Here is a 57,671-nt window from a genome sequence, read left to right on the forward strand (position 1 = left end):
TTGTGCCGGTGTAGCTCAGTTGGTAGAGCAACTGACTTGTAATCAGTAGGTCGAGGGTTCAACTCCTTTCGCCGGCACCATTTTTCCATATAGTAAAATAAATTCTGGTGGGGTAGCGAAGTGGCTAAACGCGGCGGACTGTAAATCCGCTCCCTCAGGGTTCGGCGGTTCGAATCCGTCCCCCACCACCATTTTTATAGGGGCATAGTTCAACGGTAGAATAGAGGTCTCCAAAACCTTTGGTGTGGGTTCGATTCCTACTGCCCCTGCCAATTTAAAAAAATATAGTAATGTGGCGGTTGTGGCGAAGTGGTTAACGCATCGGGTTGTGGTCCCGACATTCGAGGGTTCGATTCCCTTCAGTCGCCCCATATTTCATTTTACTACATCGTAGTAGAATTATTTTTGTATAATGGCGGCTGTGGCGAAGTGGTTAACGCATCGGGTTGTGGTCCCGACATTCGAGGGTTCGATTCCCTTCAGTCGCCCCATTATTTTTATAAAAAACACCATTATTTATTAATGGGGTATAGCCAAGCGGTAAGGCAACGGACTTTGACTCCGTCATTCGTTGGTTCGAATCCAGCTACCCCAGTATAAGGCGGAAGTAGTTCAGTGGTAGAATACAACCTTGCCAAGGTTGGGGTCGCGGGTTCGAATCCCGTCTTCCGCTCCATTATATATTATTATGTAGGCGGCATAGCCAAGCGGTAAGGCACGGGTCTGCAACACCCTTACCACCGGTTCGATTCCGGTTGCCGCCTCCATTTTTTGCCCGAGTGGTGGAATGGCAGACACGTCGCACTCAAAATGCGATGCTCTCTGGGCATGCCGGTTCAAGTCCGGCCTCGGGTATACTTCGAGTAATAAAAGAACGATGAGAAAGAGATCTTGTAAACATTAATTTATAATGTTTATAAGGCTTTTTTTTTGCTTAAAAGTATAGGTTTGGATGTAAATTAAAACAAAGTGTGAAAGTGAAGAAAGCGATTTCTGGAAAAACGTCTCGTTCAAACATTGCTTCTTGTATAAACAAAAGAATTAAAAAAATCCCCACTCTAGAAAAGAGTGGGGCAGATGAGATTCAATTGAAGACCGAAGTCTCTACAATTGGTTTCAAATTCCATTGCGATCCCCATAGTTGGTTATTGGTCATTGGTCACAATGTAAAAGGTGAAAGTTTATTGGTTATCTAAAAGAAATAATTGAACCTCACCTGGTTGTAAAGGGAGTCTCACCCTTTACAACGATTAAAGAAAGTAGGCTTCTCCATTAAAGTTTATTTCAATTTGGTAGTTTTTGGCATTGATTTTATTGGATAGCGCATGAGCTTTTTTCTCGAGTAATAACGCCTTTTGACGATATTCTTCTGGGTCGAATAGTGCGATGCGATACATTGGGGCACTTTCAGTGCCATATCCGTACATCGGTTCCTCTGTTTCTGAAGTGGAAAGTTGTTTGCATGTTTCAGCTTCGGCTCTTAATTGAGTCGCACGTTCAATCGCCTCTACAATTGGTAAGTGTTCATTTTCAAACTCGATGGTATGATCAATATTGGCTCGGTAAATTAAAGCATCTAATTTTCTACTATCTAAACGCACTTGTTTTAAATCTTCTTCTACATCGTGTAAAGTTCTTGATTGTTCTGGAAAAGGTTCTGTCTTTGTTTTAGTGACGAATGCAACACGCATTAATTCATCTTCTAATTCGTGTAATTGTTTACGTAAAATACTTTTTAATTTAATCGCTTCTGCTAAATAGATCATGCGATTACACCTCCACGGTTTGATTGGCGTATAAAAGATGTGCTTTACTTTTACCGCCATGGATTTGAAAGAAAAATTGTCTTGCAGCATCTAAGCGTTGCTGACATTCTTCTTCGTTCAGTTTGCTTGAGAAATAAAATAATTGAATGGCTTCTGTTGTCGTTTCATCGACTTGCTCTGCAAGTGGCTGTTGTAATGCTCGTTCCTCCAGTACATATTTAGTTTGAAGATTTTTGACTAAATGAACAGGGCATCCGAATTGTAATGCGTATAATAAATTAATATCTTCCGCGCTATTCGTTAAGGAATACCAATTTTCTTTTTGAATATTTTGAAGAACATCATAAAAAGTAGAAGGTTGAAAGTTTGCAAATGATGTCTCTTGTAAGTCCACGTCTTCTAATTCAAAAAATAATTGTTCTTGAAATAGACGAAGTCGTCCACGTAACATTTGAGGCGAATGGCCGACTTGTATTTTGGTATAATGGATGAGCCCGATTCGTTCAAATTGAGATAAAGCATCCGTCCGAATGACTTTCACAATGATCACCTCAGTTATCTAATAATTATTTAAGTATAGGGGGAAGTGTTATGAATGTCCAACAATTACAACAGCAAATTAGAGATTATGCAGCTTATATCGGCATTGACAAAATTGGTTTTGCTTCTGCCGATCCGTTTGTCGAATTAAAACAACGCTTAATTCGACATCGTGAGCTCGGATACGAATCAGGTTTTGAAGAAAAGGATTTAGATAAACGAACAACCCCTACTTTATTACTGCCTGGAGCCCAAAGCATTATTGCCATCGCAGTAGCATATCCTTCCAAGATGAATGATAGTCCGAAGAGTGCTCGCGGTGAGCGTCGAGGACTCTTTTGTCGAGCATCTTGGGGCACTGACTATCATCTTGTTTTAAAAGACATGTTGACAGAATTAGAAGCGTTTATTTTAACGCTTGTTCCTGAAGCAAAGTTAAAATCGATGGTAGATACGGGTGAGTTATCAGACCGTGCAGTGTCAGAACGAGCCGGCATCGGTTGGTCGGGTAAAAATACGATGATCATTACAGAAGAATTCGGCTCTTACGTTTATTTAGGAGAGATGATTACAAATATCCCCTTTATACCGGATACGCCAATGGAAGACCAATGTGGTGAATGTCGCTTATGTATGGACGTTTGTCCGACTGGTGCTCTCGTTCAACCGGGACAGTTGAATGCACAACGATGTATTGCTTTTTTAACTCAGACGAAAAATCCTGTCCCTCTTGAATTTCGAGATAAAATAGGGAATCGAATTTACGGATGTGACACATGTCAAACGGTTTGTCCGAAAAATCGCAAAAAATATAATCAACATCAAAAAGCATTTGAGCCAGATGGAGAGCTCGTGAAGCCTTTATTAAAACCTTTGCTACGATTGTCCAATCGTCAATTTAAAGAGCGTTTTGGTCATATGTCAGGGTCATGGAGAGGGAAAAATCCGATTCAACGAAATGCTTTAATTGCACTCGCTCATTTTAAAGATGAAACAGCTCTTCCTGATATTCATCGTATTTTACAAGAAGATGTGCGTCCTATGATGCGTGGGACAGCAGCGTGGGCTACGGCTAAAATATTGCATGATTCAAGTATTGCAATATTAGAGAGTTGCTTGCAAAATGAAGAAGAGGAAAGTGTTCGACTAGAAATTGAGGCGGCACTCACTCAATTTAAAGAGAAAGAAGAGAATGCAAATGGCTAATCATATCGTCTTATATCAACCGCTCATCCCAGCGAATACGGGAAATATATCGCGCACATGTGCAGGAACGCGCACCACTTTACATCTCATTCGTCCACTAGGATTTTCGACAGAAGATAAAGCATTAAAACGAGCTGGCTTAGACTATTGGGATCATGTGGATATTATGTATCATAATCATTTAGATGAGGTGTTTCATAATTACCCACACGCTCATTTTTATTACATTACAAAATTTGGCCAACATACGTATACAGATTGTGATTATACCATGGAAGGAGACCATTTTTTTATTTTTGGTCAGGAGACGAAAGGGCTTCCAGATTCATTATTACAACAGCATCCTGAACGTTGTTTACGTATTCCGATGGATGATACGCATATTCGTGCGTTGAACTTATCCAATACAGCAGCGCTTGTCTTGTATGAGGCGTTACGTCAACAAGGCTGGCCCCAATTAACATAAAAAAAGTGCCCCACTCTTTATTCGAGTAGGGCACTTTTTGAAATTAGCGAACGTTATTCGCTTTGTTTTCGTAACCACCTGTGAAGATAGCTGATAAAAATGCGAAGCAAACAGCTGCAATAAGAATAAGATTCATCGACTTAACCTCCTATATAATAATCTTCTTTTAATTATACAGGATGGAAGCATAAATGAACATCTTTGAAAAAGATTTCTCAAAAAGAATGACGAATTGGTAAATAGATTATAAAAAATAATATATTAATACTTTAGTATGATATAATTGTATTAATTATGAAAGGAGATGATGGACATGTTTGGCAGAAAAAAATTCATCGCTGAAGAAGAGCGACTGCAAAATGAAATAAGAGCGCTAGAAGATCAATTAAATCGGGAACGGCAAAGTGCAGCTAATCAAATTCAAGAAGTGAAATCACAAATGATGCGTGCGATTGAGCAATATAAGAATGACTTACATAATCAAAAATCAGACGATCGAGCACTCTATCCATTAGAAGAAAAACTTCAAGCATTGGTACAAGAGTATCCAGCAGCTACATCTAAAGTAGAGCAAATTTTTACATATAGTGATGAATTAAAAAATGATACTACTATTTTAGTAGAGGGCGCGAGTTCAGGTGTGCAAGAGGTGAGCCGAACAGCGGAGATGATGAAAAATTTAGGGACGCAAATTGATTCTTCTGTACAAAGCATTGCTAATTTAAGCGCACGTTCAGAAGAGATTCAATCCATTGTTGGTGTCATTGAAGATATCGCGGCACAAACAAATTTACTCGCGTTGAATGCATCGATCGAAGCGGCGAGGGCAGGAGAGTCTGGAAAAGGTTTCGCAGTAGTTGCTCAAGAAGTTCGAAAGCTGGCGGAAAGCACATCTGATAGTACAGCGAATATTCAAACCTTAACGAATTCATTGCGTGAAGAAATCGAAGAAGCGTTAAAAGCGACGAAGCGCAGTTCAGAAATGATCGAACAAAGCGTGAAAGCAAACTTGACAACAGCGGAGAAAATTGAAGATATTTTGCGGAAGGTTGAAGCAGGGGAAGCGAATATCGCCTCAATTCGTCAATTGTCTGAAGAACAACAACGCAATATGGAAATACTCGAACGACAAGCCCGCAGTTTAACGGACACATTGAATCAAATTGACTTTGTTGACCAAAGTGCACAATATGTCGATTTATTTGAACATACTGTAGAAAAAGCAGTTCAAGCAATCCGATAATTAAAAAAGAGTTGTACGCAATTAATGCGACAACTCTTTTTTAATTGAAATTTTTTCTTTAGTGATGGGATGAATAAAATTCAATTCATTTGCGACTAAAGCATATGGTTCATCTTGCTTTTCTCCTCCGTACATTTCATCTCCGACAATTGGGTGGCCAATTGAGCTAAAATGGACACGGATTTGATGCGTGCGTCCTGTGTGAAGTTGGACGCGTACGACAGAATAGTGTTGGGTTACTTCAATCGCTTCGTAAGTTGTACGACTCGCTTTACCTGTTTCTGATGTGTGACGTTTCGTTTGATGGTGGCGATCGCGACCGATTGCTTGTCTAATCGTACCGCGTTTTTTCAACAAGCGCCCTTCTACAACGGCTTCATAAAAACGCTCTACTTCACCACGTTCAAACATCCGATCGAGAAGGTTTTTCGCGATTGGATGTTTGGCGATTAAGACGAGTCCGGCTGTTTCGTAATCGAGACGATGAACATGTTCCACATAAGGATGTGGCGCTGTCATTGCTTGCACATGATTCATTAATGTATCGTGTTCACCGACTTCATTCGGATGGACTTTAAGAAAAGCAGGTTTCCAAACACCAAGAAGATGTTCATCCTCGTAGAGTCTTTCATGCTCTACATGTGTAAGTGCGTATGAACTTTGCGCTTGGAGCGTGATGTGGACTGTTTCTCCTTGATGGACTAACTCGTGGAAAGGGACGGGTTCATCATGATGTGTGAAAGCTTGATCCATCCGCAGTTGGTGGCGTAACTTTTTTCCGAGTTGCCAATCTTCTTGAAGTAATTCATCGACCGACTGAGTTTTTAAAAAAGTATATGGAATAATCATTGGATATACGGTATTAAGAAGTTTTCAATTTGGCTAGCGTCGTGGTAACCTGCAATGCGATCTACTTCTTGACCATCTTCGAATACCATCAATGTCGGCCATCCTTCTAACGCATACTGATTTTTACCTTCTTCGAATTCCATCAAGTTCAGTTGGCCGAAGTGCGGGACGTTCACATCGTTCATTACCTTCATCAATTCAGGCGTCATTTGTTGACAATATTGACAAGTAGGATGGAAGAAATAAGCAATTGTCGTTTCTCCCGTTTCAATGTCTTTTTGTAATTTTTCAGGTGTTGTAATATGTTGATAGTTTTCATCGTTAAGTAACGCGATTGTTTCGGCATGGAGTTTTTCTTTACCATATGGGTTACCCTCACTTTTCTTTTCTGCAGATTGATTTGATAAAAAAGCGATGACAGCAAACAAGGCGATGATGACGACACCACTGATTACTAATTTTTTCAATACATTCATTCCTTTCTATTGTTTATTCATTTTTATGAGGCGAATGCTTAAAATGAAAATAAGGCTAAACGCGATGAGTGAAAGAGCTGGAATCGTGACGAATCCAAAATAGTTAACATATTGTGCTGTACAAGGAACGCCATCTCCACAGCTCGGTGCGTTATCTCTCAAAATCGATAATTTTTGAAGCGCATAATGATACGCAGCGAGCGCTGTACCAAGTCCAGAGAAGATAGCGGTTGTGATGGCGACTCGTTTATCCTTTTGTGCGATTGCGACACCGATGATGATGACGAGCGGATACATTAAAATACGCTGATACCAACAATATGTACAAGGGACGAATCCGAGTACTTCAGAATAGTACAGCGAGCCAATTGTCGCGAGCATAGCAAGAATCCACATGCTGAGTAAAGTGTTCTCACTCTTTTTATTCATTTCCAGTCACCTCGATTAGTATAGGGATTTCGTAAATTATTGTCCACAAAAAATAACTATACAGGAGTAATATTAAGAAGTGATGAAAATTTGAGGAATCTTTGAAATTCATATAACTTATGCAAAATATAGAAAAACACAAGTTTATGTGAACATAAACTTGTGTCATTTTTACTCGACGGATGTCGGGATCATTTCTTGTATTTTCTTCGCTTCCACAAATGAAATATGATGACCTTCTACTTCGAGAGCAGAAAACACATATTGCTGCTCGATAATTTTTTCATTCGGTGCAGCTTCAAAATGTTGAGACATAAACCAACCACCAATCGTATCGATATCTTCATTTTCAATTTGAATATTTAAAATATCATTGACAACATCGAGTAAAACTTTTGAGTCGAAAATATAGTGTGAATCTGTGATTTTTCGAATTTCAGGCACTTCATGCACATCAAACTCATCTTGGATTTCTCCTACGATTTCTTCTAAAATATCTTCAATCGTGACGAGCCCACTCGTACCACCGTATTCATCGACAAGAATTGACATGTGTATTCGTTCGCGTTGAATTTTTAAAAGCAAGTCGCCAATAGGCATCGTTTCAATCGCATGGATAATTGGCTGCATATACTCAGTGACGCAATGATCGCCCGTTGTTGGGTCCTTTATATAGGCAGAGAGCAAATGTTTAATGTTGACGAGGCCAATCACATTATCTTTGTCCCCTTCAATGACAGGGTAGCGAGTGAACTGTTCGACACCGATGACTTCAAATACATCGCTCAATGTAAAGGTATGATCGATCGTCATCATTTCGGTACGAGGTGTCATAATCTCTTTTGCAATACGATCGTCAAACTCAAATATTTTATTGACGAATTTATATTCCGCTTGATTGATTTCTCCACTCTTGTAGCTATCTGATAAAATCATGCGTAACTCTTCTTCTGTATGGCTCTTTTCTTGATCGTTCATCGAATTGAATCCGAACGCTTTCACAAGTAAACGTGCAGAACCATTCAACATTTTGATGAGCGGATACATTAAGAGATAAAAAAGGCGTAGCGGTTTAGCGAACAATAAGGTAATTTGCTCAGCTTTTTGAATCGCGATTGACTTCGGTGCAAGTTCACCGATAACGACATGCGCGAAAGTGACGACAGAAAAAGCGATGATGAAAGAGAGCGTTGTCTCTGTGCTACTTGATAATTGCAGTCGTTCAAATAGAGGAACGAGCAATTGGCGCACAGTAGGTTCTCCCAGCATACCGAGCCCGAGCGCTGTCATTGTTATACCGAGTTGGCAAGCAGATAAATATTCATCCAACTGATCGGTAATTTTCTTTGCGATGACGGCTTTTTGATTTCCTTCATCTATTAATTGTTCTAACCGTGTAGAACGCACTTTTACGATGGCAAATTCAGCAGCTACGAAAAATGCAGTTAAAATGATTAAGACAGCAAATGCTGTCAATCGTATCGGAATGTCCAAATAGTGGCTTCACTTATGCGAATATTCGGAATAAATGAAGCTCCCACCTCCTATAAAATAAAAAATGTTAGTTACATCTTATAGTAGTAGAAAAGAAGCTAAATTACAATAAAATACACTTTTAGTTATCGTATACATGGAAAAGCATGAGCTCATGAATCATTTTTTCACATTGTTCAACGTGATTCGGCTTTTCAGACTGCCAGATGATGGATCCATCTTGTTCATAATTGGCAAAATATTTTTTTCCTTTATATAAAAAAGAAACGATCCACCCTGGTAATTCGCTGTTTGGAAACATTCTTTCGTATTTAAAGTGCTGTAACATATAATCTCCTCCTTTAATCTTGTATCTATTATACGAAAGATGTAGCATATATTGCTATGAGGAAGAATTAACCTTTGTTATACTTAAGCATGTTACGAGAAAAAGGGTGAGCATATGAATTTTTTATGGACTGTACTTTTCATGGCAATCGTCGGCGCTCTCATCGGAGCTTTTACGAATCATATTGCGATTTTAATGTTATTTCGCCCACATGAAGCGAAGTACATAGGGTCGTGGCGCTTGCCATTTACACCAGGTTTAATCCCGAAACGTCGGGCGGAACTCGCGACACAATTAGGTCGAACGGTAAATGACTATTTATTGACACCAGAAACATTTAAAGAGAAGTTATTAACTCAAGAGACACGACAAGTTGTAAGTGATACGATTGAACAACAAGCTGTGCGCCATATTTTTCAATCTGAAAAGACGTTAGTAGAATGGTTGCGACTTGTAGAAGGTGAAAAATTCATTCCGATTGTCGAGCAAGAAGTGACGACGTATGCGAGCAAGCAATTGTATCAATTCAAAGACTATTTATACGGGGGAACGATTGAACAAGTCGTCCCAGCGAAATGGCTTATGCAATTTGATGAGAAAGTAGAAAATGTGCCAAACTGGATTTTGCAACGTGGGGAAACTTTCGTTCACTCTGATGAAGGAGCGCTCTTATTTCGCAAATTACTGAACAACTTTTTAGAATCGAAAGGAACATTCGGTAATATGTTGCAAATGATGGTGGGTGATTCGAATACGGTCGTTGAAAAGTTTCAAAAAGAAGCGCTGAAATTTTTAAGCGCTGCTGAAACGGAACAATTGTTGCGCGGAATTATTGCAAAAGAATGGGATATGCTGAAACAAAAGCCTGTTCAAGAGTTGTTGCAAAACATCGATTGGTCACAAATTGAAAAAGATATGAATGCTTTTATTTTGCGTAAAATGGATGTTCAAGAGCGCTTAAATCATCCGCTCTCTTATTACTGGCCTACCGGTTCGACTTGGTTTAAAGAGGAAGTGTTGACGAAATTGGTCGATGCACTTTTCAAAATCGGAGAAGAGAAATTGGAAATTGGATTGCGAGCATTGAAAATCGATGAAATGGTAGAGAAGCAAGTGAATGACTTTCCGATTGAAACATTGGAAGGGCTCGTCATTCAAATTGCGACACGCGAATTAAAAATGATTACCGTGCTCGGTGGAGTGCTCGGTGGTGTCATCGGGATCGTACAAGGACTGATCGTATTTTTCACCACATAATGGAGAGGAGTCATGAACATGACAGTAAATATTTATGACGATATTAATCGTTTAGAAATGGGCTTTAAACAAACAGAACAATTCGAGGCACTCGTTGCAGCAGTAGAGGTAGTGAAAGCAGATGAAGATGCACAACGTCTTTTCGTCGCATTCCGAGATATGCAAATGGAACTTCAACAACAACAAGCGATGGGCGTCGATATGACGGAAGAACAATTAACAGAAGCGCAACAAGTTGCCGAACAAGCGCAAACGAATGAGAAAATTATGGCAATGCTTCAAGCAGAAATGCAGTTGAGCGAAGTGCTTAATGAAGTGAATCGTATTTTAGTGAAACCGATTCAAGATTTATATAACGGACTATAATAAGAAGAGGCGGACGCTTAGGCGTTCGTCTTTTTTGTTTGCCGATAGCATCCTTTTTTGTTTGCCGATAGCATCCTTTTTCGTTTCACGATATAGTAGAGGTACATATTGGAGAAAGAAGGACAGTTATGAAAAATATTTATTTTGAAGAGCCAGTTACGGAGGAGTACGTCCGTTTATATACGCATTTAGCAAATTTATTTTTTGAAGAGTCAAAAGTTCGCCAACCGATGACTGGAGATTATCAAGTGTCTCTTAATATAGAGGAACAAGATGGACATTATGTTGGAAAGGCGATATTGCAAACGGAAGACGGTCAGTATGAAACGACGTATGAAGAAAAGATTGAACTACAGTGGTTATCTGAGAAGCATCAAGTAAAGCGTGTAAAGTCGCGTCTCTTTTTGCAATTGCTTGAGGAAGAGACAGGCATGATGCAAAGTTGGGGTGTACTTACAGGGATTCGTCCGATGAAATTGTATCATCAATTGATGCAAAAGCTTGGAAATCGTGAGGAAGTGCATGAACTCTTGCGCAAACAATATCGTATTAGTGAAGACAAAATCGAACTTCTTGCAGAAATAGAGCGCGTTCAATTGCGGGCTTTGCCAGACTTGTATGAACTAAAAAAAGAAGTGAGCATCTATATCGGCATTCCATTTTGTCCGACAAAATGTGCATACTGCACCTTCCCAGCCTATGCGATTCATCGCAAAAATAATCGTGTTGACAATTTTTTAGATGCGCTTCATTTAGAGGTAGAAGCGATGGGTAAATGGTTGACAGAAAACGATATCCGTATCACATCGATTTATTTTGGCGGTGGTACACCGACATCGATTGAAGCGCATGAAATGGATGCCTTGTATGAAAAAGTATATAACAGTTTCCCAAATATGGACAAAGTGCGAGAAGTGACAGTGGAAGCGGGAAGACCCGACACGATTACAGAAGAAAAATTAGCGGTATTAAACAAATGGAAAATCGACCGTATTAGTGTCAATCCACAGTCCTTTACAAATGCAACATTGAAAGCGATTGGCCGTCACCATTCAGTAGAAGAAACGATTGAAAAGTTTCACCTCGCACGCGAACACGGCATGAATAACATTAATATGGACTTAATAATCGGTTTGCCAAATGAAGATGAAACACATTACGCCCACTCTTTAGCGGAAACAGAAAAGTTAATGCCAGAATCTGTGACGATGCATACTTTGTCGTTTAAACGAGCGAGCCACATGTCGCAAAACAAAGAGAAGTACAAAGTCGCTGATCGCAAAACGACAGAGCGAATGATGCAAATGGGCGTCAATTGGGCGAAAGAACACGAATACATCCCATACTACATGTATCGCCAAAAAAATATTTTGGGGAATTTAGAAAATGTAGGGTATAGCAAGTTTGGAGAGGAAAGTTTGTACAATATCGTCATTATGGAAGAAGCGCAAACAATCATCGGTCTCGGAAGCGGAGCGACGAGTAAGTTCATGAAGCACGGCAGCAGAAAATTACAGCAATATATGAATCCGAAAGATCCTGCGAGCTACGCACTGACGATTGATCAATCAATTGAAGACAAAATGAATTGGTTGAATAAAATCGTTAAATAAAAGTGATAACGATGTATAATAAAAGAGAATAATAGCGTTTGAAAGGGGAATGAGCAATGGAAGAAGTAGTACATGTTCAATATGAGGGGAATATCGCAACAGTGACGATGAATCGTCCAGAGGCGATGAACGCAGTCAATATTCAAATGATGGAAGAATTGGAAGAGGTATTTCGCGATTTAAAAGAGCGCACGGATATTCAAATTGTATTGCTTAAAGGAGAAGGGCGAGCATTTAGCGCGGGGGGCGACATTAAGCAAATGCTGTCGAACGAATTGACAGATCGTATGGATGAAGTGATGGATATCGTCGGAAACATGGCGACACATATGTATCAATCACCTCAAATTATGGTTTCGTATATTCAAGGGGCAGCAGCAGGAATCGGTTTAAGTATGGCGCTTGCAAGTGATTATATCGTCGCAGAACGAGCAGGAAAAATTGCGATGAACTTTATCGGAATTGGTCTCGTACCTGACGGAGGCGGTCACTTTTTCTTAAAAGAAAGATTAGGTACTGAGCGAGCAAAGCAACTTATTTGGCGCGGTAAAGTGATGGATGTAGAAGAAGCATACCGATTAGGTTTAGTCGATGAAATTATAGAAAATGGCGATACGGCAAGCTTTGAAACATTTATAAAAAAATTACAACAAGCTCCTTTAAAAAGCATGCAAGAAACAAAATATATTTTGCGTAGCGCAAATTATGAACAATTAGAACAAATGCTACAAAAAGAAAAAGTCGGTCAGCTGAAAATGAAAGATACAGCAGATTATCGTGAAGGAATTGAAGCATTCGTTGAAAAACGAGCGCCAAAGTTTCAGGGAAAATGAACATATCTCTTTACTATTGAGAATTTAGTCCGATATAAGTAGTAGAGAAAAAACATGCGGAGGTGTCACGATGAACATACGAGTTTCAGGCTCAGCTGTTGCGACTCCGATGAATAACCAATCCTCTTCGGAAGAAACAGTAGTCGAACAAGTGCGAGAATCACAAGAAATTGCACAAATGAAAAGTGAAATACAAGACCAAATGACGAAAGAACAAGCGAAGCAAATGGCAGATAGTATGAATCATTTTTTAGAAACCGTGGATACGCAATTGCGTTTTAAATACCACGATCAACTTAATGAGTATTATGTCACAATTGTAGATTCTAAAACAGACAAAGTAGTTCGAGAAATACCATCGAAAAAATTGATGGATATTCATGCGGCGATGCGTGAGTATATCGGTTTGTTAGTAGACCAAAAAATTTAAGTATGAGGTGTTGAAAAAATGAGAATTAGCGGTTTAGCTTCTGGGATTGATACAGAGTCAATCATCAATGATATGATGCGTGCACATCGATTACCTTTAGATAAAATTACGCAAAAAAAACAATATTTAGAATGGCAATTGGACGATTACCGTTCAATTAACCGCGATCTTCGTAAGCGTTCGGATGATTTATTCGACTCGATGCTACGTTCATCGGCAGCATTCAATAAAAAAACAGTGAACATTTCAAATCCAGATGCGATCAGCATTAAAGGAGATAATGCTGCGAATAACTTCGCAGGAACGATTCAAGTGACGCAACTTGCAAAACAAGCTTCTATGCAAAGTGGAGGTAAAATTGAAGCGTCAGGCAAACAAAAATTATCAGAACTTGGGTTTGTATCAGAAGGCGGAACGAGTTCTATTACAGTAGCAACTCCAGATGGTAAGGAAAAAACGGTTCAATTAAAAGGAACGATGTCATTAGATGACGCGATGAGTGCAATTACACGTGAAACAGGTGCGATGGCATTTTATGATGAACATTCTGGAAAAATCGCATTAACAGCGAAAGAAACAGGAGAAGGTAACATCACTGTATCGGGAGACTTTGCTGAAGCAGTAGGGTTGCCACAAGGCGAAGGCGAAAACGAAAACTCTATCGCAGGACAAAACGCAAAGTTCGTTTTCAATGGCTTAGAGACAGAACGCACGTCGAATACATTCGATATTAGCGGCTTCGAAATTACATTGAAACAAGTGACAGATCAACCCGTTACATTTACATCTGCACCAGATACGGATGCAGTAATTGAAAACATCGAAAAATTTGTCAACGATTATAACGAATTAATTAGTGGTTTAAACAGTAAAGTACGTGAACCGAAGTATCGTAGTTTCCACCCACTTTCGTCCGAAGAGAAAGAGTCGATGAAAGATCGTGAAATCGAATTGTGGGAAGAAAAAGCGAAAAGTGGTACATTGCGTAACGATCCAACGTTAACGAACATGTTATCAAATATGCGTCTTGCGATGACTTCTTCTATTAAAATTGGCGAAGGGGAGAATGAACGCTCAATTTCATTACGTGATATCGGAATTACAACTTCTTTAGCGTGGTCAGAAAATGGTAAACTCGAAATTAATAAAGAAAAATTACGTGAAGCAATTATGGAAGACCCGAGCGCAGTGCGCGAATTGTTCGCACAAAGCACGACAAACAGTGCAGACGGTAAAGGTGGAATCGCAATACAATACCGTAAAGCGATGGACGACGCACGCTCGACGATTTCACAACGAGCAGGTACGGCAGGTGCAGGTAATGATTCATTCACTCTCGGTCGTTCAATGAAAGCGATGAACCAACAAATTGAACGCTTTGAAGAGAAATTAAAAGCGACAGAAGAACGATACTGGAAACAATTCTCCGCGATGGAGAAAGCGATTCAACGTGCGAACGAACAATCTGCACAATTAATGAACTCATTAGGCGGTATGTAACGCTTCATGAATATAGACAAGAAAAGGGGACAAGTTTCATGTCGATGAATAATCCATACGCTGCATATAAAAACAATGCTGTGAACACATCTACACCAGGTGAATTAACATTGATGCTTTACAATGGTGCACTCAAGTTTATTGAGCAAGCGAAGCGAGCAATCGATGAAAAAAATATTTCGGAGAAAAATACAGCGATTCAAAAAGCACAAGCGATTGTAACGGAGTTAATGATTACATTAGATCGATCTGTGCCGATTGCTGAAAATATGCTTATCTTATATGATTATGTGAATAATCGTTTGATTGAAGCGAACATTCATAATAGCATCGAACGTTTAGAGGAAGCGGCTGAAATTATGACGGAATTTCGCGATACTTGGAAAGAGGTCATTCAAATTCAACGCAAAAAGCAATATGCGAATGTGGATGAAGTATGATTAGAGCTGAAATGAAAGAGTGGCATACACTCACGGAAAATATGATTCGCCTTTTGGAAATCGTAGAAGAAGAGAAGCGAGATCTTGTCATTGAACAAGTGGAGCTCTCTTTAGCGAAGCGGGAAGAACTGCAAAGTTGTATTCAACAACCTTTTACAGAAGAGGAAATTGAGTTTGGTAAAAAACTTATTTTAGCGGACCAACAATTAAATAAAAAGTTGAATGTTTATATGTCAGCAATTAAAAAAGATTTGTCCAATACACAAGTGAAAAAAGATACGATGCATAATTACATGAACCCTTATGATAAAGTAGCACGTGATGGGACGTATTATGATACGAAACAATAAACGAAAGCAATAAATAGGTATTACCTATTTATTGCTTTTTATAATTGTAAAAGGTCGATTACGAATGTAAACTTTGTTATAATGAATGTAGTGATATCGCTCACTTGAAATGAAAATATAGAACTCTCATCTATTTTTGCTATTTTCAAAAAATAAATGAGTGCAAATGACGAGGAGGAATAGTTTTATGTTTGATTACAATATCCGTGGAGAGAACATCGAAGTGACTCCAGCAATTCGCGAGTACGTTGAAAAGAAAGTATCGAAGTTAGAGCGTTACTTTACTGAGGGTATTACAGCAACTGCACATGTAAACTTAAAAGTGTATAACGACAAACAAACTAAAGTGGAAATTACAATTCCGATGAAAGATTTAACATTGCGCGCTGAAGAGCGTCACGATGACATGTACGCAGCGATCGATTTAATCGTCGATAAATTAGAGCGTCAAATTCGTAAATATAAAACACGTGTCAATCGTAAAGCACGTGAAAAAGGTGGAGTGGAAGCGTTATTCGCATCACTCGAACCATCAAAAGACGAAGAGGAGTCATCAGATTCAGATATTCAAATCGTTCGCACAAAACGTTTTGATTTGAAGCCGATGGACAGTGAAGAAGCCGTTCTTCAAATGAACATGCTCGGTCATAATTTCTTCGTCTACACAGATGCAGAAACAGATAGCACAAACATCGTTTACAAACGTAAAGATGGAAAATATGCTTTAATCGAAACAAATTAAAGCAAGGTCCAAACTGTCCTCGAAGAACTTTGTTCGAGGACAGTTTTTTCAGTTCTTTGCAAGAAGATATTTAGAATGTATTGCTCTTTCTGAGAGGTTAGTATTTTTTAAAATGGAATTATTTTTCTAGCTCGATATTTGCGCCTATGTTTTCACAATGTTAAAATAAAGAGTGATATGAATGAGGATGTGACGAAAAGTGTTAGGCTTATTAAATAAAATTTTTGATCCGAATAAAAAAGATTTAAAACGTTTAGGGAAAGTAGCAGATCAAGTTGAAGCATTGCAACCTAAGATGGAAGCGATGTCTGAACAAGAACTACAAAGTATGACCGCTCAATTTAAAGAGCGCTTGGCGAACGGGGAGACGTTGGACGATATTCAAGCAGAAGCATTTGCTGTTGTTCGTGAAGCGGCGAAACGCGTATTAGGGTTGCATCCATTCCGTGTTCAAATACTCGGTGCTGCAGCTTTACATGAAGGGAATATCGCAGAAATGAAAACAGGTGAAGGGAAGACATTGACGTCTACTTTAGCTGTTTATTTAAACGCGCTCACGGGCAAAGGGGTTCATGTCGTTACGGTGAACGAATACTTAGCGAGTCGTGACGCCGAAGAGATGGGTATGCTATACAATTATCTCGGTTTGACAGTCGGTTTGAACTTAAACAGTATGTCGAAAGAAGAGAAAGCGGAAGCGTATCAATGTGATATTACGTACAGTACGAACAATGAGTTAGGCTTCGACTATTTACGTGATAATATGGTGCTTTACAAAGAACATAAAGTACAGCGCCCACTTCATTATGCCGTCATTGACGAAGTGGACTCTATTTTAATCGACGAAGCGCGTACACCGCTCATCATTTCTGGACAAGCGGCAAAATCAGCAGACTTGTATCAATTAGTGAATCGTTTCGTCATCACGTTGAAAAAAGAAGAAGATTACACATACGATGAAACGACAAAAGGTGTCACATTAACAGAGGCTGGAATCGAAAAGGCAGAACAAGCATTCAATATTGAAAATTTATTCGATCTTGAACATGTTACGCTCAACCATACGATTAACCAATCTTTAAAAGCGCATGTCAGTATGCAAGCGGATGTAGATTATGTCGTTCAAGATGGTAAAGTCGTCATCGTCGACTCTTTCACAGGTCGTCTTATGGAAGGTCGTCGCTATAGCGATGGCTTACACCAAGCGATCGAAGCAAAAGAAGGACTCGAAATTCAAAATGAGTCGATGACGCTTGCGACAATTACGTTCCAAAACTACTTCCGTATGTACGAGAAACTTTCAGGTATGACAGGTACTGCCAAGACGGAAGAGGAAGAATTCCGCAACATTTACAATATGAATGTCGTTGAAATTCCAACGAATCGTGAAATCGCGCGAGAGGATCGCCCGGATTTAATTTATTCAACGATGGAAGGAAAGTTCAAAGCAGCAGCGGAAGAAATTAAAGAACGTCATGAAAAAGGACAACCTGTATTAGTCGGTACAGTAGCGATCGAGACAAGTGAGATTATCTCAGCTTTCTTAAAAAAATGGAAAGTTCCGCACAATGTATTAAACGCGAAAAATCATGAAAAAGAAGCGGAAATTATTTTAAATGCTGGTCAAAAAGGCGCGGTTACAATCGCGACGAACATGGCTGGTCGTGGTACGGACATTAAACTCGGCGAAGGTGTCAAAGAATTAGGTGGACTCGCTGTCATCGGTACAGAACGTCATGAATCACGTCGTATTGATAACCAGTTACGAGGTCGTTCGGGTCGTCAAGGAGATCCAGGAGTTACTCAATTTTATTTATCCTTAGAAGATGATTTAATGCGTCGTTTTGGATCAGAACAAATGAAGAATATGATGACCAAACTCGGCATGGATGACTCGACACCAATTCAGTCGAAAATGGTATCACGCTCTGTTGAATCTGCACAAAAGCGTGTAGAAGGAAACAACTTCGATTCACGTAAGCGTCTTTTACAGTATGACGATGTATTACGTCAACAACGTGAAATCATTTATGCTGAACGTAACGAAGTACTCGAACTTGAAAACGTACGCCCGATATTAGAAGGCATGATTGAACGTGTTGTAACACAAACAGTTCACTCTGCATTTGAAGGTGAAGAGAACGAGTATAACGCGCAAGGTTTGCTTGATTATGTCCATGCGAACTTATTGCCAGAAGGCACTTTAACGAAGTCGGATTTAGAAGGTAAAACAGCGGAAGAGCTAGTTGAATTCATCTTGAAGCAGGTTGAATTGCGCTATGATGAAAAAGAAGAAGAGCTCGGCGAAGAACAAATGCGCGAATTTGAAAAAGTTGTTCTCTTACGTGCGATTGATACGAAATGGATGGATCATATTGATGCGATGGATCAATTGCGTTCAGGTATTCATTTACGTGCATACGGTCAAACAGATCCGCTCCGTGAATATCAATCAGAAGGTTTTGCGATGTTCGAGATGATGGTGCATGCAATTGCACAAGATGCTTCGAAATATGTGATGAAAGCAGAAATTCGTAACAACCTCGAGCGTGAAGAAGTAGCAAAAGGTCAAGCGGTCAATCCGAAAGAAGACGGAGAAGGTCCTAAGCAGAAGCCTGTTCGCCGAACTTCAACAGTGAAGCGCAACGACCCTTGTCCATGTGGCAGCGGCAAAAAATATAAAAACTGTCACGGCAAAAATTAATTTTACAATTTCAGGAGGAACATGATGATTCAATTATCAGATATACGTAATGAGCTCGACAATACAGCTAGTGAAATAGCGGACTTCAGGGGGTCTCTTTGACTTAGAAAACAAAGAGCCACGCATTCAAGAACTAGATGAAATTATGGTCGATCCCTCTTTTTGGGATAATCAAGAGGCAGCCCAAAAAATCATTTCGGAATCGAATGCTTTAAAAGCAGTCGTCGATTCTTATAAAGAACTTGTGGAAACACAGGAAGAACTTGAAATGACTCATGAACTTTTGAAAGAAGAGATGGATGAAGAACTGTTTGAAGAATTGGTGGCGGATATGAAAGCATTCCGCAAAAAGCTCGATAATTTTGAGCTTCAAATGTTATTGAGTGACGAATTTGATCAATATAGTGCTGTGCTCGAGATCCATTCTGGAGCAGGAGGCACGGAGTCTCAAGACTGGGCATCGATGCTGTTACGCATGTATACACGTTGGGCAGAGCAACATAATTATAAGGTGGAGACACTGGACTATCAAGCGGGGGATGAGGCAGGCGTCAAGTCTGTCACTCTCTCGATTAAAGGACATAATGCGTATGGCTATTTAAAAGCTGAAAAAGGAGTTCATCGCCTCGTACGTATTTCACCTTTCGATTCTTCAGGGCGTCGTCACACATCGTTTTCATCAATTGAAGTGATGCCAGAATTTGACGGTGATATCGATGTCGAGATTCGTTCAGAAGATTTGAAAATCGATACGTACCGCTCTAGTGGAGCGGGAGGACAGCATGTCAACACGACAGATTCAGCTGTCCGAATTACACATATTCCAACAGGCGCGGTCGTCACGTGTCAGACAGAGCGCTCTCAAATTAAAAACCGTGAACGTGCGATGAATTTATTAAAAGCGAAATTGTACCAAATTCAGCGTGAAGAAGAACGTGCGCGTCTCGACGAAATTCGAGGAGAACAGAAAGAGATTGGCTGGGGAAGCCAAATTCGTTCATACGTCTTTCATCCATACAATATGGTGAAAGATCACCGTACGAATGAAGAGAGTGGAAATGTACAGGCGGTGATGGATGGAGATATCGATCCATTCATTAACGCGTATTTACGTTCTCAAATCTCTTAATGTTTAGTTTATATTCATCTGGGTATACTCATTAATGACAATCACATGACGATTCAGTATACTTTTTGGATAAGTTGAAGATACTTTAATCTATATGTGATGTAACATTTGGTATAATGAACAATGAATTTCATATATTAAAAGGAGGATGCAAAGTGAAAAACAAATTACTTGCAGTCTTATTCGGAACAACATTAGTATTAGGAGCTTGTGGAGGTGGCGATTCGGATGGAGATAAAAAACCTGAAGAAAACGCTGGTGGAGCAGAACAAACAGCATCAATCAACGTGGATGATGCACCAGTAAGCACGGCATCATGTGTTTCATGCCATGGTGGAAGCTTTGAAGGAAAAAGCTCAAACCCTTCACTAGTAGGAGTAGGTTCTAAATACTCTGAAGATGAAATTTTAGACATCATTGAAAATGGTAAAGGTTCAATGCCAGGTGGAATGATGAAAGGCGAAGACGCTCAGAAAATGGCAGCTTGGTTAGCTGAACAAAAATAATAAAAGATTCATGATATTTTATACCTTTCTTAACATTGGTTAATACTAATGTTAAGAAAGGTTTTTTAAATTTTTACAATAAATGCGCGTTATGTCGCTTAAAATTCTTGTATTGTAAATGAAATATAACTGTAATGTAGTATTGAATTATTTCGTGTTACAATATGATTTGGATAGAACAGACAGAAAGCTTATAACAAAAGCAAAAACAGGTGGTTTGAATAAAATGATAGTGATGGAAGATGTATATAAAAAGTACTCAAATGGTGTCGTCGCTTCCAACGGAATTAATGTTGAAATTCCGACAGGTGAATTCGTATATGTCGTCGGCCCAAGTGGCGCTGGAAAATCGACTTTCATCAAGATGATGTACTGTGAGGAACGTCCTACAAAAGGAAATGTAATCATCGACGGAGTCAATTTATCTAAATTGAAAAAGAGAGAAATTCCTTTGCTAAGAAGAAAGATAGGAGTAGTATTCCAAGATTTTAAGCTTTTACCGAAGCTCAATGTTTTTGAAAATGTTGCCTTTGCGTTAGAAGTAATCGAAGAATCCCCTAGTCAAATTCGTAAAAAAGTGAATGAAGTATTACAATTAGTCGGTTTGACAGCGAAAGCAAGAATGTTCCCACATGAATTATCGGGTGGAGAACAACAGCGTGTTTCTATTGCACGTTCTATTGTGAACATGCCAAAGGTTGTCATTGCAGATGAACCAACTGGAAACTTAGATCCCGAGACGTCATGGGAAATTATGAATATTTTTGAACGAATTAATAAGCGTGGTACAACCATTGTAATGGCTACGCATAATAAAGAAATTGTAAATACAATTCGCCATCGCGTCATTGCGATAGAAGGCGGTTTAATTACGAAAGATGAATACGGAGGCGATTACGGTTATGAAGCCTAGAACATTTGGACGTCACATACGTGAAAGTTTCAAAAGCTTAGGACGAAATGGCTGGATGACATTCGCTTCTGCCAGTGCAGTAACCGTTACGTTATTTTTAGTCGGCGTCTTTGCAATCATTATGATGAATTTAGGCGTGCTCGCTAACAATATTGAAGAGAATGTCGAAATAAAATTGACCGTTGATCCAGCAGCCAATGAAGAAGCAGTTGAGCAACTCACTGCAGAAATAAAAGCGATTAAAGAAATAGGGACGATTGAACATGCCACGAAAGAAGAAGAGTTGAATCATTTAGTTTCTACATACGGTGATGAATTTAATTTATTTAAAATGAGCAACCCACTAGGAGATGCCTTCTATATTCGTACGACGGATCCGCTAGATACACCGAAAGTATCGAAAAAATTAGAGAAATTAAATTATGTATCGGATGTTGTATATGGCGAAGGAACGGTTGAAAAGTTATTTAATGTTGTCCAAATTAGTCGAAATGTAGGGCTGATCCTTATTATCGGCTTATTATTTACGGCGATGTTCCTCATTTCGAACACGATTAAGTTAACAATTAACGCTCGTGGTACAGAAATCGAAATTATGAAACTTGTCGGTGCGACGAACTCATTCGTCCGAATCCCATTCGTGTTAGAAGGAATTTGGCTCGGAATATTAGGAGCGATCATTCCGATGACGGTGTTATCTATCGCCTATCATCGCTTATACGCATGGCTTAGTCCGCAGTTAAAAAACGAGATTTTACAATTGCTTAGTCCGTCACCATTTTTATTCCAATTGAATGGTTTATTATTATTACTTGGCGTTTTAATCGGAGTTTGGGGAAGTTTTATGTCAGTTCGTAAGTTTTTAAAAGTGTAAAGTATTGAGAGGAGTCATGAGAAGTTGAATAAGAAAAATTGGTTACATACAGGTGCGATTGCTCTGTTATTAGCAACAGTTCCTTTAGGCGCAGCAGATGTTTCAGCGGCTTCATTGAAGGAACTTCAACAACAGAAAAAAGAAGCAGATAGTAAAAAAAGTAACTTACAACAAGATATTCATCAAAAGAAATCAGCCATCACGACGAATCAATCTAAAATCGATGATATTTTAAGCAAAATAAAAGAATTAAATCAACAAATTGACAAGACAAATCAAGAAATGAATACAGTTCGTACAAATATCGAGAATACGAAAAAAGAAATAGATAAATTACGCAAATCTATTGAAGATTTAGAGCAAAAGATTGAAGAACGTGATGTCGTGTTACGTGAACGTGCGCGCACACTTCAAACACGCGGTACATCGGTGAGTTATGTCGAAGTATTACTCGGAGCGAGTAGCTTTGCCGATTTCATTGATCGTTTTTCAACAGTAACGACTTTAGTAGAAGCTGACCGCAACATTATGCGTCAACAACAAGCGGATATTGAACAGTTAGAAGAAGAGAAAGAACTCGTAGAAAGTAAATTAACGAAATTAGAAAAACAAGAAGCAGAATTAAAAGATTTAAAAGCAAAATTAGATGGTCAAAAACAACAACAAAATAAACTAGTTGATCAATTAGAAGCAGAACAACAAAAGCTCTCTGAAGAAAAAACAGAGCTTGAAGAAGAATTCCATGAAGTATTTGAAGTAAGTAAAGAATTAGAAGGTCAAATCGTTGCCGAACAGCGTCGACTTGCTGAAGTAGCACGTAAACTTGAAGCTGAACGAAAAGCAGCTCTCGCGGCACAGCAACAACAAAACAGCTCAAATAGTGGAGGTGGAAGTACTTCTTCAGGAGGAGGTAGTTCTACACCTAATATTCCAGCAGTCTCTGCGGGTACTTGGACAAAACCAGCAAGTGGTCGTTACACCTCTGGTTTCGGATGGAGAAAGCATCCAATCCAAGGGATTATGAAACAACACCGTGGAATCGATATTGCAAACTCAGTAGGAACACCTGTCGTTGCAGCATCTGATGGTGTCGTCTCTAAAGCGGGATGGATGGCTGGATTCGGGAATGTCATCATGATTACACATTCTATCAACGGTCAAATTTATACGACGGTTTACGCTCACTTGTCAGGTATTAATGTTAGTTCTGGCCAACAAGTAGGCAAAGGACAACGTATCGGAGCGATGGGCAATACTGGGAATTCATCTGGTTCTCACTTACACTTTGAAGTACATGTCGGTACATTCTCAGGAAGTGGCCCAAGTGCAGTAAATCCATTGCGTTTCATTTCATTATAATTTAAAAAGCTAGAAGAAATTGCTTAGGCGATTTCTTCTAGCTTTTTTTAAGGAATCGGGCAACATTATTCAAATTTTCATCAAAATACGATAAGCTAAATAAAGCATGAAGAAGAGGTGAACGAAGCGTGAAACGTCAAACCGTCTTATCACTCCTATTTATTACAATTATCGTAGCAATGCTTGTCTATACGGTGAAAGAAAGTTTAAATGACCTTGCAGACATTGAGCCGTATCATGGGGAAGCGGTCGTCGATAATGAACGAGTAGAAGGAGCTGTTGGATTACAAAAAGGAGATATCGCCCCGAATATCCAATTGAAATCATTACAAGGGGATGTCATCTCATTACATGACTATCGTGGTCAATATGTCATCCTAAATTTCTGGGCGTCTTGGTGTGGACCGTGTCGTGTTGAAATGCCCCACATGGAGAGCTATTATCGCGAATACAAAGAACAACATGAAGTTGAATTGCTAGCGGTTAATTTAACGAGCGATGAGCGAAAAGGACGACAAGGAATTGAATCATTCGTCGATAAAAATCGTCTTACTTTTCCTGTTTTATTAGATCAAGAAGGGTATACGAAAAAAGAGTATCATATTTTGCAAATTCCGACGACGTATATTTTAGATCGCGAAGGTGTCATCGCATACAAAATTATGGGACCGCTTGATGAAAAGAAATTAATTGAATTAATGGAACAATTACAAGAACAGTAGACTCTTTTTGGGTCTACTTTTTTTCTCAAAAATTTCAATTTAGGAGTTCATTTGATACAATGATAAACAAATAGAAATCGAAATGATGGAGTTGTAAAGAATGACACATATAATCGAAAGTATCCAATATTTTATAATGAATCCGATTTGGGTTTTCGCCTTAATCAGTTTAGTTTTAGTAGGTTATGTTCGTGTGAAACGCGAAAGAAGCCAATTTTATACTCGCATCGACAAAGGACTGGAGGAAATGAAAGAAGGAATGTTTAAAGGGATAGGTGTAGGTGTGTTAGCGTCTATCTTATTTATAGGTATTGGGATTCTTGTAAGCCCTCTCTATTTGCTTTTTCTGACAGGCGCTCTCCTTATTCTTTTGTTTTTCTTTAATTTCATTTTTTTATCATCGATTTATCCGTTAATTGTAGCTTTTTTTGGGACTTTTTTGTTTCTTCAATCGAATGAATCTATAGAGATTTTCGGAATGACTTTGGATCAATCGATGAGTATGAATGAACTGGCAGTTTCTTTACTGTTCATCGGAGCTATTTTATTGATGGGAGAGTCCATTTTATTACTCCATTTGAAGAAGCGGAGTCCTTCTCCTTATTTAAAGAAAACAGCGAGAGGAAGATATGTTGGAGCATTTCGTATGAAGCAGTTGTGGGTCGTTCCTTTACTATTCGTCATACCTGGAGATTGGGTGGACGGGCTTCCTTATTGGCCACAACTTGCATATGGAGAGACGAGTTTTTCATTTATCCTTTTTCCTTATGTAATTGGTTTCCAACGTCAATGGTTATCAACGTATCCGAATGAAGGTTTACAAATAGAACGTAAGCGATTAATTCAACTTAGCCTCATCGCCTTCATTTTAGGTGTTATTAGTTTGATGTATATGGACATTGCGATTTACGCTTTAGCGATGGTCGGATTGTTTGCGGTGATTCGTTCTTTCGTTGCTTTAATGAAAGAACGTAAGGACGAAGCATTCGTTAAACCTTTAAATGAAGGCTTACCGATTGTCGGCGTCCTTCCAAATAGCCCAGCGGAACAAATGGGGTTGAAAATAGGTGAGGTGATTCGTTCTGTTAATCAACAAATTGTGTATGATGAAAAAGGATTTTATGAAGCGGTACAAAAAAATGCGGCACATTGCCGTTTACAAGTGTTAGGACGCAATCAAGAAATACGTCTAGAACAAACTGTGTTATTTGAACAAGATCATTTTAAGTTAGGTTTATTATTTATGACGGAAAAAGCGACATCTGGAAAGTAGGAAGTACAATGGATTCTTTTGAAACGAAATTATTACTCGCCTTATTTTTACCTGGCATACTCGTCGTTTTTTTTACTCGTGTTACGTTTCATCATTACGTCGGGCTTATTTTAACGCTCGCTTTAATTGCAGCGAGTGTTTATGCCGGATATACGCATAGTTTTTGGCTTTATGTTGCGGATGCATTCTCTTTAACAGTCGGTTATTGGTATGCAAGTCGCATGGTGCACGAAGCGAAGCAGTGAACTTTTTGATTTTTCCTACGTCATAATGTTGAATGTAGAAAGAACGAAGGTGTGGACATGCTGGAACAATGGTTTGATGTTGAATATGTGATAGAATTAGCTGAAAAATATAAAGCGCTCGGTCCATTTGTCGGAATATTGCTTCCGATGATCGAATCGTTTTTACCTTTTTTACCGCTGTTCGTCTTCGTCTTTGCAAATGCAGGGGCGTACGGATTGTTGAAAGGTTTTGTTTTATCGTGGATGGGTACAGTGATTGGAAGTTATGCGGTTTTTTTACTCGTTCGCAAATATGGACGCAATAAAATGTTAAAACGTTTAACGACACACTCGAAAGTGGAAAAGCTCATTTTTTGGGTAGAACGCAACGGTTTTGGGCCTTTATTTTTACTTATTTGTTTTCCTTTCACTCCGTCAGCCCTCGTGAACTTTGTAGCGGGTTTGTCTGATTTGAAACGGACTCATTACTTATTCATTTTAATGATGGGGAAATTTGTGATGATTTTTACGATTAGTTTTATCGGATATGATTTACGCGCTTTATTTACACAACCTTTACGTACAGCATTGCTTGGACTATTTATCGCCCTCCTTTGGTTTGTCGGAAAGCGTGTAGAAGCGCATTTAAATGCAAAAGTCGAAAAAGATTTTAATGAGTTAACGAAGAAATGAACATCATCATGAGCTTACTCTCGCGTATAATGAGGGTAAGCTTTTTTGAAAGGGGAGAATGCAATGATTCGCATTATTACAGGACGAGCAGGTGTCGGAAAGACAACGCTCATCCAAAAAGAAATTGCAGAAACATTAAAAGCATCACCTATCGGAGAACCAATTATTGTCATCGTGCCGGATCAACAATCGTACTCGATGGAGTATGATTTAACGACAAAGTATGACCTAGGGGGACTCATTCGTGCAGAAGTGTTGACATTCAAACGCCTCGCCTGGCGTATCCTTCAACAAGAAGGGGGCATTACTCGTCAAGAAATTGATCAGTACGGTTATTCGATGTTACTTCGAAGCATATTAGAAGAAGAGCGAGAACGTCTTCAACTGTTTCAAAATGTCGCAACACGTCAAGGGTTTATTGATCAGCTGACGAGAATGCTTCAAGAATTTGAACGTTATCGTATCGATCATGAAGCACTCGCTCGTTTAGAAGAAGAGATGGTCGCCAAAAAGATGAATGAAACGCTCATTCGAAAAATAAAAGATTTACGTTTAATTGCTGAACGTGTAGAAGGGCATATCGGTACACAATATGTCGATAGTGAACGTTATTTACGTATGCTTGCTGAAGCGATTCCGCATAGTGCACATTTGAAAAATGCCACGATTTATATCGATGGATTTGAAGATTTTACAGAACGTGAAATGGAAATTATTGAAGGGCTCGTATTAAATAGTCAATCTGTTACATTCTCCGTCCAAGTGGATTTAGCGAAAGAATATAGCGATGTCTTTTTACAAGGAAGAAAAATGTATGACAAACTTCAGTTGTTACTAGAGCGCAATCATTTGAATATTGAAGATCAAGTGACATTAACAGATATGCATCGCACAAATAAAAGAACTTTGCGACATGTGGAGAAAATGTTTGATACGCATCATGTCACGCCAATTGAAGCGGATGATTCACTCACAATTATTGAAGCGGAAGACCAACAGGCTGAGATTGATGCAGTTGCTCGAGAGATCATACGTCAAGTGAAGGAAGGGAAGCGTTACCGAGATATAGCGATTATGTATCGCCAATCTGAATTGTATGACGATTTATTGAGGCAGCGCTTATCCCATTATGGCATCCCATTTTTCTTAAGTATGAAAAAGCCGATGCTCCATCACCCTTTAATCGAATTAACTCGCTCTGTGCTGGATATTGTAAAATCCAATTGGGCATACGAACCGATGATGCGCGCTTTAAAAACAGAACTCTTTTATCCTGTCGATGAACCGCTAGAACGTTGGCGCATGTCGGGAGAACAATTTGAAAACTTCGTATTGATGCGAGGGATTGTCGGAAAGCGCTGGTTTGATGAAGAGCGATGGACGTATATTCAATACCGCGGATTAGAATCAATCGGTCGTAAGCAAACGGATGAAGAATTGCAAAAAGAAGCACTCATTCAAGAGATGCGAGACCGAATGTGTACACCTCTTGCAATATTTGAAGCGAAGGTGAAAGGAAAACAAAGAGGGCGCGTCATCATTACGGCTTTATTTGAATTGATGGAACAATTGAATGTTTTCGAGCATTTAATGCGTTTGAGAGAAGTGGAAATGGAAAATGGTTCTCTTGAAAAAGCATCGGAGCACGAACAAGCATGGCGTAAATGGGTACATGTATTAGAGCAATTCGATATGATGTTTGGCGAACGTGAGATGACGATTCGAGAAGCGATTCCCATTTTAGATGAGGGGCTTGAAACGTTGACATTTAGTCAAATTCCACCAGCGGTCGATCAAGTGACGATTACGGCATTTGAAACGTCGAGTATTTCGAACCCTGATTTGTTGTATGTCATTGGGGTAAATGATGGTGTCATCCCTGCTCGTATGGATTATGAAGGTTTGCTTTCAGATCGAGAACGTGAATTTTTTGAATCGGTCGGTTACCCATTAGCATTATCGACGACAGAACAGTTAGAGCGAGAAACGTATTATTTATATCGCGCTTTAACAGCTGCACGGGAAAAAGTGACCATTACTTACGCAGTAGCAGATGATGAAGGAAAAGCACTTTTACCGTCCATGTTTATTGAACAATTAAAACAAATGGTTCACGACATTCCCGTTCAATATGTCGTGAACGATGTGAGTGAATTGCAGGAAGAAGCGGAAAAATATGTCGTGACATTGTCGACATCCCTTACGTATTTCATCCAGCAATGGCGTGTTGCTGAGTATGACGTTCAAAAAATGCCGATGTTTTGGCGCTATGTTTACGAACAGTTAAAAAAAGACCCGTTTATTCATGTCATTTTGCGAAGAATGATGGAGCGTACGGTATCTCGAAATAAAGAGAAGTATTTACATCCGGACATGACGAAACAATTGTACGGAGAAAAATTTGTCTCGAGTGTTTCGAGAATTGAATCTTTTTATAATTGTCCATTTCAACATTTTGCAAGTTATGGTTTGCAGTTAAAGGAGCGAACGCAATTTACATTAGAGCCCCCTCAACTCGGAGACTTATTCCATGCTGCATTAAAATATGTTCATGAAGAAATCAAACGTCGTCAACTCGCATGGCATGAAATTGATCATGCTTTAAGTGCAGAATTAGCCCATGAAGCGTTACAACAGCTCGCTCCTTATTTCGTACATCAAATTTTATTGTCAAGTTCTCGATATACGTACATTATGCGTAAACTTACTTCACTCGTTGAGCAAACAGTCGGTACATTAGGCACACAAGCAAGACGTTCGATGTTCCAACCTGTGAAAGTAGAAGCGGGATTCGGCCCAGGAGAAGGTTATGATATGCCACCACTTCTCATTCGTCTACAACATGATGTTGAAATGGAGTTACGAGGTCGAATTGATCGCATTGACGCATTAGAAAAAGAAGATAAAACGTACATCCGCATTGTCGATTATAAATCGTCAGCACAACAACTCGATTTGAGTGCGGTCTATTATGGACTATCTTTACAAATGTTGACGTATTTAGAAGCGGCTGTCGTTCATGCACCGATTTGGTATGAAAAAGAAGTGCATCCTGCAGGGATGCTTTACTTCCACGTGCATAATCCACTCATTAAAGCAGATGACTTAAAAGAAGATCAAATAACAGCTGAAAAAATTGCAAGTTATCAAATGAAAGGATACGTAACAAATGAGTTGTCGGTCCTTCAAGCGATGGATGAAGTATTGAAAGAGAAGGGAGCAAAGTCACAAGTCGTTCCCGCTCAATTGACGCAAGCAGGAAAGTTAAGCGCGCATTCAAAAGTGTTAACGGAAGACGATATGTACGTGTTGATGAATCATGTTTCTAAAAAGCATGAACAAGCGGGCAATCAAATGATTGAAGGAGACACTCGTGTTTATCCTTACATGTACGACGGTAAAAAACCATGTACATTTTGTAATTATCGATCTGTTTGTCAATACGATGAAACCGATCCAGCGTATGACAGAAGAGATTTGACGAAGTTAAATGAGAAAGTGGCGTTAGAAAGAATGAGAGGGGAGCGATTAAAGTGATTCCAGAAAAACCACAAACGACGACGTTTACAGATGCTCAATGGGAAGCGATTTGGCATACGGGAAGTGATGTGCTCGTAGCTGCTGCTGCAGGGAGTGGTAAGACGAGAGTTCTCATCACTCGACTCATTGAAAAGGTAATTGCAAAAAAAAATCCGATCGATGTGGACGAGTTGCTCGTTGTGACTTTTACAAATGCTGCAGCTGCAGAGATGCGTCAACGGATGGCAAGCGCTTTAGAAGAAGAGTTACAGCGTCAACCGAACAATGAACGTCTGCGCAAACAATTAACATTGCTTAATAAAGCACATATTTCGACCATGCATTCATTTTGTTTACATGTTGTGAAACAATATGCATACATGCTTGATATCGACCCTGCTTTTCGCATCGCCGATACGATGGAAGCTGCTTTATTACGCGAAGATGTGTTAAGTGAAGTGCTTGAACAATTGTACAGTGAAGAAGAAACCGTTCAATTGACGTATGCGCTCGTCGATAGCTTTTCGTCGGATCGTTCAGATATTGATATTGAAACGTTGATTGAACAATTGTATAACTACGCGGCCGTTGACCCAGATCCTGTTGGATGGCTTCGCACATTGCCTATCTTATACGCGATAGGAGAAGAAGTGACGATTGAACAGCTACCAATCACTTCAATCGTCTTTGATTCTCTCGATGCTACATTACAGGAAGTGAATATGCAATATGAAGCGATACGGAATCTCGCTGAACAACCAGATGGACCGAATGCCTTTTTAAAAACAGTCGAAGCGGATGAGAAGATTGTAGGTGCTTTCGCTGAAGCGCTTAAAAGACGCGATTGGCAAGCGATGTACGAGAGTGTGACGAGCGTTCAATTTCCACGTGCAACATCTATCAAAAAAGATAGTTGTGATCCCCATCTTGCAGAGATGGTAAAACAACTGCGAAAAGAAGCAAAAGAAACAATTGAAGCATTACGAAATCGCTACTTTGTAAGACCTCCAGCACGCTTAGTAGAAGAAATGCGACAGATGCATCCTTTAATTGAACATCTCGCTGCTGTAACGGAACGCTTTTATGAAGCGTATCAAGAAGCAAAACGGGAACGTGCGATTGTCGATTTTGCTGACTTAGAACATTATGCATATGCAATTTTAACAACGGAAGAAAACGGCATGCGTAAACCGTCTGAAATTGCAGAGCTGTATCAAGAAAAATTTGAAGAAGTACTCGTCGATGAATATCAAGATACGAACTTATTACAAGAAGCGATCATTCAACTCGTGAAGCGCAATAGCGAAGGCCATGGTAATTTATTTATGGTTGGGGACGTGAAGCAGTCGATTTATCGTTTCCGTCTCGCTGAACCGCAATTGTTTTTACAAAAATATGCACGCTTTACAAAAGAATCGAAAGACGGTCACGGAACGAAAATAGATTTAAATGCGAACTTCCGCAGTCGCCCAGAAATTTTGCAAGCGACAAATTTCATTTTTTCTCAACTGATGGGCGCAGATGTAGGAGAGATTGTGTATGATGACGATGCATCATTAAAATATGGTGCACGTTATGAAGCGCTTCATGCTCCTGTAAACCTCCATCTCATTACGGATTCGGAAGAAGAACAAATGATTGATGTATTAAAGGAAGAAATGAAACCAGAACATTTAGAAGCTCGCGCTATTATTCAACAAATTGAAAAGCTTATGAGAGAGGGTGCGGAAGTAACGGACGCCTTTACAGATGAAAAGCGCCCGATGGAATATCGAGATATCGTCATTTTATTCCGCTCGATGACTTGGGCGAATACTTTCGCTGAAGAATTTAAACGAGCGAATATCCCTTTATATGTTGAGTTACGGGACGGTTATTTTGATGCGATTGAAGTGCAAGTGATGATGAGCATACTGCAAGTCGTCGACAACAGTTATCAAGATATTCCACTTGCAAGCACATTACGAGCACCATTTTTTGATTTTACGAACGATGAGTTAAGTGATATTCGGAAGACGGTACGTTCGGATACATTTTTTGAAGCGGTGCAACAATATACGCAAGAAGGACATGCGAAGTCTGAAGCTTTATTAGAAAAGTTGAACCGCTTTTTCTATTTACTCAAACGATGGAAAAATATTGCGCAACACGGTTCGGTGACAGAATTAATTGCTGCGATTTTAGAAGACACGTATTATTACGAATATGTTGGAGCTTTACCGAATGGAAAACAGCGCCAAGCGAATATTCGCGCTTTGCAAAATAGGGCACGTTCTTATGAACAAACGTCGTATCGTGGATTATTCCGATTTTTACGTTTCATTGAACGAATGAGAAGCCGTGGCGAAGATTTGAGTGTGGCAAAACATGTGACAGATCGCGATAATGTCGTTCGTTTAATGACGATTCACGCATCGAAAGGGCTGGAATTTCCATACGTTTTCGTCGCAGGTCTAGGAAGAACCTTTAACGAACGCGATTTACGAGAAAAATATTTATTCGATCAACAGTATGGCATCGCGGTAAAAGCGATTGACCCGAAATTACGCGCGATTTATACGTCATTACCATTCAACGCTTTAACGGAAAAGAAAAAATTGGAATTGCGTGCAGAAGAAATGCGTATTTTGTATGTCGCGATGACACGAGCGAAAGAACATCTTCATTTAGTAGGCTCAGTGAAAAATTTCGAAACAGCAACGTATAGCTGGCAACAAGTAGCGCAACTATCAGAGGAACAATTGTTACCTTCTTACGTTCGATCGAATGCTTCCAACTATTTAGATTGGCTTGGACCTGCACTCGTTCGTCATGAACAGTTTCCTTTGGAAGAAAGAATATGCACGCCTTTAATCAATGATTCACAATGGCAGTTTACAATGTGGGAAGCACATACGCTCCTTCCAAGAGAGCAAGAAGACCGAATGGCTGAAACATCACAAGAAGAAGCGGTAGAAGTTCCATCTGATTTTAACGACTGGTTAAATCAAGAATATGTTGCGGTTGCTGCAACGGAAACACCATCTAAACAATCTGTTACTGGATTGAAACGTTTAACGATGCTGGAACAGTTCGATGAGGAGCAATTATTCCGTCAACAACCGTCAGAAGAACAAAAAGAATGGACATATGAACGCCCATCCTTTATGCAGGAAGAGCGCAAGTTGTCAGGTGCTGAAAAAGGAACGGCTGTCCACGCTTTAATGGAACATCTCAATTTCCAAGAGACGTACGATGCTGAAAAATTACAGTCCTTTATCGCTCATCTCGTACACCGTCAATTGTTGACAACAGAAGAGGCACAAGCACTAAATGTTGATTCTCTTGTGAAACAATTGCCAGTCATTCAACAAAAATTATCACTCGCTCGTACAATTTGGAATGAAGTCCCATTTACGTATTCCTATGAAGTCAACGGAGAAGCGACATTATTGCAAGGGATTATTGACTGTTTATACGAAGATGAACAGGGAGAGCTTCACATCGTCGATTATAAAACAGATCGTGTAATGTATAATCGCACATGGGAAGAAGCGCGAGCAGAATTAATGAAACGGTACACATTCCAACTACAGACGTACAAATCGAGTGTAGAACAAATTACGAAACGGCCTGTCGCTCATTGTTTTATTTTTTCTTTTGATTTAAATGAATGGATTAAGCTTGTATAATAAATCATATAGATGCTCCCTGTTCTAGGGAGCATTGTTTTTTAAAAAAGGGGGAAATCATTTGAATACAGAACAACCGGTTGTCAATCAGCAACTTATGCAACCGTCAAAGCGAATTATGACATTAGATGTGCTAAGAGGATTAGCGCTATTCGGTATTTTAATTGCGAATATGTTGCATTTTCAATCGCCTTATATTTATATCGATCCACATACATTTTATAATTCACCTATCGATGCGTTAACATTTAAATGGATCGATATTTTAGTGGAAGGTAGTTTTTATCCGATTTTCGCCATGCTATTCGGGTACGGTATTAACATGCAATATGAAAAAGGACTTGCCCAAAATCGTTCAACGGTCGGCCTTATGTTACGTCGCTTTTCTTTATTGATGGTATTCGGACTCATTCATGCGATTTTCATTTGGTCAGGAGATATTTTATTTACGTATGCGATTTACGGTTTCCTTATGATTTTAATCGTCCGTATTCCGAAGCGTATTTTACTCATTTTATCTGTAGCGCTTTTCACGGTAACGAACGTGTTATTATATGCCGTTACTTATTTAATTGCACAGACGTCTGGTGCGATGGAAGAGTTTGTCGATATTCAACAAATTGAACTCGCCATTACCGCGTATGCGCATGGCACGTATTTAGAAGCATTGCAATTCCGCGTGGGAGAATGGCTCATTTACGGATTATTAAATTCCGTATTTGCCGGATTTTTAATCGTTCCTCTCATGATGTTCGGTGTTGTTTTTTCGAAATGGAAATTAATCGAACGTGGAGCAACGTTGTGGAAAGTATGGCTCGTTTTCATTCTTATATTTGGACCGCTCGGCTTTTATTTCAAAGCATTACCTTACTTGAAAGAACCACGTATTGACTATGGTATTTTACAAACGGCTTTTGGCGGACCGTTCGTCGGTTTGTTTTATATGGGACTTGTCGTTTTACTCATGGCAACACCGCTTCAAAAAATATTACAGTTTCTCGCCCCTGTCGGAAAAATGTCACTGACAATTTACATCATGCAATCCATCGTAGCGACACTGATTTTTAATCATTACGGTTTAGGTCTTTATGGAAAATTAGATTTGTCTACTGGAACGTGGATTGCATTTGGGATTTTTGTCATTCAAATCATCCTAGCGAATTTATGGCTAGCTCGATATGAGCGTGGGCCACTCGAAGCGCTATGGCGGAAATGGACATATCGTAAACTATAAAAATAGTATGATAATTGTAGGTGAAATGTGTCGCATCATGTATACTGATGGTATAGAGCATAAAGGAGGATGGAAACAACATGAAGTTGTTAACTTTTGAAAAAGATGGATTTGAATCGTACGGCCCGAAAGTAAAACGCGAAGAAGCGGTATGGGATATACTAAAAATTGCGGTTGCTCACAATAAAGAGGACTTCCCGAAAACGATTCGTGAAGGCGTCGCAAAAGGCAATGAGTTCGTCGAAGCGATTCGCTCGCTCGTAGAACGTGCTGAAAAGAGTGACAATCCAAGTGAATATAAGCATGCATTTAATGAGATTACTTGGAAAGCGCCGATTCCAAAAACAGCTAAAAATATTATGTGTGTCGGGAAAAACTATGCGGATCACGCGGTAGAAATGGGCGAAGGAAAAGCGCCTGAAAAAATTGTGATTTTCACGAAAGCGCCAACGACAATTGCTGCAGATGAGCAGACGATTTCGGCACATGCGGACGTGACAGAAGAATTAGATTATGAAGCGGAACTCGCAATCGTGATCGGCAAGCGTGGTCACCAAATTCCACGTCAACTCGCATATGACTACGTATTCGGTTATACGATCGCGAACGATATTAGCGCGCGCGATATCCAGTATAGCCATCAACAATACTTTTTAGGCAAAAGCTTGAATGAAACATGTCCGCTCGGCCCTTATGTTGTAACGAAAGATGAGATTCCAAATCCACATAATTTATCTGTCGTAACGAAAGTGAATGATGAAATCCGCCAAAACGGTCATACATCGAATATGATTTTTAAAGTGGAAGACATCATTGCTGAAATTTCACGTTACGTGACACTTGAACCAGGAGATATTATTTTAACCGGTACTCCAGCAGGCGTCGGTAAAGGAATGAATCCCCCACAATTTTTAAAAGCGGGCGATGAAGTGAAAATTTCCATCGAAGATATCGGTACATTGACGAACCGTTTTCAATAATGTTTGAAAATGAATAGAAGATGAATTTTAAATAGAAACAAGAAATAAACCCATGGTACTTTTGACAATTGTGTCAAAGTCCATGGGTTTTTCCATAAATTTAATCGTCTTGGAAGTGAAATAGTAGGTAGTCATTCTCATCTATGCTAGAATGGAATTATACTAATTTAAATTGAGGTGAAAGACAACATGCAAGATATGTTTCCAGATTTTATGGTAAGTGGTACACACTTACACATATTCACATGGGTAGTCGGAATTGTATTATTTTTAGCAGCATCACAAATGAAAGTCGGATCGAAAGGACGTAAAGTGCTCCATATGATCGCACGACTTTTCTATATTTTAATTTTAATTTCAGGATTTGCTTTATTTGCGCAGTATCAATCCGGAAATAATGCGTTATACGGGATTAAATTTGTACTTGGATTAGTGACGATCGGCTTTATGGAAATGGTACTCGTTCGCGCTGAAAAAGGAAAAGATACAAAGATGTTTTGGATTTTATTCGCGGTCGGTGTACTCGCTACTGTTTTCCTCGGGTTCAAATTACCAGTCGGTATCGCATTTTAAACATAGTTTTTAAAAAGATGAGGCTGTATTGTGAAATACAGTCTTTTTTTATGGGAAAAAACATAGAAACGATGGTTTCAAAATAATGAATTTGTTAAACTTATGAAGAGATAGTGAAGATAGGAGGAACCATTTTGCACAAAATGAAAATAGCGATGCTGACATTCGTTTTCGTCTTAACGTTTGGCAGTTTTCCGATACATGCTTTGGCGATGAGTCCGGAGGAGCAAAGTATTTATGATTTGAATGTAGACCGTTTTAATAACGGAACACGCGATAATGACAAAGATGTGGACTTAAATGATCCATCTGCGTATTACGGTGGCGACTTTGTCGGCGTGAAAGAGCGTTTAAATCATATTAAAGAAATGAAATTTACGACCGTCATTCTCGGGAATGTTTGGAAATCATCTAACTTTTTAGGTGAAAATACGACATCTTATATCGAAGTAAATGAACATTATGGCACTCAAGAAGAGTTAATTAGTTTAGTAGCAAAAATGCAAGATGAAAAATTAATGGCCGTAGCCGACTTTCCAATCGATCAATTAGGTGACGCTCATCCGATACGCAAAGCGCATGAAACGTCAGCAGACGGCCAGTGGACAATTGTAGATGAGACACTCGTCTCAACAATGGCTAAAGAAATTGTAGCATCCATCGATAAGTATGGTTGGGACGGGATTCGTTTAACGAATACTCAAAATTGGGATGCAGCATCACTGGAGTCTCTCATTGATCTTATTAAAAAAGAAGCAGATAAGTTAATTGTTATGACACTTGAACAAACAGAAGCGAACAATGTAGACATATTTCATAATGAGTCGTTGATGCAAACATTCCATGATACATTTATTCAATTCAATAGTGGTGTGACATTGTATGAACAAATGCAAAATATCGATCGTCGTACACAATTGCAAGTAGACCGTATTGATCAGCTGCGCATGACGTATGAAATGGTGGAATTACGTATGTTCCCACCAACACGTTGGAAAACAGCTTTAACTGCTCTATTCATGCTCCCAGGCGTTCCTACAGTTACTTACGGATCAGAGATTGCCATGAATGGTGAGACAGTTGAAGAAGGCTTACAAATGATGAATTTCAAAACAGAAATGGAATTAAAAGATTATATCGGAAATTTAAACACATTGCGTCAAGAATCTGAAACGATTCGCAATGGAGAATTTGAATTACTTCACAATGAAGATGATTTCACAGTGTTTGCCCGTTATTCAGAAGATGAACATTGGATTGTCGTTATAAACAATAGTGACGACACGAAAAAATTCAGCATTCCGAAAGAGCGTTTTGGAGAAGATAAAGTAAAATTACGTGGCGTTTTAAATCAAGATTTAATTCGCTTAACGAAAGATGATCAATACAATATTATTCAAGATCGTGAACGTGTGGAAGTGTATTATGTAGAAGAGGATAAAGGATACAATATCCCTTATTTAATCGCATCGATTATGGTGTATGCGGCGTTTATTTTATTTTTATATGTCGTATTGAAAAATAGTCGAAAAAAACGCGCGGCAAATTCATAAGAAATAAGAGAGGGGGAGCCTAACAGGCAATCTCCTCTTTTTGCTTTATGAAGATAAAAAAGGATGGCCTCAGCCATCCTTTTTTATCGATACCTATTATTACTCTACGAATTGAACGTTTTGTAATTTATAGACACCGCTTGTATCAATATCGAAGCCTTTAATTTTATTGCTGATGCCAAGTAAGTACTCTTGGTGATGAATAAAGATCATCGGAGCATCCTCAACGATTAATTGTTGTGCTTCTTTATAAATTTCATTACGTTTTTCTTGGTCTGCTTCACGACGACCTTCGTCTAATAAAGCATCCACTTTGTCGTTTTTGTAGAATGTACGGTTACCTGATTCACCAAACTGTGAAGAATGGAAGAGTGGGTATAAACCGTAGTCAGCATCTCCAGGAGGGTTGCTCCATCCGAGGATGAACATATCGTGCTCACCAGCTGATGTTTTCGCGAGGTACGCACCCCATTCGAGTTGTTCGATTTCAACATCGATGTTTACTTCTTTTAAAACGTGCTGGAGCATAATTGCAGTGTCCGTACGTTGGTCACTGTCATTTGTCCAAATCGTCGTTTTGAATCCGTCTGCATATCCTGCATCAGCGAGCAATTGCTTCGCTTTTTCAACATCTTTTTCAATCAATGGTAAATCGTCATTATGTCCGAAAATACCTGGTGCGATCGGACCGCGTGCTTCAATACCGAAACCTTCATAAATCCCGTCGATAATTTCTTGACGGTCTACTAACATAGAGATTGCTTGACGAACACGAGCATCGTCAAATGGTGCTTTCTGTGTGTTGAATCCAATGTATGAAAGACTTGAAGATGGTTTTTGGAATACTTTACCGAAGTCGCTATTGTTAATTGAGCTCACTTCGACTGGTTGAACAGGATCTGTAATTTGTACGAATCCACGTTCTAAGTCAGCGTTACGTGTTGCGCTTTCTGGGCTCACTTGGAAAGTGACTGTGTCAACATGTGGTTTGTCTCCCCAGTAGTCGTCATTACGAACGAGTTTAATTTTGTCGTCTGGATTCCAGCTTTCGAATTTGAAGAAACCTGTTCCAACTGGTTTTTGGTTAATGATTGTTCCTGCTAATTTACCATCTTTCATCGCCGCTAAGTCTTCTTCGATGACAGCTGGTGAAACGATGCCACCACCGTTATGTGAAAGGTGGGCGAGCAATGGTGCGAATGGATATTCCGTTTTAATTTGAACCGTATAATCATCAATGACTGTAACGTCTGTCACCATTTCATATAAGAATAAACGTGGTGATGCAACGTCAGGATTTAAAATACGCTCTAAGTTTGCTTTAACAGCCTCTGCGTTAAAGTCCGTACCGTCATGGAATTTGACGCCTTCGCGCAGTTTAAATTCCCATGTTAATTCGTCTATCGCTTCCCATGATTCTGCTAATCCTGGTTCAAGCTCATTATCGTCATTACGTGTGACGAGTGTTTCGTAAATGTTTGCTTGTACGACTGAAGAAGGTGAATCGTTTGATCCTGCTGGGTCAAGTGATTGCGCATCTGAAAGAACCGCAATAACGAGATCGCCACCTTCTACTGCTTTCTTATCTGTTGATTCATCAGATTTGTCTGAAGAATCATTTGAATCTTTGTCACTACCGCCAGCACATGCTGCTAAAACGACAGACAATAGCCCAACGAGAAGTAACATTAAAAAAGAACGTTGTTTCATAATTAAAAGCCTCCTCTTATTTCAAATGTAAAGAAATTGTAACATAGTAATAATATTCAGACAACACTGAAATTAGAAAACAATCTATGTTCTACTATTCAGTATATTTCAAATAGTTAAACGCTTTCATTGAAAATGAATGATTCATCATAATACTTATGTTTATAAAATAATTCAAAGATAGGAAAGTAATAAAAAACATAAAATAATACATTTGAATATCGTACAAGTGATAAAAAGAGAAAAATCCCTTCTATTATAATGTATAAAAAAGCACCCTTCGCCTAGAGGCAAAGGGTGTTTTTTTATTCAACGAATTGAACATTTTGTAAGTTATAAATACCGCTTGTATCCATATCAAATCCAATAATGTCATTGCTGAGACCTACTAAGTATTCTTGGTGATGAACGAAAATAAGTGGTGCATCGTCAATGAGAATTTCTTGAATTTCTTTATAGATTGCTAGGCGCTTTTCAGGATCTGCTTCACGACGGCCTTCGTCTAATAAAGCATCGACATCAGGATTGTTGTAGAATGAACGGTTTCCTGCGTCTCCGTGTTGTGCTGAGTTAAAGAGGGCATACAATCCGTAGTCAGCATCTCCAGGAGGGTTGCTCCATCCGTGGATGAACATGTCGTGTTCACCAGCTGCTGTTTTCGCGAGGTACGCACCCCATTCAAGTTGTTCGATGTCAACATCGATATTGACTTCTTTCAATGCGTGTTGGAGCATAATTGCTGTGTCTGTACGTTGGTCACTATCGTTTGTCCAAATTGTCGTTTTGAATCCGTCTGCATAACCTGCTTCAGCGAGTAATTCTTTCGCTTTTTCAACGTCATATTCAATCGGCTCTAATGAATCATCATAACCGAAAATACCAGGTGCGAGTGGTCCAACTGCTGGAATACCGAAACCTTCATAAATTCCGTCGATAATTTCTGCACGGTTCACCATCATAGTGATCGCTTGGCGTACACGTTTATCGTCGAATGGTTTTTTGTTCATGTTAAATCCGATGTATGAAAGACCAGATGATGGTTTTTGGAATACTGAACCGAAGTTGCTTTCGTTAATTGAGTTTACTTCAATCGGTTGAACAGGATCTGCGATTTGTACGAACCCACGTTCTAAGTCAGCATTACGTGTCGCACTTTCTGGGCTCACTTGGAAAGTAACTGTGTCGACATGTGGTTTGTCTCCCCAGTAGTCTTCGTTGCGAACGAGTTTAATGCGGTCATCTGGCGTCCAGCTCTCGAAAGTAAAGAAGCCAGTACCGATTGGTTTTTCGTTAATGATTGTACCTGCAATTTTACCTGCTTTCATCGCTTCGTAGTCTTCTGCGATAACAGCTGGTGATACCATTCCACTACCTGTATGTGAAAGGTGAGCGAGCAATGGTGAGAATGGATATTCTGTTTTGATTTGTACGGTATGCTCATCAATCACTGTAATTTCGTCAATCATTTGGAATAAGAAATAACGTGGTGATGCAACTTCCGGGTCTAAAATACGCTCTAAGTTTACTTTAACAGCCTCTGCGTTAAAGTCCGTTCCGTCATGGAATTTGACGCCTTCGCGCAGTTTAAATTCCCATGTTAATTCGTCTACCGCTTCCCAAGACTCTGCAAGGCTTGGCGCTAATTCGTTATCGCTGTTGCGAACGATTAAACGCTCAAAAATATTTGCTTGTACTGCTGATGAAGATGCGTCATTCGTGCTTGCTGGGTCGAGTGATTGTGCATCTGATAAGACTGCAACGACTAAGTCGCCACCTTCTACTGGTGTGCGATCTGCTGGATTTTTAGCGCTTTCATTATTGCCGCCACCAGAACATGCTGCAAGGACAACAGTCATGAGGGCAAACATAAGTAATGTTAAAAAAGAACGTTGTTTCATTGATAAGCCTCCAATACTTTAAATGTAAAGCGATTGTAGCATAGTAATATTTTTCAGACAATATAGAAATAAGAAAACGCTTTAAGTTTAAGTATTCAGTATATTGAGGCTATATTGAACTATTTTTCTATTCTTGAAAATGAGCTAAAATATTATTGTAATGAAAAGAATAGTCCGACTATTTGGAATAAATAAATAAAAAACCACATACGCTTACGTAACGTATGTGGTCCGTTATTATTTGAATTTGACGTCTTTTAACATGTAGTGTCCAGAAGAGTTGATCCAATACCCATCGATGTCATTGCTTACACCAGTTAAGTACGCTTGATGATAAACGTAAACCATCGGAGCATCTTCAATCAATACTTTTTGAACTTCTTCGTATAACTCGAGACGTTTCGCTTCGTCAATTTCTTGACGTGCTTCGTCGAGTAAACGGTCTACTTCAGGATTGTCATAGAATGAACGGTTGCCTGAAGCTCCTTTATTTTTTGAATGGAACAATTGTGTTAAGAAGTAGTCAGCATCTCCGACAGGGTTTGAAAGACCGAGGATGAACATTTCATGTTCTCCATTCGCTGTCTTGTCGAGGTACGTACCCCATTCCATCTGTTCAATTTCAACATCGATATTTACTTCTTTTAATTTTTGTTGTAATAAAACTGCCGTTTCAACACGTTGTGGATTGTCATTCGTCCAAATTGATGTTTTAAATCCGTCACCTAGTCCAGCTTCTTCAAGTAATTGTTTCGCTTTTTCTACATCATGTTTAAGTGGCGGATATTTATCTGAATATCCGAATACACTTGGTGCGAGTGGACCTTTAGCTGCTTGACCGTAATTATCATAAATACCTTTCAAAATTTCATCTGTATCAATGAGCATTGAAATTGCTTGGCGTACTTTTGGGTTATCGAAAGGTGGCTTTTCAGTATTGAAAGCGACGTAAGAAAGTGAGTTGCCGTCTGTAATATCGACTGTTCCTTTCCCTGATGCTTCGATGCCCGCAACTTCACTCGGTTGAACAGGTTCGATTAAGTGTGCGTAACCAGTTTCGAGTTCAGCAACGCGTGTACCGCTTTCAGGTACGACTTTAAATGTGATTGTATCGACGTTTGCGCCTTCTTGCCAATAATCATCGTTGCGTTCTAAAACGATCGCATCATCTGGATTCCATGATTTGAACTTGAACATACCTGTTCCAATTGGACCTTCAGCTACAACAGCACCAGGTTGACGACCTGCTTTCATACCTTCGTAATCCGCTTCAATCAATGCTGGGCTGAGCATCACGCCAACTGGGTGGTTTAAGTGTGCAAGTAATGGTGCGAATGGATATTCTGTAATGATTTGTACAGTGTGATCATCGATAACTTTCACTTCTTCAATCACTTCGAAGAGGAAAGCACGTGGAGCTGCCACTTCTGGATCTAAAATACGTTCGAAGTTTTTCTTCACAACTTCTGCCGTGAAATCTTCACCGTCGTGGAATTTAACGCCTTCTTGTAATTTGAACTCCCACGTTAAGTCATCGATGTTTTCCCAACTCTTCGCGAGGGCTGGAACGATTTCGTCATTTTCATCTTTCGTGACGAGACCTTCTACAACATTGACGAGCACTGCTGCTGTTGGAACGTCAGTCGCTGTTTGTGGGTCGAGTGTCGCTGCGTCAGAAAGTACTGCGATGACTAAGTCTCCACCTTCTTTTCCTTCTGATTGTTCTTGTCCTTCTTCGTTCTCTTTTGCGGGCTTATCATCCGAGCCGCCACTACATGCTGCGAGTACTAACGCGAAAATCGCAAATAGTGTTGTTACCAAAAATTTCTTGTTATGCATATGAAAACCTCCTTTTCCTGATGCTTTCTAAAGTAACATATAAAAATGATTCTAACAATAGTGAATTGTCTAAATTTTAGATAAAGTACTATATAGAGAATAATCGGAATAAAAAGAATAGTAGAAAATATATTGATATTGCAATATTCGTATTTACAAACGGGCGGATGTATATTAGCTTAATAAGTAATTGAAAAATTTTAAACTTGAATACGTATGCAAATTTATACGTTTTCAAGTACACTATTACTTTATTGAGAGATGGGGGGATTTATCTTGTCAAAACAGGTGGAGACAGCTACACCAGCAAAGTACAACCCGAAGCTTGAGTATTATAAAGAGCTTTGGAGACAATTAAGAAAGAACAAGGCAGCAGTCGTCGGTGGAGGATTTATCGTGTTATTCATTCTCATCTCGATTATCGGGACACCGTGGATTGGGCCGCACGTATTAACGTATGCACCAGATGCAGTAGATATTCCGAACAAATTGCAACCGCCTTCAGCGGATCACTGGTTTGGAACAGATAACTACGGACGTGATATTTTCACTCGTATTATTTACGGGATGAAGCTCACATTGTTTATCGGATTCACTTCGGTAGCAATTGGTGGAATTTTCGGAGTTATTTTCGGAGTCGTCGCAGGATATTTCGGAGGATGGGTTGATACAATCATTATGCGTATCATGGACGTTTTACTCGCATTCCCTGGAATTTTACTTGCACTTGCAATCGTCAGTGTTCTCGGCGGAAGCATTCAAAATATGATCATCGCCGTATCCATTTATTCAGTCCCAGCATTTGCGCGGATTGTTCGTGGATCTACTTTATCTGTTCGAAAGCTCGAATATATCGATGCTATGAAAGCGCTTGGAGCGAGTCATACACGAATTATTTTCAAGCACATTTTACCGAACGTTATGAGTCCAATTATCGTTCAAGCAACGATGCGTATCGCTTCAGCTGTACTTACAGCGAGCGGACTTTCATTCTTAGGTCTCGGGGTTAAGCCACCGACACCAGAGTGGGGCGCAATGATGAACGAAGGGCGTAACTTTATGCGTGAATCACCACACGTCATCATGTTCCCAGGTATGATGATCGTTATTGTCGTATTAGCATTCAACATTTTCGGAGATGGACTTCGAGATGCACTCGATCCAAAAATGAAAAAATAGGAAGGGGGAAGCGATTTGACAAAGTATATTGTACGTAGATTATTGCAAATGATACCAGTGTTAATCGGGGTTTCGATCCTCGTCTTCTCACTCATGCATTTGATTCCGGGTAACGCCGCTCAAATTATGGCTGGAGAAGGGGCGTCCCCTGAAACGATTAAACAGTTAGAAGAAAAGCTCGGATTGAATGACCCACTCGTCGTCCAATACGGAAAATATATGTCGCGTGTCGTTCAAGGTGATCTTGGCGATTCGATTCGTAACGGTCGTCCCGTTATTGAAGAAATTAAAACACGCTTTTGGGTAACAGCAGAATTAGCCATTTATTCAACAATTTTAGCCGTATTTATCGGACTGATCGCGGGGATTGTTTCCGCTGTCCGGCACTATACATGGGCGGACGTCAGTATTATGATTGTCGCGCTATTCGGACTTTCGATGCCGAACTTCTGGCTCGGACTCGTCCTCATTCAATGGTTTGCAGTCGGTGGCGACTGGTTACCAGAAATTTTAAAAATGCGTCCTTCTGGATGGGGTGAAAGTTGGAGGCAAGTCGTCTTGCCAGTTATCGCACTCGGTACAGGTGGAGCGGCAATTATCGCTCGTATGACACGTTCGTCAATGTTGGAAGTAATCGGGCAAGATTACATCCGTACAGCGCGTGCGAAAGGTGTTAGTGAACGAGTTGTTATTTACCGTCACGCATTGAAAAACGCCTTAATTCCAGTTATTACCGTTGTCGGTTTAGAGTTCGGTGCTTTCTTAGGTGGCGCCGTTATTACTGAGACTATTTTCGCTATTAACGGTATGGGTCGATTAACGATTCAAGCGATTCAACAACGTGATTTCCCAGTCGTTCAAGGGACAGTTCTCGTCTTATCGATGTTGTTCGTATTCGTTAACTTAATCGTCGATGTTTCTTACAGATTCTTGAACAAACGTATAGACTTGAACTAAGAAGTGAGGAGGAAAAGCTATTATGTCAGAGCCAATATTACGTGTGAATAACTTGCGTACTTCTTTCTTCACAGATGATGGGGAAGTTAAAGCGGTAGACGGTGTGACATTCGACGTTCCAAAAGGTGAAACGATTGGAATTGTAGGAGAGTCGGGATCGGGTAAAAGTATCACATCTTTATCGATTTTACGTTTGCTTGCGAGCAATGGTAAAATTATGGGTGGCGAAATTTTATTCAAAGGGGAAGATCTCGTTAAAAAGAGCGAGAAAGAAATGCGTAACGTTCGCGGAAACGCTATTTCAATGATCTTCCAAGAGCCGATGACGTCACTGAACCCAGTATTCACAGTAGGATATCAAATTAGTGAAGCATTAATTAAACATAAAAAAATGTCGAAAAAACAAGCGCATGCTCGTTCAATCGAATTGTTAGAATTAGTCGGAATCCCTTCACCTGAAACACGTGTCGATAACTATCCGCACGAATTATCAGGCGGGATGCGTCAGCGTGTCATGATTGCGATGGCACTTGCATGTGACCCGGAAGTATTGATCGCGGACGAACCGACAACAGCGTTAGACGTTACGATTCAAGCGCAAATTTTAACATTGATGAAACAGTTGCAAGAACGTATCGGAATGTCGATCATCTTTATTACGCACGATTTAGGTGTTGTAGCGGAAACATGTGACTATGTTGCAGTTATGTACGCAGGTCAGATCGTTGAGTATTCAGACGTCGTCTCATTGTTCAAAAAACCGAGTCATCCTTATACGATCGGTTTATTGAACTCATTGCCACGTCACGACATCGATCAAGATGAGTTAGAACCAATTTTAGGTAACGTACCGAGCGTTCACGATATGCCGACTGGTTGTCGTTTCGCACCACGTTGTCCAGCAGCGTCAGACATTTGTCGCGCGAAAATGCCAGAGCTCGTAAAACGTGAAAACGGTAATGATATTCGTTGCTGGTTATACACAGACGAATGGGACGGAGAAAAGGAGGTTGACTTGTATGGCCAAAAAAGAATTGCTCAAAGTTGAGAACTTGCAACAATATTTCCCGATTAAGGGCGGAATTTTAGGTCGCACAGTGAACCACGTTAAAGCAGTAGACGATATTAGTTTCGAAGTGTTCGAAGGAGAAACAGTAAGTATCGTTGGAGAGTCAGGTTGTGGAAAGTCGACGACAGGTCGTGCGATTTTACGCTTGAACGAACCGACTGCAGGTAAAGTAACGTATGACGGCGTTGACTTAGCGAGTCTTTCAACGAAAGAAATGCGTAAGTATCGTAAAGATTTACAAATTATTTTCCAAGATCCGTACGCATCGATTAACCCGCGTCAAACGGTATCTGAAATTTTAATCGAAGCGATGGAAATTCAAAACGTCGTACCGAAAAAAGATCGTCGTGCCCGTGCGATTGAATTAATGAAAACTGTAGGTTTAAACGAACACCAAGCAGATCGTTATCCACATGAGTTCTCAGGTGGTCAGCGTCAGCGTGTCGGAATCGCTCGTGCTTTATCAGTGAATCCGAAATTAATTATCGCGGATGAAGCGGTATCAGCACTTGACGTTTCGATTCAAGCTCAAGTGTTAAACTTATTGAAAAAGCTTCAAAAAGATTTTAAATTAACATACTTATTCATTTCGCATGACCTCGGTGTTGTACGCCACATATCCGACCGTGTCATCGTCATGTACTTAGGTAAAATTGTTGAAATCGGTGACCGAGTTTCGATTTTCGATAATCCGAAACATCCGTATACGAAGGCATTACTTTCTGCAATTCCTGTTCCGGATCCGACAGCTGAAAAGCATCATGTTCCGTTACAAGGAGATGTTCCTTCACCGATTAACCCGCCAACAGGATGCCGTTTCCATACGCGTTGTCCGTTTGCGCAAGAGCGTTGTCGTCAAGAAGAGCCAGTGCTCACACAACATGACGGCATGACAGAAGGACATACAGCAGCATGTCACTTCGTCAATGATTTACAACCGAAAAGCATTTAATAACAATGCCCGTTCTCTTTAGCTTTATGAAAGAGACGGGTTTTTTTGAATAGAGAGGAGATTTTATATGAGAGTGATCGATACGCATTGTGATGCGCTGTTGAAATTAGAAGAAGCGAACGGAACATTAGCTTTCAAAAATAGTCCAGAACTTGATGTCAATTTGGAAAAACTTCAAAAAGGAAAGGTGAAAGTACAAGCATTTGCGATTTTCACCTATCCATCACTCAATACAGAACGCCAGTGGGAATCCATCATGAATCAAGTATATTATTTTTACTATTCTGTGTTACCGAGCAGTCCGAAGCTCGTCCACATACGCGATTGGGCTCAACTTGATACATTGAAAGACGATGAAATTGGAGCGATGTTAACGTTAGAAGGAGTCGGAGGGCTAGGGAACGATTTAAAACGTTTAGCGATTTTAAAACAGCTCGGTATTATGATGCTCGGACTTACATGGAATGATGCGAATTTAGCGGCAGATGGCATTTTAGAACCACGCAATGGGGGATTAACTACTTTAGGTAAGAAGATTGTAGCGTTCAACAATAAACATCATATGATAACAGATGTGTCGCATTTGAGTGAACGAGGCTTTTGGGATGTGATCGAGCAAGCAGATTATATGATTGCGAGTCATTCCAATAGCCGTACAATTTGTCCACATGTGCGTAACTTAACGGATGAACAAATAGAAGCGATCATTAAAAAAGACGCGCTCATCCATCTCGTTTATTGTCCAGCATTTGTTGCAGAAAAAGAGCAAGTGACGATTGATGATTTATTAAAACATATCGATCATATCGCAAGTTTAGGGGGCATGTCGCACATCGGCTTAGGCTCTGATTTTGACGGAATCGGACGTAAAGTGGAAAGATTAGAAGATGCGAGCATGACGATTCATTTAGTGGAGGCGTTATTAAAGCATTATTCAGAAGATGAAGTGAAAGGGATCACTTCTGAAAACTTTTTACGACGTATTCCGAGAACGTAAAAAGAACCGTTTGCATTTTTATGCAGACGGTTCTTTTTTTATTTAGATTTCGCGTAAAATTGTTCGATTTCTTTTGCGTATTTTGCGAGAGAACTTGGCGATACATCGAAGTGTGCACCGAGTTCCGTCCACGTTGTTTCGTAATCGAGCAGTTGTTGTTCCACTCCGAAACGGATAGCTCCTGCTGCAATTGCGACATCTTTCCGAGCATTCGGCTGTTTCGCTGCTAAATAGTCTTCTACAATTGTAACGAATGTTGGAGATTCAATATGGTGTTCATTTAAAAATTGAATGGTTTTTGTTAAAACATTCGCTTCAAAATTTGTCCATTCATCGCCTGTAAATCCAGCTTCAATTAAATGTAAGAAAAATTGTAATGTCGCTTCTGCATTCCATTGTTCTGGCATTTCCCATTTCGCTAATACTTCGTCGAAGTCTGTCGGAATAAAAATAAGCGTTGAAACAGCAAGCTGCTCATCATTCTCTTCTCCATTTGGTAATATAAATGTGTAAAAATTAGAATGAAGGGGAATCGGGCGATCGGTATCCAATGCGATCGTCACTCGTTCTCCTGTTTTAAAATGTTCAGCTACCATTTTATGTTCACTTGTTTCAACGACTTTTCCGACGAATCGTTGAGGATAGGTCCAGTCGTTTAATAATTGTTGTAGCATAGGGCGCAATACTTTTTGTCTTTGTTTTTCAATATAGCTTTCCCAAATCGATGGAGCGACATCGAAGAAATATTCGTCAAGGGCGATTGCTTCGATTAATTCAGTCATAAATCGCTCTTTCATTTGTTCTTTCCACTTGTTCACTAAGTCGATATATGGAGGGAGGTCAGGTCGCTCTGGATAAGCATAGTAGAAAGATTGCAAAAGCAACTCCATCTCTTCTTTTACAACTTCTTCCGCTGTAACGGCATGTTTGTTCATACAACATTTTTTATACTTTTTGCCACTGCCACAAAGGCATGGATCATTACGTCCAATCATGAAAAACACTTCCTTGTCAAAAATAAAATACTTTTTCATCATAACATGAGAAAGCGTGTTCGACAATTTCGAACAAAAAAACGACGCCCGTGACGTCGTTTGAATATTTATTTTTTTACATAGAAGAGAGCGACTGTGCCTGGGCCGGTATGGGAAGCGATAGTTGCGCCGATGATTTCAATTTGAAACTCTTTTGGAGAAGCGACTTCTTCAATTTTTTGTTTTAATTGTTCGGCAAGTTGTAAATCATCGCCGTGACTAATACCGATCACTTGGTCTTCTAAAGGTGCTGCTGTTTCTAACATGAGCTCGACCATGCGATTAAGTAATTTTTTCTTCCCGCGAATTTTCTCGAGTGGTACGAGAAATCCATCGTCGACATGTAGAAGAGGCTTGATATTTAATAATCCACCGACAAATGCGCTCGCTTTTGAAACGCGCCCGCCTGCTGCTAAATAATCGAGATCATCTACGGTAAATAAGTGCCCCATTTTATCACTGCGTTCTTGAACGAGTGTAATGATTTCTTCAAAGGACTTGCCGGCATCTCGTAATTCTGCTGCATATCGAACGATCAGTCCATATCCGAGTGAAGCAGCTTTCGTATCAATGATGGTTAAATTGAGTTCAGGATAATCTTCAAGTACTTGTTGCTTCGCCATTTCTGCTGTTGCGTATGTGCCTGATAAATTCGAAGAGAAAGCGACGTAAATACCCGCTTCGCCACTTTGCGCAAGTTCAGTCCATAATGTAATCAACTGTTCTAAAGAAGCTTGTGCCGTCGTTGGACGCTCGCCAGCACGAATCGTATCATATACGCGGAGTGGTTCAATCTGCAATAAATCCTCATATGTTTGTCCGTCGATAATGACTTTTAAAGGGATGAGTTCAATATGATGTTGTTGAAAATAGGAAAGAGGTAAATCTGAGGCGCTATCTGCAAAAATTTTCATCGTTTTCCCTCCTTATAACTGTAAATAATCTTTTAAAAATTTACCGATACCATCTTCGTCATTTGTATCCGTAATGACATTCGCAATCTTTTTTAAATCATCAATCGCATTGCCCATTGCAACACCCACTCCAGCATAGTCAATCATTTCTAAGTCATTGGACTCGTCTCCAAATGCGATGACACGCTCTTGTGGGATGTTATATACTTCCGTGATCGGTTGAATACCATATGCTTTATTCACTTCTTTGTTGACGAGTTCTAAAATATGAAACGGGGGCCCCCACTCATGATAATAAAGCGCATCGACATGTTCTGCCATGACGGCCTGCCTTAATGATTCGACATCGCTTCCATTTGCTTGTAGCAATAGGCTTGTTGCGCCTGTAGCGAGTGACTCGCGAATGCTTCCATGAACCATATGGGGTTCGCCAAAGTTAAAAATTGGCATTAAGTCTGAATCATACTGTTCAATATACACATCATCTTTCACTTCAGCGACGATGTTTTTTACGCCATGTCGTTCTGCAATATCGAGTAAGTTATGCACTTTTTCTAAAGGAAGTGGTGTGTGTCGTACTTCCCATTCAGGAATGAGTGGATGGTGTACATAAGCTCCATTAAAATTGACGATTGGTGTCGATAGGCGCAATTCATTGTAATAAAGAACGCTTGCGCGGAATGGACGTCCTGTCGCAATCATCACTTCATGTCCTGCCGCCATGGCGAGTTCTAACTGTATTTTTGTATAAGGAGAAATGACTTTCTCGCTCGTGAGTAACGTGCCATCTAAATCGAGCACGATTAAATGTTTATCCATAAATCCGATGCCTCTCTTTCTTTGTTTAGTCTAACTTGAAAGCATGGAGCTCGTCAAAGAATTATCGTTCAATCAATGTTATAATACGATAAAGATTCGAGGAGAGGGTGGATATTGTGATTCAAATTGAACATCGTAACATCGAACAAATCCCAACATTAATCGTCGAAAAAGAAGAGTGGAAAGGGAAACCACATCCGACCGTCATTTTTTTGCACGGTTTTCAAAGTGGGAAAGAACATAATTTACACTATGCGTATAACTTAGTGAATCATGGAGTGCGCGTCGTTTTACCAGATGCCTATTTGCATGGAGAACGTGATGATTCCGCAGATTTTGCCCGTATGAGCGCAAATTTTTGGAAAATCGTTTTAACGTCGATTCAAGAGTTGAAACAAATTTATCACGTTTTAAAAGAAGAAGATTTATTAATTGAAGGAAAAGTAGGAGTTGGCGGTACGTCGATGGGGGCCATAACGACTTACGGAGCACTCGCTTCTTATTCATGGATCGATGTAGCCGTAGCGATGATGGGAAATGCGCATTACGAATTGTTAGCACAAGGGCAACTTGATTATTTCAAGAAGAAAGGTTTACAGTTACCGGTAGATCAAGCGGTCATTGATGAGCTCTTTCAGATGTTGGAACGCGTTGACTTATCGAAGCATTTGGACCGACTTAATGGACGACCTTTATTTATTTGGCATGGTGAGCAAGACGGGATTGTACCGTTTAGCTTAACGGAATTGCTCATGAAAGAAATTACTCCTCTTTATGAAGGAACTTCTCATTTAATGTTTATGCGAGATGAAGAAGCAGGACATGCTGTGCCGAGACCAGCGATGCTGAAAAGTACGGAATGGTTCGGCCATTACCTTCAAGAAGCAGACGAGTTGCGAAACGAGAAGTGACTTGCTATGATGAATGAAACAGTGAAAGGGGCGAAAAAAACATGGATGAAGAGATGAAAGGGAGCATGCTCGGGGCACTCGAGAATGTCATTGACCCAGAGCTTGGAATCGATATCGTCAACTTAGGATTAATTTACGATGTAGCGTTAGATGAGGAAGGTTTAGCGACTGTCACCATGACGTTAACATCGATGGGATGTCCGATGGGGCCACAAATCGTCGGCAATATTAAGCAGGAATTATTCGAGCTTCCGGAAGTGAAAGAAGTAGAAGTAGACGTCGTCTGGAGCCCACCATGGTCGAAAGACATGATGTCACGCTATGCTAAAATGGCGCTCGGTGTACACGGATAAGCACTCAATCACGCAAATAATTTGCGTGATTTTTTATTGGAAAAAGTAAGCATTTCAGTTGAAATGGGGTATAAAACATTGTATATTAGTATTAGTCAAAGAAAGTCAAAGTCAGTCAAAATACTAAAAAGAGGTGCATCATATGAGAATGGGAAATATGCAACAAGAAGATCAACGTCCACCGTTAGAGCAGTTCGGTCGCAATTTAATCGATGCGGTTAAAAGTGGGAAGATGGACCCAGTCATCGGTCGAGATGAAGAGATTCGTAATGTTATCCGTATTTTATCTCGTAAAACGAAAAATAACCCTGTATTGATTGGGGAACCAGGTGTCGGGAAAACGGCGATTGTGGAAGGACTCGCTCAACGAATCGTGAAAGGTGACGTACCAGAAGGGTTAAAAGAAAAAATGATTTATGAACTCGATATGAGTGCTTTAATTGCCGGTGCGAAATATCAAGGGGAATTCGAAGAACGACTAAAAGGCGTATTAAAACAAGTGAAAGAAAGCGATGGACAAATTATTATGTTCATTGACGAGCTTCATACGATTGTCGGAGCAGGGCGTTCAAGCGGTGCGATGGATGCGGGGAATATGTTGAAGCCGATGCTCGCACGCGGAGAACTATACTGTATCGGAGCGACAACGCTCGATGAGTATCGCCAATATATCGAAAAAGATCCAGCGTTAGAACGTCGCTTCCAACAAGTGATGGTGCGTGAACCGTCCGTTGAAGATACGGTTTCTATTTTACGCGGTTTGAAAGAACGTTTCGAACTTCACCATGGAGTTCGCATTCATGACCGTGCAATTGTAGCAGCGGCAGCATTATCGGACCGTTACTTAACAGAACGTTTTATGCCAGATAAAGCGATTGATTTAATCGATGAAGCGAGCGCGATGATTCGTACTGAAATTGATTCGATGCCACAAGAGCTCGATGCGGTCACACGTCGCATATTACAACTTGAAATTGAAGAACAAGCTTTAATGAAAGAGACAGACGATGTGAGTAAGCAACGACTTGAAGCACTGAGAGAAGAGCTTCAGCAGTTAAAAGATTCATCTGCTGATATGAGAGCGCAATGGGAAAAAGAAAAAGAAGCGATTCAACAAGTGCAAGCGAAACGAGAACAACTCGATGCGTATCGTCGAGAGCTTGAAGAAGCAGAAGGCCAGTTCGATTTAAATAAAGCGGCAGAACTCCGTCACGGAAAAATTCCAGCACTCGAAAAAGAGTTGCGGGCAATTGAAGAAGAGATTGAGACACATGGCGATGAACGTTTGCTTCGTGAAGAAGTGACAGAAGAGGAAGTCGCAACGATTGTCGCGCGTTGGACAGGCATTCCTGTGACAAAACTCGTCGAAGGAGAACGTGAAAAATTACTCCGCCTTGGCGATACATTGAAAGACCGTGTCATCGGTCAAGATGAAGCGGTTCGTCTCGTTACAGAAGCGGTATGGCGCGCACGAAGCGGCATTAAAGATCCGAATAAACCGATTGGCTCATTTTTATTCCTCGGACCGACCGGTGTTGGGAAAACAGAACTTGCGAAAACACTCGCTGAAACATTATTTGATTCGGAAGATCATTTCGTTCGAATCGATATGAGTGAATATATGGAGAAACATAGTGTATCACGTCTCGTCGGAGCGCCTCCAGGATATGTAGGGTATGAAGAAGGTGGCCAATTGACGGAAGCAGTTCGACGCAATCCGTATTCGGTTATTTTACTCGACGAAATTGAAAAAGCGCATCCTGATGTTTCGAACATTTTACTTCAAGCGTTAGATGATGGTCGCATTACCGATAGTCAAGGTCGCACAGTCAATTTCACAAATACTGTCATCATCATGACGTCCAATATCGGTTCTCACCTTTTGTTGGAACATGCAGGTGAAGAAAATCATGCACTTGAAGATATTATGATGACAGAACTCCGTCAATATTTCCGTCCAGAATTGTTGAACCGTATGGATGATATCGTTCTGTTCCACGCATTATCAGGAAAAACATTCAACTTAATTGCGAAAAAGATGTTACACGATTTAGAAGTTCGTTTACTCGAACAGCAAATCGATTTGCAATATGAAGAAGAGGTAATTGACTGGATCGTCGCACACGGTACAGACGCTCAATTTGGAGCCCGTCCGCTTAAACGATTCATACAACGTCATATTGAAACAGCCGTTGCACGCCACATTATCGCAAGACAAGTAGGCGAAGATGGCGTCATTCGATTATCGATTGAAGAGGACAAACTTCAATTAAATTAAGAAAAGAAAAAACACATTCTCGAGCTTATTCGAGAATGTGTTTTTTAATAGTCTGGTGTAGATTCGTTCGGGATTACTGCAGCGAGAACGAAAACTAAAATAGCGAGAGCTGCCGCCGGAACGTAACCTGCCTCTAATACGAAATCAACCGCTTTGATCGAGCTAGCGAGATAGTTTACGACAGTGACGAGTAAAAACGCCCAGACAAATGTCATAATGAAGCGCATTTCATTCACCTCTTCAATTTATTTCTAATCTATCATATCACAACTACTACATATAGAAAATAAAAATAATAAATGTTGAAAATTTTTCACTTTTCCTTTATTATTAACACCAGCTACTAATAATAGATGATAAAAGGTGGAGAACATCATGGGAGTAGGTATTCTTGGCGTCGGTAAAAGTGTGCCAGCCAACGTAATGACGAACTTTGATTTAGAAAAATTAATGGATACATCAGATGAGTGGATTCGCACGCGCACAGGGATTGAAGAGCGTCGTATCGCTCCAGATGATATCGATACATCACATATGGCGACAGAAGCAGCAGAAGAAGCAGTGCGCAACGCAGGCATTTCACCCGAGCAAATCGGATTAATTCTCGTAGCGACTGTAACACCAGATCAACGTTTTCCGGCGGTTTCAACGATGGTGCAAGACCGTATCGGTGCAACAAATGCAGCAGCGATGGATATTTCAGCAGCTTGTGCTGGATTTATGTATGGAATCGTCACGGGCCAACAATTCATCGAAGCGGGCATGTATGACTATGTACTTGTAATCGGCGTTGAAAAATTGTCGAAGTTTCTCGATTGGAATGACCGCAATACAGCCGTGTTATTTGGAGATGGTGGCGGTGCTGTCGTTCTCGGTAAAGTAAGTGAAGGACGCGGTATTTTATCGTCTGAGCTCGGAGCGGATGGAAGTGGCGGAAAGCATTTAGAACACGACGGAACCCATATTCAAATGAATGGTCGTGAAGTATTTAAATTTGCGGTTCGTCAAATGGGCGAGTCGGCGGTTTCTGTCACTGAAAAAGCGGGGCTTACGACGGAAGATGTGGACTATTTAATTCCACACCAAGCGAATACACGCATTATGGACGCTTCACGTCAACGTCTCGGGTTACCAGAAGAAAAAGTATCAAAAACGATTCATAAATATGGCAATACTTCAGCAGGATCGATTCCGTTATCGCTTTACGATGATTTACAAGATGGTAAAGTGAAAGATGACGATGTCATTGTACTAGTTGGATTTGGAGGAGGGCTCACTTGGGGAGCGCTCTGTATAAAATGGGGTAAGTAAGAACAGAAAGGATGATTGAATTGGAACAAAAACGTGTAGTAGTAACAGGGATTGGTGCTGTAACACCGATAGGGAATAATGCAGCAGATTCATGGGAGTCACTCATGCAAGGGAAATCTGGAATCGGTTTAATGGAACGTTTAGATCGTGAACAATTTCCAGTAAAAGTGACAGCAGAAGTGAAGGATTTTGATATCGAAGAATATGTGTCGCGTAAAGATGCACGTAAAATGGATCGATTCACACATTATGCGTTAGCTGCTTCGATTATGGCGATGAAAGATGCCAATTTAGAAATCGATGAAGAACTTGCACCGCGTGCTGGCGTATGGATTGGTTCAGGAATCGGCGGGATGGAAACGCATGAACAGCAATTTAATTTATTTAAAGAGCGCGGTTATCGTCGAGTTAGCCCGTTTTTCGTTCCGATGATGATTCCAGATATGGCGGCAGGCCAAGTGTCGATTTATCACGGTGCGCGTGGAATTAATTCTTGTACGGTAACAGCATGTGCTTCAGGGACGAACTCGATTGGAGACGCCTTTGAAGTAATTAAACGCGGTGATGCGGATGTGATGATTGCAGGTGGAACAGAAGCGCCAATTACGACGATGGCAGTAGCTGGTTTCATTGCGAACACGGCACTTACTCAAAATGAAGATCCGAAGACAGCTTGTCGCCCATTCGATAAAAATCGTGACGGTTTTGTTATGGGGGAAGGGGCAGGTATTCTCATTTTAGAAGAGTATGAACATGCGAAAGCGCGCGGAGCTAAAATTTATGCGGAAGTTGTCGGTTATGGCGCGACAGGAGATGCGTTCCATATTACAGCGCCAGCACCAGCAGGCGAAGGAGCGGCACGCGCGATGCAACAAGCGCTCGATGAAGCGGGAGTTGAAGCGAATGCTGTCGACTATATTAACGCTCACGGTACGAGCACGCCATACAATGACTTATATGAAACAGAAGCGGTGAAAACAGTATTTGGAGACCATGCTTACAAGTTAGCCATGAGTTCGACAAAATCGATGACGGGTCACTTACTCGGTGCAGCGGGTGGAGTAGAAGCGGTGTTTACCGTTCAAGCGATCGATAAAGGAATCATGCCACCAACAATGAATATCGTTGAGCAAGATGAGGCGTGTGACCTTGATTATGTAGCGGATCAGCCACGGAAGCGAGATATTCAGTATGC

52 protein-coding genes and 9 tRNA genes (1 of these 61 running past the window's edge) are annotated in these 57,671 nt (G+C 40.1%); 47 read left to right on the forward strand and 14 right to left on the reverse strand.

The genetic code is table 11. The features are described 5' to 3' along the window. Positions 1–4: 4 nt before the first annotated feature. The 9 genes from IRY55_RS11385 to IRY55_RS11425 all read left to right on the forward strand — a co-directional run bounded on the left by IRY55_RS11385 (position 5) and on the right by IRY55_RS11425 (position 855). Positions 5–80: transfer RNA gene (locus IRY55_RS11385), tRNA-Thr, on the forward strand. Positions 81–106: 26 nt separating this feature from the next. Further along, positions 107–191: transfer RNA gene (locus IRY55_RS11390), tRNA-Tyr, on the forward strand. Positions 192–198: 7 nt separating this feature from the next. Then, a tRNA-Trp gene (locus IRY55_RS11395) sits at positions 199–272 on the forward strand. Between the two features lie 23 nt (positions 273–295). After that, a tRNA-His gene (locus IRY55_RS11400) sits at positions 296–371 on the forward strand. Between the two features lie 44 nt (positions 372–415). After that, positions 416–491 (forward strand) — tRNA-His (locus IRY55_RS11405). A gap of 32 nt (positions 492–523) precedes the next feature. Next, positions 524–595: transfer RNA gene (locus IRY55_RS11410), tRNA-Gln, on the forward strand. Between the two features lie 6 nt (positions 596–601). Further along, positions 602–676 (forward strand) — tRNA-Gly (locus IRY55_RS11415). A 17-nt stretch (positions 677–693) separates the two neighbouring features. Then, positions 694–767 (forward strand) — tRNA-Cys (locus tag IRY55_RS11420). Between the two features lie 6 nt (positions 768–773). Beyond that, positions 774–855, forward strand: a tRNA-Leu gene (locus IRY55_RS11425). A 395-nt stretch (positions 856–1,250) separates the two neighbouring features. On the opposite strand, the gene IRY55_RS11430 is transcribed toward IRY55_RS11425, so the two are convergent. Together IRY55_RS11430 and IRY55_RS11435 are read right to left on the reverse strand one after the other, a co-directional pair. Beyond that, the gene (locus tag IRY55_RS11430; protein WP_194563456.1) at positions 1,251–1,766 is read right to left on the reverse strand and encodes a hypothetical protein; all 516 of its coding nucleotides are present in this window, start codon (positions 1,764–1,766) and stop codon (positions 1,251–1,253) included. 4 nt (positions 1,767–1,770) lie between these two features. Continuing rightward, on the reverse strand, positions 1,771–2,307 hold the full coding sequence (locus IRY55_RS11435) for a hypothetical protein (protein ID WP_194563457.1): 537 nt from the start codon (positions 2,305–2,307) through the stop codon (positions 1,771–1,773). A 50-nt stretch (positions 2,308–2,357) separates the two neighbouring features. Between IRY55_RS11435 and queG the strand changes: the two genes are divergently transcribed. The 3 genes from queG (at position 2,358) to IRY55_RS11450 (ending at position 5,221) form a co-directional block, all read left to right on the forward strand. After that, a complete protein-coding gene (gene queG, locus IRY55_RS11440) occupies positions 2,358–3,512 on the forward strand; it encodes a tRNA epoxyqueuosine(34) reductase QueG (RefSeq protein ID WP_194563458.1) in 1,155 nt (384 codons plus the stop codon). Continuing rightward, positions 3,505–3,978 carry a tRNA (uridine(34)/cytosine(34)/5-carboxymethylaminomethyluridine(34)-2'-O)-methyltransferase TrmL gene (gene trmL / locus IRY55_RS11445; RefSeq protein ID WP_194563459.1) on the forward strand — a complete coding sequence of 158 codons (474 nt, stop codon included), beginning with the start codon at positions 3,505–3,507 and terminating at the stop codon, positions 3,976–3,978. Before queG ends, trmL begins: the two co-directional genes overlap by 8 nt. Positions 3,979–4,291: 313 nt before the next feature. Then, a complete protein-coding gene (locus tag IRY55_RS11450) occupies positions 4,292–5,221 on the forward strand; it encodes a methyl-accepting chemotaxis protein (RefSeq protein WP_194563460.1) in 930 nt (309 codons plus the stop codon). A 21-nt stretch (positions 5,222–5,242) separates the two neighbouring features. Here the strand turns inward: IRY55_RS11450 and IRY55_RS11455 are convergent, their stop codons facing one another. The 5 genes from IRY55_RS11455 to IRY55_RS11475 form a co-directional block, all read right to left on the reverse strand. After that, positions 5,243–6,070 carry an RluA family pseudouridine synthase gene (locus IRY55_RS11455; protein WP_194563461.1) on the reverse strand — a complete coding sequence of 276 codons (828 nt, stop codon included), beginning with the start codon at positions 6,068–6,070 and terminating at the stop codon, positions 5,243–5,245. Further along, complete coding sequence (locus tag IRY55_RS11460; RefSeq protein ID WP_194563462.1) at positions 6,067–6,537, reverse strand: thioredoxin family protein; 471 nt, start codon at positions 6,535–6,537, stop codon at positions 6,067–6,069. The genes IRY55_RS11455 and IRY55_RS11460 overlap by 4 nt, the downstream gene beginning before the upstream one ends. A 15-nt stretch (positions 6,538–6,552) precedes the next feature. Continuing rightward, positions 6,553–6,975 carry a disulfide oxidoreductase gene (locus tag IRY55_RS11465; RefSeq protein WP_194563463.1) on the reverse strand — a complete coding sequence of 141 codons (423 nt, stop codon included), beginning with the start codon at positions 6,973–6,975 and terminating at the stop codon, positions 6,553–6,555. A gap of 171 nt (positions 6,976–7,146) precedes the next feature. Next, positions 7,147–8,469, reverse strand: a complete 1,323-nt coding sequence (locus IRY55_RS11470) for a hemolysin family protein (protein WP_194563464.1) — start codon at positions 8,467–8,469, stop codon at positions 7,147–7,149. 121 nt (positions 8,470–8,590) lie between these two features. Then, positions 8,591–8,797 carry a DUF5342 family protein gene (locus IRY55_RS11475; protein ID WP_194563465.1) on the reverse strand — a complete coding sequence of 69 codons (207 nt, stop codon included), beginning with the start codon at positions 8,795–8,797 and terminating at the stop codon, positions 8,591–8,593. 114 nt (positions 8,798–8,911) lie between these two features. Here IRY55_RS11475 and IRY55_RS11480 point away from each other — a divergent pair, with 114 nt between their 5' ends. From IRY55_RS11480 to IRY55_RS11600, 25 genes are all read left to right on the forward strand, one after another. Beyond that, complete coding sequence (locus tag IRY55_RS11480; RefSeq protein ID WP_194563466.1) at positions 8,912–10,054, forward strand: DUF445 family protein; 1,143 nt, start codon at positions 8,912–8,914, stop codon at positions 10,052–10,054. Positions 10,055–10,072: 18 nt separating this feature from the next. Then, positions 10,073–10,420 carry a YlbF family regulator gene (locus IRY55_RS11485; protein ID WP_194563467.1) on the forward strand — a complete coding sequence of 116 codons (348 nt, stop codon included), beginning with the start codon at positions 10,073–10,075 and terminating at the stop codon, positions 10,418–10,420. Positions 10,421–10,548: 128 nt separating this feature from the next. Continuing rightward, positions 10,549–12,033, forward strand: a complete 1,485-nt coding sequence (locus tag IRY55_RS11490) for a coproporphyrinogen III oxidase (protein ID WP_194563468.1) — start codon at positions 10,549–10,551, stop codon at positions 12,031–12,033. 56 nt (positions 12,034–12,089) lie between these two features. Beyond that, the gene (locus IRY55_RS11495) at positions 12,090–12,866 is read left to right on the forward strand and encodes an enoyl-CoA hydratase (RefSeq protein WP_194563469.1); all 777 of its coding nucleotides are present in this window, start codon (positions 12,090–12,092) and stop codon (positions 12,864–12,866) included. A 70-nt stretch (positions 12,867–12,936) separates the two neighbouring features. Next, on the forward strand, positions 12,937–13,296 hold the full coding sequence (flaG, locus tag IRY55_RS11500) for a flagellar protein FlaG (RefSeq protein ID WP_194563470.1): 360 nt from the start codon (positions 12,937–12,939) through the stop codon (positions 13,294–13,296). Between the two features lie 18 nt (positions 13,297–13,314). Beyond that, entirely contained in the window at positions 13,315–14,796 is a 1,482-nt protein-coding gene (locus tag IRY55_RS11505; RefSeq protein WP_194563471.1) for a flagellar hook-associated protein 2, read from the forward strand. 38 nt (positions 14,797–14,834) lie between these two features. Beyond that, on the forward strand, positions 14,835–15,236 hold the full coding sequence (gene fliS, locus IRY55_RS11510) for a flagellar export chaperone FliS (RefSeq protein WP_194563472.1): 402 nt from the start codon (positions 14,835–14,837) through the stop codon (positions 15,234–15,236). Beyond that, positions 15,233–15,586: a flagellar protein FliT gene (locus IRY55_RS11515; RefSeq protein ID WP_194563473.1), complete on the forward strand. Its 354-nt coding sequence runs from the start codon at positions 15,233–15,235 to the stop codon at positions 15,584–15,586. Before fliS ends, IRY55_RS11515 begins: the two co-directional genes overlap by 4 nt. Positions 15,587–15,773: 187 nt before the next feature. Continuing rightward, positions 15,774–16,328 (forward strand): ribosome hibernation-promoting factor, HPF/YfiA family, encoded by a 555-nt coding sequence (hpf, locus tag IRY55_RS11520; protein ID WP_194563474.1) that lies wholly within the window; start codon positions 15,774–15,776, stop codon positions 16,326–16,328. Between the two features lie 199 nt (positions 16,329–16,527). Continuing rightward, a complete protein-coding gene (secA, locus tag IRY55_RS11525) occupies positions 16,528–19,032 on the forward strand; it encodes a preprotein translocase subunit SecA (RefSeq protein WP_194563475.1) in 2,505 nt (834 codons plus the stop codon). Between the two features lie 27 nt (positions 19,033–19,059). Then, a protein-coding gene (gene prfB / locus IRY55_RS11530) for a peptide chain release factor 2 (RefSeq protein WP_194563548.1) occupies positions 19,060–20,161 on the forward strand; the annotation gives its coding sequence in 2 pieces (ribosomal slippage) (positions 19,060–19,131 and positions 19,133–20,161; 1,101 coding nt in all). A gap of 155 nt (positions 20,162–20,316) precedes the next feature. Further along, entirely contained in the window at positions 20,317–20,667 is a 351-nt protein-coding gene (gene cccB, locus IRY55_RS11535) for a cytochrome c551 (protein ID WP_194563476.1), read from the forward strand. A 226-nt stretch (positions 20,668–20,893) separates the two neighbouring features. Further along, a complete protein-coding gene (gene ftsE / locus IRY55_RS11540; protein WP_194563549.1) occupies positions 20,894–21,580 on the forward strand; it encodes a cell division ATP-binding protein FtsE in 687 nt (228 codons plus the stop codon). Beyond that, positions 21,570–22,454, forward strand: coding sequence for a permease-like cell division protein FtsX (ftsX, locus tag IRY55_RS11545; RefSeq protein ID WP_194563477.1), 885 nt, complete (start codon positions 21,570–21,572; stop codon positions 22,452–22,454). The genes ftsE and ftsX overlap by 11 nt, the downstream gene beginning before the upstream one ends. A 24-nt stretch (positions 22,455–22,478) precedes the next feature. Continuing rightward, positions 22,479–23,813, forward strand: coding sequence for a murein hydrolase activator EnvC family protein (locus IRY55_RS11550; protein WP_194563478.1), 1,335 nt, complete (start codon positions 22,479–22,481; stop codon positions 23,811–23,813). Positions 23,814–23,941: 128 nt separating this feature from the next. Continuing rightward, on the forward strand, positions 23,942–24,535 hold the full coding sequence (locus IRY55_RS11555; RefSeq protein WP_194563479.1) for a peroxiredoxin family protein: 594 nt from the start codon (positions 23,942–23,944) through the stop codon (positions 24,533–24,535). Between the two features lie 478 nt (positions 24,536–25,013). After that, the gene (locus IRY55_RS11560; protein ID WP_194563480.1) at positions 25,014–25,808 is read left to right on the forward strand and encodes a PDZ domain-containing protein; all 795 of its coding nucleotides are present in this window, start codon (positions 25,014–25,016) and stop codon (positions 25,806–25,808) included. A gap of 8 nt (positions 25,809–25,816) precedes the next feature. Beyond that, positions 25,817–26,053, forward strand: coding sequence for a CsbA family protein (locus tag IRY55_RS11565; RefSeq protein ID WP_194563481.1), 237 nt, complete (start codon positions 25,817–25,819; stop codon positions 26,051–26,053). A 57-nt stretch (positions 26,054–26,110) separates the two neighbouring features. After that, positions 26,111–26,725 (forward strand): TVP38/TMEM64 family protein, encoded by a 615-nt coding sequence (locus IRY55_RS11570; RefSeq protein WP_194563482.1) that lies wholly within the window; start codon positions 26,111–26,113, stop codon positions 26,723–26,725. A 63-nt stretch (positions 26,726–26,788) separates the two neighbouring features. After that, complete coding sequence (gene addB, locus IRY55_RS11575; protein ID WP_194563483.1) at positions 26,789–30,262, forward strand: helicase-exonuclease AddAB subunit AddB; 3,474 nt, start codon at positions 26,789–26,791, stop codon at positions 30,260–30,262. Further along, positions 30,259–33,915, forward strand: a complete 3,657-nt coding sequence (gene addA / locus IRY55_RS11580) for a helicase-exonuclease AddAB subunit AddA (protein ID WP_194563484.1) — start codon at positions 30,259–30,261, stop codon at positions 33,913–33,915. The genes addB and addA overlap by 4 nt, the downstream gene beginning before the upstream one ends. A gap of 61 nt (positions 33,916–33,976) precedes the next feature. After that, complete coding sequence (locus tag IRY55_RS11585) at positions 33,977–35,149, forward strand: DUF418 domain-containing protein (RefSeq protein WP_194563485.1); 1,173 nt, start codon at positions 33,977–33,979, stop codon at positions 35,147–35,149. 80 nt (positions 35,150–35,229) lie between these two features. Continuing rightward, positions 35,230–36,129 carry a fumarylacetoacetate hydrolase family protein gene (locus tag IRY55_RS11590; RefSeq protein ID WP_194563486.1) on the forward strand — a complete coding sequence of 300 codons (900 nt, stop codon included), beginning with the start codon at positions 35,230–35,232 and terminating at the stop codon, positions 36,127–36,129. 189 nt (positions 36,130–36,318) lie between these two features. Then, positions 36,319–36,702 carry a YisL family protein gene (locus tag IRY55_RS11595; RefSeq protein ID WP_194563487.1) on the forward strand — a complete coding sequence of 128 codons (384 nt, stop codon included), beginning with the start codon at positions 36,319–36,321 and terminating at the stop codon, positions 36,700–36,702. A 143-nt stretch (positions 36,703–36,845) separates the two neighbouring features. Next, positions 36,846–38,255, forward strand: a complete 1,410-nt coding sequence (locus IRY55_RS11600) for an alpha-amylase family glycosyl hydrolase (protein ID WP_235961135.1) — start codon at positions 36,846–36,848, stop codon at positions 38,253–38,255. A gap of 99 nt (positions 38,256–38,354) precedes the next feature. Here the strand turns inward: IRY55_RS11600 and IRY55_RS11605 are convergent, their stop codons facing one another. The 3 genes from IRY55_RS11605 to IRY55_RS11615 form a co-directional block, all read right to left on the reverse strand. Continuing rightward, a complete protein-coding gene (locus IRY55_RS11605) occupies positions 38,355–39,965 on the reverse strand; it encodes a glutathione ABC transporter substrate-binding protein (protein WP_194563489.1) in 1,611 nt (536 codons plus the stop codon). A 305-nt stretch (positions 39,966–40,270) separates the two neighbouring features. After that, positions 40,271–41,863: a glutathione ABC transporter substrate-binding protein gene (locus IRY55_RS11610; RefSeq protein WP_194563490.1), complete on the reverse strand. Its 1,593-nt coding sequence runs from the start codon at positions 41,861–41,863 to the stop codon at positions 40,271–40,273. 237 nt (positions 41,864–42,100) lie between these two features. Next, the gene (locus IRY55_RS11615; RefSeq protein ID WP_194563491.1) at positions 42,101–43,702 is read right to left on the reverse strand and encodes a glutathione ABC transporter substrate-binding protein; all 1,602 of its coding nucleotides are present in this window, start codon (positions 43,700–43,702) and stop codon (positions 42,101–42,103) included. Positions 43,703–43,978: 276 nt separating this feature from the next. Between IRY55_RS11615 and nikC the strand changes: the two genes are divergently transcribed. The 5 genes from nikC to IRY55_RS11640 all read left to right on the forward strand — a co-directional run bounded on the left by nikC (position 43,979) and on the right by IRY55_RS11640 (position 48,856). After that, positions 43,979–44,881 (forward strand): nickel transporter permease, encoded by a 903-nt coding sequence (gene nikC, locus IRY55_RS11620; RefSeq protein ID WP_381012422.1) that lies wholly within the window; start codon positions 43,979–43,981, stop codon positions 44,879–44,881. A 15-nt stretch (positions 44,882–44,896) separates the two neighbouring features. Beyond that, the gene (locus IRY55_RS11625; RefSeq protein WP_194563493.1) at positions 44,897–45,838 is read left to right on the forward strand and encodes an ABC transporter permease; all 942 of its coding nucleotides are present in this window, start codon (positions 44,897–44,899) and stop codon (positions 45,836–45,838) included. Positions 45,839–45,860: 22 nt separating this feature from the next. Further along, the gene (locus IRY55_RS11630; RefSeq protein ID WP_194563494.1) at positions 45,861–46,886 is read left to right on the forward strand and encodes an ABC transporter ATP-binding protein; all 1,026 of its coding nucleotides are present in this window, start codon (positions 45,861–45,863) and stop codon (positions 46,884–46,886) included. Further along, positions 46,858–47,859 carry an ABC transporter ATP-binding protein gene (locus IRY55_RS11635; protein WP_328799655.1) on the forward strand — a complete coding sequence of 334 codons (1,002 nt, stop codon included), beginning with the start codon at positions 46,858–46,860 and terminating at the stop codon, positions 47,857–47,859. The genes IRY55_RS11630 and IRY55_RS11635 overlap by 29 nt, the downstream gene beginning before the upstream one ends. A 67-nt stretch (positions 47,860–47,926) precedes the next feature. Next, positions 47,927–48,856 carry a dipeptidase gene (locus IRY55_RS11640; RefSeq protein ID WP_194563496.1) on the forward strand — a complete coding sequence of 310 codons (930 nt, stop codon included), beginning with the start codon at positions 47,927–47,929 and terminating at the stop codon, positions 48,854–48,856. Positions 48,857–48,894: 38 nt separating this feature from the next. Here IRY55_RS11640 and IRY55_RS13420 read toward each other — a convergent pair whose 3' ends face one another. From IRY55_RS13420 to IRY55_RS11655, 3 genes are all read right to left on the reverse strand, one after another. Continuing rightward, positions 48,895–49,851, reverse strand: coding sequence for a YecA family protein (locus IRY55_RS13420; protein WP_213086717.1), 957 nt, complete (start codon positions 49,849–49,851; stop codon positions 48,895–48,897). A 107-nt stretch (positions 49,852–49,958) separates the two neighbouring features. Then, entirely contained in the window at positions 49,959–50,804 is an 846-nt protein-coding gene (locus IRY55_RS11650; RefSeq protein ID WP_194563497.1) for a DegV family protein, read from the reverse strand. 12 nt (positions 50,805–50,816) lie between these two features. Beyond that, complete coding sequence (locus IRY55_RS11655; RefSeq protein ID WP_194563498.1) at positions 50,817–51,623, reverse strand: Cof-type HAD-IIB family hydrolase; 807 nt, start codon at positions 51,621–51,623, stop codon at positions 50,817–50,819. 116 nt (positions 51,624–51,739) lie between these two features. Between IRY55_RS11655 and IRY55_RS11660 the strand changes: the two genes are divergently transcribed. From IRY55_RS11660 to IRY55_RS11670, 3 genes are all read left to right on the forward strand, one after another. Continuing rightward, positions 51,740–52,534, forward strand: a complete 795-nt coding sequence (locus tag IRY55_RS11660; protein ID WP_194563499.1) for a prolyl oligopeptidase family serine peptidase — start codon at positions 51,740–51,742, stop codon at positions 52,532–52,534. A gap of 41 nt (positions 52,535–52,575) precedes the next feature. After that, entirely contained in the window at positions 52,576–52,887 is a 312-nt protein-coding gene (locus IRY55_RS11665) for a metal-sulfur cluster assembly factor (protein WP_194563500.1), read from the forward strand. Positions 52,888–53,029: 142 nt separating this feature from the next. Then, on the forward strand, positions 53,030–55,165 hold the full coding sequence (locus IRY55_RS11670) for an ATP-dependent Clp protease ATP-binding subunit (protein WP_194563501.1): 2,136 nt from the start codon (positions 53,030–53,032) through the stop codon (positions 55,163–55,165). A 44-nt stretch (positions 55,166–55,209) separates the two neighbouring features. Here the strand turns inward: IRY55_RS11670 and IRY55_RS11675 are convergent, their stop codons facing one another. Further along, positions 55,210–55,392, reverse strand: a complete 183-nt coding sequence (locus IRY55_RS11675) for a DUF2929 family protein (RefSeq protein ID WP_194563502.1) — start codon at positions 55,390–55,392, stop codon at positions 55,210–55,212. Positions 55,393–55,540: 148 nt separating this feature from the next. Here IRY55_RS11675 and IRY55_RS11680 point away from each other — a divergent pair, with 148 nt between their 5' ends. Then, a complete protein-coding gene (locus IRY55_RS11680) occupies positions 55,541–56,476 on the forward strand; it encodes a beta-ketoacyl-ACP synthase III (protein ID WP_194563503.1) in 936 nt (311 codons plus the stop codon). Positions 56,477–56,496: 20 nt separating this feature from the next. Next, on the forward strand, positions 56,497–57,671 hold the 5' portion of the coding sequence (gene fabF, locus IRY55_RS11685) for a beta-ketoacyl-ACP synthase II (protein ID WP_194563504.1). 67 nt of this gene lie beyond the right edge of the window; the window shows 1,175 of its 1,242 coding nt (coding positions 1–1,175); the start codon lies at positions 56,497–56,499; its stop codon lies beyond the right edge, outside the window.

Origin of the sequence: Savagea serpentis, from assembly GCF_015351395.1 — a bacterium.
GTDB lineage: Bacteria > Bacillota > Bacilli > Bacillales_A > Planococcaceae > Savagea > Savagea serpentis.

What these genes read in the sequence shown, in the direction of transcription:
- IRY55_RS11430 (WP_194563456.1), bottom strand. Translation starts at nt 1,766, where the DNA reads ATGATCTATTTAGCAGAAGCGATTAAATTAAAAAGTATTTTACGTAAA.
- queG (WP_194563458.1), top strand. Translation starts at nt 2,358, where the DNA reads ATGAATGTCCAACAATTACAACAGCAAATTAGAGATTATGCAGCTTAT.
- trmL (WP_194563459.1), top strand. Translation starts at nt 3,505, where the DNA reads ATGGCTAATCATATCGTCTTATATCAACCGCTCATCCCAGCGAATACG.
- IRY55_RS11450 (WP_194563460.1), top strand. Translation starts at nt 4,292, where the DNA reads ATGTTTGGCAGAAAAAAATTCATCGCTGAAGAAGAGCGACTGCAAAAT.
- IRY55_RS11455 (WP_194563461.1), bottom strand. Translation starts at nt 6,070, where the DNA reads ATGATTATTCCATATACTTTTTTAAAAACTCAGTCGGTCGATGAATTA.
- IRY55_RS11465 (WP_194563463.1), bottom strand. Translation starts at nt 6,975, where the DNA reads ATGAATAAAAAGAGTGAGAACACTTTACTCAGCATGTGGATTCTTGCT.
- IRY55_RS11475 (WP_194563465.1), bottom strand. Translation starts at nt 8,797, where the DNA reads ATGTTACAGCACTTTAAATACGAAAGAATGTTTCCAAACAGCGAATTA.
- IRY55_RS11480 (WP_194563466.1), top strand. Translation starts at nt 8,912, where the DNA reads ATGAATTTTTTATGGACTGTACTTTTCATGGCAATCGTCGGCGCTCTC.
- IRY55_RS11485 (WP_194563467.1), top strand. Translation starts at nt 10,073, where the DNA reads ATGACAGTAAATATTTATGACGATATTAATCGTTTAGAAATGGGCTTT.
- IRY55_RS11490 (WP_194563468.1), top strand. Translation starts at nt 10,549, where the DNA reads ATGAAAAATATTTATTTTGAAGAGCCAGTTACGGAGGAGTACGTCCGT.
- IRY55_RS11495 (WP_194563469.1), top strand. Translation starts at nt 12,090, where the DNA reads ATGGAAGAAGTAGTACATGTTCAATATGAGGGGAATATCGCAACAGTG.
- flaG (WP_194563470.1), top strand. Translation starts at nt 12,937, where the DNA reads ATGAACATACGAGTTTCAGGCTCAGCTGTTGCGACTCCGATGAATAAC.
- IRY55_RS11505 (WP_194563471.1), top strand. Translation starts at nt 13,315, where the DNA reads ATGAGAATTAGCGGTTTAGCTTCTGGGATTGATACAGAGTCAATCATC.
- fliS (WP_194563472.1), top strand. Translation starts at nt 14,835, where the DNA reads ATGTCGATGAATAATCCATACGCTGCATATAAAAACAATGCTGTGAAC.
- IRY55_RS11515 (WP_194563473.1), top strand. Translation starts at nt 15,233, where the DNA reads ATGATTAGAGCTGAAATGAAAGAGTGGCATACACTCACGGAAAATATG.
- hpf (WP_194563474.1), top strand. Translation starts at nt 15,774, where the DNA reads ATGTTTGATTACAATATCCGTGGAGAGAACATCGAAGTGACTCCAGCA.
- ftsE (WP_194563549.1), top strand. Translation starts at nt 20,894, where the DNA reads ATGATAGTGATGGAAGATGTATATAAAAAGTACTCAAATGGTGTCGTC.
- ftsX (WP_194563477.1), top strand. Translation starts at nt 21,570, where the DNA reads ATGAAGCCTAGAACATTTGGACGTCACATACGTGAAAGTTTCAAAAGC.
- IRY55_RS11560 (WP_194563480.1), top strand. Translation starts at nt 25,014, where the DNA reads ATGACTTTGGATCAATCGATGAGTATGAATGAACTGGCAGTTTCTTTA.
- IRY55_RS11565 (WP_194563481.1), top strand. Translation starts at nt 25,817, where the DNA reads ATGGATTCTTTTGAAACGAAATTATTACTCGCCTTATTTTTACCTGGC.
- IRY55_RS11570 (WP_194563482.1), top strand. Translation starts at nt 26,111, where the DNA reads ATGCTGGAACAATGGTTTGATGTTGAATATGTGATAGAATTAGCTGAA.
- addB (WP_194563483.1), top strand. Translation starts at nt 26,789, where the DNA reads ATGATTCGCATTATTACAGGACGAGCAGGTGTCGGAAAGACAACGCTC.
- IRY55_RS11590 (WP_194563486.1), top strand. Translation starts at nt 35,230, where the DNA reads ATGAAGTTGTTAACTTTTGAAAAAGATGGATTTGAATCGTACGGCCCG.
- IRY55_RS11595 (WP_194563487.1), top strand. Translation starts at nt 36,319, where the DNA reads ATGCAAGATATGTTTCCAGATTTTATGGTAAGTGGTACACACTTACAC.
- IRY55_RS11600 (WP_235961135.1), top strand. Translation starts at nt 36,846, where the DNA reads ATGAAAATAGCGATGCTGACATTCGTTTTCGTCTTAACGTTTGGCAGT.
- IRY55_RS11605 (WP_194563489.1), bottom strand. Translation starts at nt 39,965, where the DNA reads ATGAAACAACGTTCTTTTTTAATGTTACTTCTCGTTGGGCTATTGTCT.
- IRY55_RS11610 (WP_194563490.1), bottom strand. Translation starts at nt 41,863, where the DNA reads ATGAAACAACGTTCTTTTTTAACATTACTTATGTTTGCCCTCATGACT.
- IRY55_RS11615 (WP_194563491.1), bottom strand. Translation starts at nt 43,702, where the DNA reads ATGCATAACAAGAAATTTTTGGTAACAACACTATTTGCGATTTTCGCG.
- IRY55_RS11630 (WP_194563494.1), top strand. Translation starts at nt 45,861, where the DNA reads ATGTCAGAGCCAATATTACGTGTGAATAACTTGCGTACTTCTTTCTTC.
- IRY55_RS11635 (WP_328799655.1), top strand. Translation starts at nt 46,858, where the DNA reads ATGGCCAAAAAAGAATTGCTCAAAGTTGAGAACTTGCAACAATATTTC.
- IRY55_RS11640 (WP_194563496.1), top strand. Translation starts at nt 47,927, where the DNA reads ATGAGAGTGATCGATACGCATTGTGATGCGCTGTTGAAATTAGAAGAA.
- IRY55_RS13420 (WP_213086717.1), bottom strand. Translation starts at nt 49,851, where the DNA reads ATGATTGGACGTAATGATCCATGCCTTTGTGGCAGTGGCAAAAAGTAT.
- IRY55_RS11650 (WP_194563497.1), bottom strand. Translation starts at nt 50,804, where the DNA reads ATGAAAATTTTTGCAGATAGCGCCTCAGATTTACCTCTTTCCTATTTT.
- IRY55_RS11655 (WP_194563498.1), bottom strand. Translation starts at nt 51,623, where the DNA reads ATGGATAAACATTTAATCGTGCTCGATTTAGATGGCACGTTACTCACG.
- IRY55_RS11665 (WP_194563500.1), top strand. Translation starts at nt 52,576, where the DNA reads ATGGATGAAGAGATGAAAGGGAGCATGCTCGGGGCACTCGAGAATGTC.
- IRY55_RS11670 (WP_194563501.1), top strand. Translation starts at nt 53,030, where the DNA reads ATGAGAATGGGAAATATGCAACAAGAAGATCAACGTCCACCGTTAGAG.
- IRY55_RS11675 (WP_194563502.1), bottom strand. Translation starts at nt 55,392, where the DNA reads ATGCGCTTCATTATGACATTTGTCTGGGCGTTTTTACTCGTCACTGTC.
- IRY55_RS11680 (WP_194563503.1), top strand. Translation starts at nt 55,541, where the DNA reads ATGGGAGTAGGTATTCTTGGCGTCGGTAAAAGTGTGCCAGCCAACGTA.